59 protein-coding genes and 1 pseudogene (1 of these 60 cut by a window edge) are annotated in these 55,774 nt (G+C 54.5%); 27 read left to right on the top strand and 33 right to left on the bottom strand.

Translation table 11 applies throughout. From position 1 onward, the window contains the following. From OHL20_RS23710 to OHL20_RS23700, 3 genes are all read right to left on the bottom strand, one after another. Window positions 1–242, bottom strand: the 5' end (the start) of a protein-coding gene (locus OHL20_RS23710; RefSeq protein ID WP_263385791.1) for a GGDEF domain-containing protein. Its footprint begins 748 nt before the window's first position; only the first 242 of its 990 coding nucleotides appear in the window; the start codon lies at window positions 240–242; its stop codon lies beyond the left edge, outside the window. Between the two features lie 479 nt (window positions 243–721). Next, the gene (locus OHL20_RS23705; protein WP_263385790.1) at window positions 722–1,243 is read right to left on the bottom strand and encodes an SLATT domain-containing protein; all 522 of its coding nucleotides are present in this window, start codon (window positions 1,241–1,243) and stop codon (window positions 722–724) included. 226 nt (window positions 1,244–1,469) lie between these two features. Continuing rightward, complete coding sequence (locus OHL20_RS23700; protein WP_263385828.1) at window positions 1,470–3,461, bottom strand: EAL domain-containing protein; 1,992 nt, start codon at window positions 3,459–3,461, stop codon at window positions 1,470–1,472. Window positions 3,462–4,024: 563 nt separating this feature from the next. Here OHL20_RS23700 and OHL20_RS23695 point away from each other — a divergent pair. Continuing rightward, on the top strand, window positions 4,025–4,792 hold the full coding sequence (locus tag OHL20_RS23695; RefSeq protein ID WP_263385789.1) for an ATP-binding protein: 768 nt from the start codon (window positions 4,025–4,027) through the stop codon (window positions 4,790–4,792). Between the two features lie 212 nt (window positions 4,793–5,004). Beyond that, a complete protein-coding gene (locus tag OHL20_RS23690; protein ID WP_263385788.1) occupies window positions 5,005–5,277 on the top strand; it encodes an antitoxin in 273 nt (90 codons plus the stop codon). A gap of 144 nt (window positions 5,278–5,421) precedes the next feature. Here the strand turns inward: OHL20_RS23690 and OHL20_RS23685 are convergent, their stop codons facing one another. Together OHL20_RS23685 and OHL20_RS23680 are read right to left on the bottom strand one after the other, a co-directional pair. After that, on the bottom strand, window positions 5,422–6,489 hold the full coding sequence (locus tag OHL20_RS23685; protein WP_263385787.1) for a PDDEXK nuclease domain-containing protein: 1,068 nt from the start codon (window positions 6,487–6,489) through the stop codon (window positions 5,422–5,424). Window positions 6,490–6,549: 60 nt separating this feature from the next. Next, the gene (locus OHL20_RS23680) at window positions 6,550–7,497 is read right to left on the bottom strand and encodes a tyrosine-type recombinase/integrase (RefSeq protein ID WP_263385786.1); all 948 of its coding nucleotides are present in this window, start codon (window positions 7,495–7,497) and stop codon (window positions 6,550–6,552) included. A 125-nt stretch (window positions 7,498–7,622) separates the two neighbouring features. On the opposite strand from OHL20_RS23680, the gene OHL20_RS23675 reads away from it, so the two are divergent. From OHL20_RS23675 to OHL20_RS23660, 4 genes are all read left to right on the top strand, one after another. Continuing rightward, window positions 7,623–8,171 (top strand): hypothetical protein, encoded by a 549-nt coding sequence (locus OHL20_RS23675; protein ID WP_263385785.1) that lies wholly within the window; start codon window positions 7,623–7,625, stop codon window positions 8,169–8,171. Between the two features lie 220 nt (window positions 8,172–8,391). Next, window positions 8,392–9,075, top strand: coding sequence for a nucleotide-binding protein (locus tag OHL20_RS23670; protein WP_263385784.1), 684 nt, complete (start codon window positions 8,392–8,394; stop codon window positions 9,073–9,075). Further along, a complete protein-coding gene (locus OHL20_RS23665; protein ID WP_263385783.1) occupies window positions 9,072–9,404 on the top strand; it encodes a hypothetical protein in 333 nt (110 codons plus the stop codon). Before OHL20_RS23670 ends, OHL20_RS23665 begins: the two co-directional genes overlap by 4 nt. A 59-nt stretch (window positions 9,405–9,463) precedes the next feature. Then, on the top strand, window positions 9,464–10,447 hold the full coding sequence (locus tag OHL20_RS23660) for a hypothetical protein (RefSeq protein ID WP_263385782.1): 984 nt from the start codon (window positions 9,464–9,466) through the stop codon (window positions 10,445–10,447). 1,289 nt (window positions 10,448–11,736) lie between these two features. On the opposite strand, the gene OHL20_RS23655 is transcribed toward OHL20_RS23660, so the two are convergent. Next, window positions 11,737–12,132: a hypothetical protein gene (locus OHL20_RS23655; protein WP_263385781.1), complete on the bottom strand. Its 396-nt coding sequence runs from the start codon at window positions 12,130–12,132 to the stop codon at window positions 11,737–11,739. A 581-nt stretch (window positions 12,133–12,713) separates the two neighbouring features. Here OHL20_RS23655 and OHL20_RS23650 point away from each other — a divergent pair. Continuing rightward, entirely contained in the window at window positions 12,714–13,016 is a 303-nt protein-coding gene (locus OHL20_RS23650) for a hypothetical protein (protein ID WP_263385827.1), read from the top strand. Window positions 13,017–13,028: 12 nt separating this feature from the next. Next, window positions 13,029–13,349, top strand: coding sequence for a VirB3 family type IV secretion system protein (locus OHL20_RS23645; protein WP_263385780.1), 321 nt, complete (start codon window positions 13,029–13,031; stop codon window positions 13,347–13,349). 166 nt (window positions 13,350–13,515) lie between these two features. Here the strand turns inward: OHL20_RS23645 and OHL20_RS23640 are convergent, their stop codons facing one another. Continuing rightward, window positions 13,516–15,492, bottom strand: coding sequence for a VirB4 family type IV secretion system protein (locus OHL20_RS23640; protein WP_396272862.1), 1,977 nt, complete (start codon window positions 15,490–15,492; stop codon window positions 13,516–13,518). Between the two features lie 38 nt (window positions 15,493–15,530). Between OHL20_RS23640 and OHL20_RS23635 the strand changes: the two genes are divergently transcribed. The 3 genes from OHL20_RS23635 to OHL20_RS23625 are packed head-to-tail and all read left to right on the top strand — an operon-like array spanning window position 15,531 to window position 16,817. Beyond that, window positions 15,531–16,022 carry a TrbG/VirB9 family P-type conjugative transfer protein gene (locus tag OHL20_RS23635; protein ID WP_317891007.1) on the top strand — a complete coding sequence of 164 codons (492 nt, stop codon included), beginning with the start codon at window positions 15,531–15,533 and terminating at the stop codon, window positions 16,020–16,022. A gap of 2 nt (window positions 16,023–16,024) precedes the next feature. Then, a complete protein-coding gene (locus OHL20_RS23630) occupies window positions 16,025–16,273 on the top strand; it encodes a hypothetical protein (RefSeq protein WP_263385779.1) in 249 nt (82 codons plus the stop codon). A gap of 4 nt (window positions 16,274–16,277) precedes the next feature. Further along, window positions 16,278–16,817 (top strand): hypothetical protein, encoded by a 540-nt coding sequence (locus OHL20_RS23625; RefSeq protein ID WP_263385778.1) that lies wholly within the window; start codon window positions 16,278–16,280, stop codon window positions 16,815–16,817. Between the two features lie 905 nt (window positions 16,818–17,722). On the opposite strand, the gene OHL20_RS23620 is transcribed toward OHL20_RS23625, so the two are convergent. Further along, a complete protein-coding gene (locus tag OHL20_RS23620; RefSeq protein ID WP_263385777.1) occupies window positions 17,723–18,430 on the bottom strand; it encodes a hypothetical protein in 708 nt (235 codons plus the stop codon). Window positions 18,431–18,866: 436 nt separating this feature from the next. Between OHL20_RS23620 and OHL20_RS23615 the strand changes: the two are divergent. Further along, window positions 18,867–20,153 (top strand): annotated as a pseudogene (locus OHL20_RS23615) (ISNCY family transposase); the annotation flags it as partial. 430 nt (window positions 20,154–20,583) lie between these two features. Here the strand turns inward: OHL20_RS23615 and OHL20_RS23610 are convergent. The 3 genes from OHL20_RS23610 to OHL20_RS23600 all read right to left on the bottom strand — a co-directional run bounded on the left by OHL20_RS23610 (window position 20,584) and on the right by OHL20_RS23600 (window position 24,311). Next, entirely contained in the window at window positions 20,584–20,970 is a 387-nt protein-coding gene (locus tag OHL20_RS23610; RefSeq protein ID WP_263385776.1) for a response regulator, read from the bottom strand. A gap of 195 nt (window positions 20,971–21,165) precedes the next feature. Next, entirely contained in the window at window positions 21,166–21,912 is a 747-nt protein-coding gene (locus OHL20_RS23605; RefSeq protein WP_263385775.1) for a Crp/Fnr family transcriptional regulator, read from the bottom strand. A gap of 803 nt (window positions 21,913–22,715) precedes the next feature. After that, the gene (locus OHL20_RS23600) at window positions 22,716–24,311 is read right to left on the bottom strand and encodes a two-component system sensor histidine kinase NtrB (RefSeq protein WP_263385774.1); all 1,596 of its coding nucleotides are present in this window, start codon (window positions 24,309–24,311) and stop codon (window positions 22,716–22,718) included. A 228-nt stretch (window positions 24,312–24,539) separates the two neighbouring features. Between OHL20_RS23600 and OHL20_RS23595 the strand changes: the two genes are divergently transcribed. The 4 genes from OHL20_RS23595 (at window position 24,540) to OHL20_RS23580 (ending at window position 28,301) form a co-directional block, all read left to right on the top strand. Continuing rightward, the gene (locus OHL20_RS23595) at window positions 24,540–24,773 is read left to right on the top strand and encodes a GMC family oxidoreductase N-terminal domain-containing protein (RefSeq protein WP_263385773.1); all 234 of its coding nucleotides are present in this window, start codon (window positions 24,540–24,542) and stop codon (window positions 24,771–24,773) included. Window positions 24,774–25,337: 564 nt separating this feature from the next. Then, entirely contained in the window at window positions 25,338–27,170 is a 1,833-nt protein-coding gene (locus tag OHL20_RS23590; protein ID WP_263385772.1) for a sensor domain-containing protein, read from the top strand. Between the two features lie 202 nt (window positions 27,171–27,372). Continuing rightward, window positions 27,373–27,843 carry a DUF3761 domain-containing protein gene (locus OHL20_RS23585; protein WP_263385771.1) on the top strand — a complete coding sequence of 157 codons (471 nt, stop codon included), beginning with the start codon at window positions 27,373–27,375 and terminating at the stop codon, window positions 27,841–27,843. A 44-nt stretch (window positions 27,844–27,887) separates the two neighbouring features. Beyond that, window positions 27,888–28,301, top strand: coding sequence for a YidB family protein (locus OHL20_RS23580; RefSeq protein WP_263385770.1), 414 nt, complete (start codon window positions 27,888–27,890; stop codon window positions 28,299–28,301). Window positions 28,302–28,389: 88 nt separating this feature from the next. Here the strand turns inward: OHL20_RS23580 and OHL20_RS23575 are convergent, their stop codons facing one another. The 7 genes from OHL20_RS23575 to OHL20_RS23545 all read right to left on the bottom strand — a co-directional run bounded on the left by OHL20_RS23575 (window position 28,390) and on the right by OHL20_RS23545 (window position 33,606). Next, window positions 28,390–28,719, bottom strand: coding sequence for a hypothetical protein (locus tag OHL20_RS23575; RefSeq protein ID WP_263385769.1), 330 nt, complete (start codon window positions 28,717–28,719; stop codon window positions 28,390–28,392). A gap of 51 nt (window positions 28,720–28,770) precedes the next feature. After that, complete coding sequence (locus OHL20_RS23570) at window positions 28,771–29,337, bottom strand: YsnF/AvaK domain-containing protein (RefSeq protein WP_263385768.1); 567 nt, start codon at window positions 29,335–29,337, stop codon at window positions 28,771–28,773. 69 nt (window positions 29,338–29,406) lie between these two features. Next, window positions 29,407–30,231, bottom strand: coding sequence for a YsnF/AvaK domain-containing protein (locus OHL20_RS23565; RefSeq protein ID WP_263385767.1), 825 nt, complete (start codon window positions 30,229–30,231; stop codon window positions 29,407–29,409). A 42-nt stretch (window positions 30,232–30,273) separates the two neighbouring features. Then, on the bottom strand, window positions 30,274–30,780 hold the full coding sequence (locus OHL20_RS23560; protein ID WP_263385766.1) for an OmpA family protein: 507 nt from the start codon (window positions 30,778–30,780) through the stop codon (window positions 30,274–30,276). A gap of 43 nt (window positions 30,781–30,823) precedes the next feature. Then, window positions 30,824–31,576, bottom strand: coding sequence for a YsnF/AvaK domain-containing protein (locus tag OHL20_RS23555; protein WP_263385765.1), 753 nt, complete (start codon window positions 31,574–31,576; stop codon window positions 30,824–30,826). Window positions 31,577–31,914: 338 nt separating this feature from the next. Then, a complete protein-coding gene (locus OHL20_RS23550) occupies window positions 31,915–32,688 on the bottom strand; it encodes a hypothetical protein (RefSeq protein ID WP_263385764.1) in 774 nt (257 codons plus the stop codon). A 510-nt stretch (window positions 32,689–33,198) separates the two neighbouring features. Continuing rightward, window positions 33,199–33,606 (bottom strand): winged helix-turn-helix transcriptional regulator, encoded by a 408-nt coding sequence (locus OHL20_RS23545; RefSeq protein WP_263385763.1) that lies wholly within the window; start codon window positions 33,604–33,606, stop codon window positions 33,199–33,201. A 117-nt stretch (window positions 33,607–33,723) separates the two neighbouring features. Between OHL20_RS23545 and OHL20_RS23540 the strand changes: the two genes are divergently transcribed. Both OHL20_RS23540 and OHL20_RS23535 read left to right on the top strand, forming a co-directional pair. Then, on the top strand, window positions 33,724–34,341 hold the full coding sequence (locus OHL20_RS23540; RefSeq protein WP_263385762.1) for an FMN-dependent NADH-azoreductase: 618 nt from the start codon (window positions 33,724–33,726) through the stop codon (window positions 34,339–34,341). Between the two features lie 39 nt (window positions 34,342–34,380). Beyond that, window positions 34,381–35,274 (top strand): VOC family protein, encoded by an 894-nt coding sequence (locus OHL20_RS23535; protein WP_263385761.1) that lies wholly within the window; start codon window positions 34,381–34,383, stop codon window positions 35,272–35,274. A gap of 204 nt (window positions 35,275–35,478) precedes the next feature. Here the strand turns inward: OHL20_RS23535 and OHL20_RS23530 are convergent, their stop codons facing one another. Further along, the gene (locus OHL20_RS23530) at window positions 35,479–35,712 is read right to left on the bottom strand and encodes a hypothetical protein (protein WP_263385760.1); all 234 of its coding nucleotides are present in this window, start codon (window positions 35,710–35,712) and stop codon (window positions 35,479–35,481) included. A 30-nt stretch (window positions 35,713–35,742) separates the two neighbouring features. On the opposite strand from OHL20_RS23530, the gene OHL20_RS23525 reads away from it, so the two are divergent. Beyond that, entirely contained in the window at window positions 35,743–35,940 is a 198-nt protein-coding gene (locus OHL20_RS23525; protein ID WP_263385759.1) for a hypothetical protein, read from the top strand. A 44-nt stretch (window positions 35,941–35,984) separates the two neighbouring features. Here OHL20_RS23525 and OHL20_RS23520 read toward each other — a convergent pair whose 3' ends face one another. The 4 genes from OHL20_RS23520 to OHL20_RS23505 all read right to left on the bottom strand — a co-directional run bounded on the left by OHL20_RS23520 (window position 35,985) and on the right by OHL20_RS23505 (window position 41,544). Continuing rightward, window positions 35,985–36,749, bottom strand: coding sequence for a response regulator transcription factor (locus OHL20_RS23520; protein ID WP_263385758.1), 765 nt, complete (start codon window positions 36,747–36,749; stop codon window positions 35,985–35,987). Between the two features lie 27 nt (window positions 36,750–36,776). Continuing rightward, the gene (locus OHL20_RS23515) at window positions 36,777–37,871 is read right to left on the bottom strand and encodes a YncE family protein (RefSeq protein ID WP_263385757.1); all 1,095 of its coding nucleotides are present in this window, start codon (window positions 37,869–37,871) and stop codon (window positions 36,777–36,779) included. Window positions 37,872–38,031: 160 nt separating this feature from the next. After that, window positions 38,032–39,489: an ATP-binding protein gene (locus tag OHL20_RS23510; RefSeq protein ID WP_263385756.1), complete on the bottom strand. Its 1,458-nt coding sequence runs from the start codon at window positions 39,487–39,489 to the stop codon at window positions 38,032–38,034. Window positions 39,490–40,386: 897 nt separating this feature from the next. Then, a complete protein-coding gene (locus tag OHL20_RS23505) occupies window positions 40,387–41,544 on the bottom strand; it encodes a carboxypeptidase-like regulatory domain-containing protein (RefSeq protein ID WP_263385754.1) in 1,158 nt (385 codons plus the stop codon). 168 nt (window positions 41,545–41,712) lie between these two features. Between OHL20_RS23505 and OHL20_RS23500 the strand changes: the two genes are divergently transcribed. After that, on the top strand, window positions 41,713–42,171 hold the full coding sequence (locus OHL20_RS23500; RefSeq protein ID WP_263385753.1) for a hypothetical protein: 459 nt from the start codon (window positions 41,713–41,715) through the stop codon (window positions 42,169–42,171). A gap of 137 nt (window positions 42,172–42,308) precedes the next feature. Next, a complete protein-coding gene (locus OHL20_RS23495) occupies window positions 42,309–42,605 on the top strand; it encodes a YciI family protein (RefSeq protein ID WP_263385752.1) in 297 nt (98 codons plus the stop codon). Window positions 42,606–43,213: 608 nt separating this feature from the next. Here the strand turns inward: OHL20_RS23495 and OHL20_RS23490 are convergent. The 5 genes from OHL20_RS23490 to OHL20_RS23470 are packed head-to-tail and all read right to left on the bottom strand — an operon-like array spanning window position 43,214 to window position 46,898. After that, the gene (locus OHL20_RS23490) at window positions 43,214–43,972 is read right to left on the bottom strand and encodes an SDR family oxidoreductase (RefSeq protein WP_263385826.1); all 759 of its coding nucleotides are present in this window, start codon (window positions 43,970–43,972) and stop codon (window positions 43,214–43,216) included. 26 nt (window positions 43,973–43,998) lie between these two features. Then, entirely contained in the window at window positions 43,999–44,898 is a 900-nt protein-coding gene (locus OHL20_RS23485) for an SDR family oxidoreductase (protein ID WP_263385751.1), read from the bottom strand. A 26-nt stretch (window positions 44,899–44,924) separates the two neighbouring features. Further along, window positions 44,925–45,221 (bottom strand): putative quinol monooxygenase, encoded by a 297-nt coding sequence (locus OHL20_RS25380; RefSeq protein WP_396272855.1) that lies wholly within the window; start codon window positions 45,219–45,221, stop codon window positions 44,925–44,927. Between the two features lie 37 nt (window positions 45,222–45,258). Continuing rightward, the gene (locus tag OHL20_RS23475; protein ID WP_263385749.1) at window positions 45,259–45,891 is read right to left on the bottom strand and encodes a nitroreductase family protein; all 633 of its coding nucleotides are present in this window, start codon (window positions 45,889–45,891) and stop codon (window positions 45,259–45,261) included. Between the two features lie 26 nt (window positions 45,892–45,917). Then, on the bottom strand, window positions 45,918–46,898 hold the full coding sequence (locus tag OHL20_RS23470) for a zinc-dependent alcohol dehydrogenase family protein (RefSeq protein ID WP_263385748.1): 981 nt from the start codon (window positions 46,896–46,898) through the stop codon (window positions 45,918–45,920). Between the two features lie 135 nt (window positions 46,899–47,033). Between OHL20_RS23470 and OHL20_RS23465 the strand changes: the two genes are divergently transcribed. The 3 genes from OHL20_RS23465 to OHL20_RS23455 are packed head-to-tail and all read left to right on the top strand — an operon-like array spanning window position 47,034 to window position 49,676. Then, window positions 47,034–47,570 (top strand): CGNR zinc finger domain-containing protein, encoded by a 537-nt coding sequence (locus OHL20_RS23465; protein WP_263385747.1) that lies wholly within the window; start codon window positions 47,034–47,036, stop codon window positions 47,568–47,570. Window positions 47,571–47,580: 10 nt separating this feature from the next. After that, a complete protein-coding gene (locus OHL20_RS23460) occupies window positions 47,581–48,288 on the top strand; it encodes an alkylmercury lyase family protein (protein ID WP_263385746.1) in 708 nt (235 codons plus the stop codon). 26 nt (window positions 48,289–48,314) lie between these two features. Beyond that, complete coding sequence (locus tag OHL20_RS23455; protein WP_263385745.1) at window positions 48,315–49,676, top strand: pyridoxal phosphate-dependent decarboxylase family protein; 1,362 nt, start codon at window positions 48,315–48,317, stop codon at window positions 49,674–49,676. A gap of 60 nt (window positions 49,677–49,736) precedes the next feature. On the opposite strand, the gene OHL20_RS23450 is transcribed toward OHL20_RS23455, so the two are convergent. From OHL20_RS23450 to OHL20_RS23440, 3 genes are read right to left on the bottom strand one after another with little or no spacing between them, the layout of a single operon-like run. Then, window positions 49,737–50,240 (bottom strand): HNH endonuclease, encoded by a 504-nt coding sequence (locus tag OHL20_RS23450; RefSeq protein ID WP_263385744.1) that lies wholly within the window; start codon window positions 50,238–50,240, stop codon window positions 49,737–49,739. Further along, entirely contained in the window at window positions 50,237–50,587 is a 351-nt protein-coding gene (locus OHL20_RS23445; RefSeq protein ID WP_263385743.1) for a hypothetical protein, read from the bottom strand. The genes OHL20_RS23450 and OHL20_RS23445 overlap by 4 nt, the downstream gene beginning before the upstream one ends. Continuing rightward, a complete protein-coding gene (locus tag OHL20_RS23440; protein ID WP_263385742.1) occupies window positions 50,584–51,204 on the bottom strand; it encodes a recombinase family protein in 621 nt (206 codons plus the stop codon). Before OHL20_RS23440 ends, OHL20_RS23445 begins: the two co-directional genes overlap by 4 nt. Before the next feature lie 129 nt (window positions 51,205–51,333). Between OHL20_RS23440 and OHL20_RS25375 the strand changes: the two genes are divergently transcribed. From OHL20_RS25375 to OHL20_RS23430, 3 genes are read left to right on the top strand one after another with little or no spacing between them, the layout of a single operon-like run. Next, a complete protein-coding gene (locus OHL20_RS25375; protein WP_396272850.1) occupies window positions 51,334–52,605 on the top strand; it encodes a DNA methyltransferase in 1,272 nt (423 codons plus the stop codon). A 7-nt stretch (window positions 52,606–52,612) separates the two neighbouring features. Next, window positions 52,613–53,752, top strand: a complete 1,140-nt coding sequence (locus OHL20_RS23435) for a DUF262 domain-containing protein (RefSeq protein ID WP_263385741.1) — start codon at window positions 52,613–52,615, stop codon at window positions 53,750–53,752. After that, a complete protein-coding gene (locus tag OHL20_RS23430) occupies window positions 53,749–54,483 on the top strand; it encodes an MAE_28990/MAE_18760 family HEPN-like nuclease (protein ID WP_263385740.1) in 735 nt (244 codons plus the stop codon). The genes OHL20_RS23435 and OHL20_RS23430 overlap by 4 nt, the downstream gene beginning before the upstream one ends. Before the next feature lie 148 nt (window positions 54,484–54,631). Here the strand turns inward: OHL20_RS23430 and OHL20_RS23425 are convergent, their stop codons facing one another. After that, entirely contained in the window at window positions 54,632–55,030 is a 399-nt protein-coding gene (locus OHL20_RS23425; protein WP_263385739.1) for a hypothetical protein, read from the bottom strand. Window positions 55,031–55,037: 7 nt separating this feature from the next. After that, window positions 55,038–55,774 (bottom strand): ParA family protein (locus OHL20_RS23420; protein WP_263385738.1); only part of this gene is annotated, 737 nt, incomplete at its 5' end.

The raw sequence follows: 55,774 nt of genomic DNA, 5'->3' as shown, positions 1-55,774 counted from the left end.
CGTGAGATCGACAGTAAGCGAATAGCCGTTTCAATCAGCTGCCCGGCAATGAGCAAGCCGAAAACCGCAATGCAAAAGCGAGTGCCGGCGCCGCCGTAGAGCCGGTAAAGATCGCTACCGACGAGAAGGGCGAGAAGCGCAATGCCAAATATTGGTATCAGTGAGGAACTTGCCGCGAGCTCAAGGACACCGACGTGCAGCAAGACCAAGGCGAGCAGAATACATAATTCGGCAAAGAGCACAGAAGTCTGCGGCGGCATGCGGTGAGGCTGGAGGAGAAAAACGACCCCCAGGCCACCCAACGATAAGGAAAGGCTGAGCCATCCCAGACCCCTGAGTCCCCGAAGGTGCAACCGCGCGGCAGTCATACCGGCGCTCCCGCAAAAGAGAAGCACAGCGATCAACACAAGAATCAGAATTTCTCCATTCATTGAGGTGGGACAGTACAAATTTGTTTTCTAGGCATAACAGGGAGTTTGGTTCCGGAGGAAAACTCTGGTAGTACGTACTATCCAGCCAGCATCAAATTCGATTTACAGCGCAACTTCTGTCATCGTCTTTGCTACTGATCATTACGCCTCAGAGTGCCCAGCGGATTCTGAATAGCAGGCTTGTTATCAGATTTTTCACAAACCCTTCTAAGAGGCTTTTAGTTCAGAACGACTGCATTCAGCGGCGCCAGAAGAACGCGGTCCCAAGCAACTTGAACAGCGATCGCATACTACGAAGTGATCGTATTATATGGAGAGTCTTCAAAGCGGCGGCCGCGACTCGCCTCTGAGACAGACGCTGAACGACGCTCCTCCAAGAGTTCCAGTGCGAGGGCAGGTGCCCTTTCAGAAAGAGAATCAAGTTCCTTGCGGATCGTTTCAAGGGTTTGCAACGGGATGTCTTCGGACACCGGGCATATTGCCAGAGATTGCTCGATCTCCCGCGAGAGAGAGTCGAAGTGAGCGCCCGCGCTTCTATGCCGCTCGGCAGCTCCATAATTGTTTGCAGACATCTGGATCGCGGTCAATATTGCGGCAGCTATTCCGGCAATACCTGCGAAAATTCGCAGGCGACCACCTAACAATGTTTGTGTTGCGCCCAGCAAGCCTGACCCAAGTGCAGCGGAGAGTACCACTGCCGGAATACCAATCAGTCGATTCCTTCGAACCAGACTTCCTGCCTCAACGTTGTGGGCTCTTTGCTTTATTCGGCATTTCCGCTGCCAATCTTCAAGCAACTCTATGGTTCTCATAACAGGCTTATCTGGCACTCTGTCCTCTATCTTTCGCGTCGCTTCTTGGATTTAAGACGGGGATCGGAATACAGTCCTTACCCCTTAGAATGTTAAGGATACAGACAACCTGGAAATTCTCTTCTCTGAGAAACGAGATTAAGTCAGAGTTCTTAGGATAGTTTGTGCGCAACGTGTGCCTATGAGTCGCTCGAGAAAGCGGAAGGCAGAAAATTGCTTGCGTTCTTCAAGCTGAACCGAGAGTTCCGCTTCTAGGATCACACGTGAGTTCCTGGATTGTGGCGACCGCACCGGTGATTTTGCCTTCCTTATCACAGATTGGAGCCCCGGTGAGGCTGATCCATTTCTCCTCTCCTCGTCCTGGATCGTAGAACACCGTGAAAGGCTCCGTTGTGAGACCTTGCTGGATCGCGCGAGCCAGAGGGAAATCAGCCGTTTCGAGTCTACGTCCGTTCCTGCTATAGGAAACACGCTCTGAATAATCTGAGATGGCTGAGAAGTGAATCGTCTGCTCGAGGATCTTCTCCGCCTCTGGATTTCTGCTGACGATGCAACCGGTCGGTGCTACGGCGATCACGATGCCAATGGGAATCGCATCTATGACTGCTTGTAATCGAGCTTCACTGGCACGCAGATCTTCTTCTGCTTTCTTCCGATCGTCGACCTGTTCGACACTGCCATACCACCGCATGATGTCCCCTGCAGCGTTCCGCAAAGGCGCACCTCGGGACCGCATCCAGTGACAGAGCCCATTGCTGCTAAGCACGCGATACTCAAGGTCGATGCGAGCGCCGCTTCGTAGACAGTCTTCTACCACGTGCGTGGTCAACTCTAAGTCAGCCGGAATGACCCCGGTAAGCCAACCAAGGTGGTTTGTGCGTTCCGGCGAGAATCCTGTCAATTCTTCCCAGCGGGGACTTATCTCCGTATTCTCGCCGTTTGGGCTCATGGTCCACGGTATATGAGGATTAAGGTCGACCATGTTGCGGTAGTGATCTTCACTTTCCTGCAAAGCCTGATCTGAGCGCTTCCTCTCCGTGATGTCGATGACCGCAATCGAAACTCCCACGACTTCGCCCGCCTCGTCGCGGGCGGGCTGATAGGAGGTGAGAATCGTTCTCCACTCGCCGCAAGCACTTGGATCTGGCTTCTTCAGTTCTACTCCGGAAATTACTTCGCCCTGGAGAGTACGCAACAGATAGGGCTGCGCCTCACTAAAGATATGCGGGACCACCTCAGCTACGGTGCGACCGAGATGAGAGCGAACGGGAATGCCATTCATTTCAGCCAGACGCCGGTTGATGTTGACGTATCTCAAGTTACAGTCCAGAAAACACAATCCTACTGGCGCCCCGTCGTAAATGGCATTAAACTGAGCGAGCCGCTGCGACGGGAGAGCTTCGAGAGAGATGGATACGTTGCTCTCCTCAAAGGGCATCTGTCGATTTGCGAGAGCCGGAATCTCGAGGCTTTCAATGGTCGTAGCCAGTTCCATCCCGGGTACAGCTTCTCCATAAAGAAAGCCTTGGCCAAGCTCGCAGCCAAGACACAGGAGCATGTCAGCCTGCTCGTAATTTTCGATGCCTTCTCCAACTGTCACTAAATTGAGGGTGCGTCCCAGGCCAACAACAGCCGCCACAATCTTCCTGCACTCACGGCGCAAGAGCATCGAACGGACAAAGCTCTGATCCACTTTCAATTCGTCAAAAGGCAGTGTTTGCAGACTGGTGAGGCTGGAGAAGCCAGTACCAAAATCATCAAGAGCCAATCTGACTCCGAGACGTTTGAGATCAACGGCGATTGAAAGAGCGAGTTCCGGCTTCTCGAGCAGGGCGCTTTCGGTCAGTTCGATCGTAAGGCGCTGTAAAGCAAATCCATGCACATCGGCGATACGAAGAAGCTCCTCGGGAAAGGCTGGATCGCGGAGCTGCGAGGAAGACAGGTTCACAGCTAATCGCAAGCTGCCAGGGATCGAGGATATTGCTGTAAATGCATTGCAGAGAATACTTCTGGTCAAACGCCCGATAAGATTCTGGTCCTCGGCAACTGCTATAAACGCTGAAGGAAGAATGACCCCACGAAGAGGATGATGCCAGCGAGCAAGAACTTCGAAACCTATTAGCGTGCCAGTTTGGAGACTTACTTGTGGTTGGAAGTAGGGGTGTATCTCGTCACGGTCCAACGAAAGCCGCAGGTCTTGAGCTATCTCGTTTTCCACTGAGGTACCTGCCGTGATCGAGCTGCCGATGTGTCGCAGCCGAAAGAAGGATTTGAGCCCTGTCATCTTTGGGCCACTTGAAAATGCACGACATGATGTGTACGTCAGAACAAGAAGGGCGGATTGGATTGGGGATCAAGACTTTCCTGCCAATCTGTTGGCAATGAGCTTTTCTGCCGATTAGTTAGATCCGCAAGTATCTTCTTCATGCCGTCGCGTACTGCCGTACTTTCATCTCCTTTTCGCCGCCGGGGCGCCATGTCCTTCCATCGAGCCCTCTTAGCTTTTCGCGCGACCAAAAGCGATCCAAGATCACAGGAAGCAGCAAGGATGTTGAGCTGCATCTCCATGCTCGTATTGTTCAACCTACGCCACAATCTCCACTATGTGCCAGGTTCGAACCCTGCTCTCGCCCAAAGAGAGTTCGATCGTGAGTCAAATCCCATTTGGGACGCAACCGGTGACGAGTATTCGTCGGTCCAGGACGGAGCCTCGGCTCCATCCTGCATTTTTTATGAAGTAGGAGGGAGCACAAAGCCGCCTCAGAATGAAATACTGGCGCTATGGCAGACTCATGTACCATCTGCGGTGGCTCAGGCATGCAGGCATTCGAGAACCCTGACGGCGTCCGTTTCATGCGGGATTGCAGCTGTCGTATCCAACGACGTGCAGACCGGCTGGTCGCAGGAGCCAGGATTCCACGCCGGTACGAGCATTGCACGCTTGAGAATTTTGAGAGCGGCTTCCATGGGGCGACGAAGACGATTGCCGCCGCTCATCGTCGCGCGACCGACTTCGTCGAGAGATACCCGGTCGATACCGGTGGCCTCGGGCTGCTTCTCACTGGTTCCATCGGGGTCGGCAAGACGCATCTCGCCACGGGCATTCTTCGAAAGCTCGTCACAGAACGCGGAGCAACTGGACTCTTCTGCGACTATCGCGAACTTTTGAAGCAAGTGCAGAACAGCTACAACAAACAAGTACAAGCCACAGAGCTCGCCATCCTCGAGCCGATCTTCCAGGCAGAAGTGCTGGTACTCGACGAACTGGGCGCAGCAAAACCCAGTGAGTGGGTCTGGGACACGGTAGGCCTGATTCTGAACACTCGCTACAACGACCGCCGAACCACGATCATCACGACGAACTACGCGAACGCAGGACCACTGGGCAGTGGCCTGGAGGTTACGCCGATTCGTGGTGCGCTCCGGGAAGAGACACTTGGAGATCGGATTGGCGAACGGATGAGAAGTCGGCTGCAGGAGATGTGCGTTCAGGTCGAGATGCAAGGAAAAGACTTTCGTCAGAGTGTCGCAATGGCCCGCTTCACCTGATCATCTTCACAGAGACTCAAGGAATATCGACCTGTATTCCCCCTGGAAATGCTTGAAACCATTGCGAATGGAGGGATGAGGTCTCCTCCCCGCCTCCATTTAGGGACACCACGCGACGCCTCGGAGAAATGGCGCTTTCGCTCAATCACCCGAAGGAATGTCGATAGGAGCACTTGTGATTGCCCTTCTTGACACAGCTTTGCTCGACAGCAATGATGAATAGCAGAGGCAAGATCATGGTGCAGACGGGAAAGACAACGGTATTTGCGAGGGGCTTGGAGCAGCACGTGATCATCCCTGACGAGTATCAGATGTCTGCTGATGAAGTCTACGTTTGTCGTGATCCACGAACGGGTGACCTGATCCTTTCCGAGTTACCCGTTGTCTGGCGTGCGTTTTTCGCTGCGCTCGAGGAAGACAGATTTCCGGATGACTTCCTTGAGGATCGCGCCCAGGGGATCAACGAGAGTCGCGAAGAGCTATAGGCCAGCTACATGCCCAAGCCGAGAGTGGGCTACCTGGGATCGAGTTTGAGGATCAGCCACAACCTGGTTGCCCTCACTGTGGTTTGTGCAATAGGTTGTTGCACAGCTTATTGTCGTGACTACCCCGCCTGGGTTCCAGCAACCCTATTCCTTAGCAAAAGACGCCTGCCGTAACGTTTCCATTTCCAAACGAAGTCTGCTCACGACTTCCAGAAGATCTTCAACGCTGGGTAGTTCCTCCCGGACAGGCTCTGGAAGCTCGCGAGTCACCCGGTAGGTGGAGACGCCAATCGGCTGCCTCAAATTTTGTAAAGCATATTCCACGATCGCGCCGCTTCGACTCTCACAAAGAAGAAGACCCATAGTCGGACCGTCACCAGGCGCTCTCATTGTTCCGTCGACAGCCGAAATATAGAAGCTGAGTTTACCGGCATATTCTGGCTGGAACTCTCCTGTCTTCAGTTCAATCACGACATAACAGTGCAGGCGAACATGGTAGAAGAGCAGGTCGACATAGAAGGAGCGCCCATCCACGATAAGAGGAACCTGGCTGCCCACAAATGCAAAGCCGCGACCAAGCTCCAAGAGCAAATCGCGAAGATGATTGAGAAGACCTTGTTCCAGCTTTCGCTCGGCCAGGGGTTCAGCAAGGGTGAGGAAGTCGAAGTTGTAGGGATCGCGCAAGATCTGTTGCGCCATGTCGGAGTCGGGCGGAGGAAGAGTCAACCTGAAGTTGGTAAGTGCCTTGCCTTCCCTCGCGTGCAGTTGCCCTGAGATCATATGCACCAGAACGTTCTGGCTCCAACCGTGTTCGAGTGCAGCTCGAAGATACCATTCCCGAGTAGGACGGTCCTTGACCCGGTCGAGCACGCGGACATTGTGACCCCAGGGCAATTGTGCAATAAGCTGTTGCACTATTGAATCTTCTGGCCAGGCTTCGGCCAAGGACCGCATGTACTTGAGGCTTCTCGGACTAAATCCTTCGACTCCCGGAAACTCATTCTGGAGATCACGGGCAAGTCGATCGATGACCCTGGTCCCCCACCCCTCACTCCCCTGCCGTCGAAGAATGTCCTTACCAATCGACCAATAGAGAAGAACCAGCTCGCGGTTGACGGCGAACGCAGCGCGAACTTGAGCTGTTCCTATCCGTGTTTTGAGGTCCTGTAGGAGTTCCGTGTAGCCGAAGGGAAGTTGAGAACTGATTTCCACTTGATTAGGCTAGCACTCTTGCTTTGCAGCTGGCCCCGCGACCTCTGGAGCCCTCGCTCCTCAAAGCCCCAGGTTGTCGTTCACGGCCACGACGATCTCCTGCTCGGCGCCAAGATACCGCTCCGTTGTCTGGATGGAGGAGTGCCCGAGCAGGAACTTGATCTGCTCGAGATCGCCGCCGCCCTTCCGGCAGAGTTTGGCACAGGTCCGGCGAAGATCATGGGCACCGAAGCGCTCGATCCCGATCTGCTTGGCCGATTGCTCGACGACCGACCAGATGGCCCAGTCGCTCAGGGTCTCGCCCCGGATCTTGCCACCCTTGCCGATCCGGACCAGGAGCCGGCCTTGCTCGATGCCGGCGGCCTCGCGCCAGACATTGATTCCTTTCTTGACCCAGATCGGGATCGCGACGGTGCGGATCCGCCGGCCCTTGCCTTCGAGATCGGCCAGTACCCAGCGGCCCTCCCGCTGCTGGATGGTCTCGACCTCGAGCTCCGCCAACTCCGTCCGGCGCAGGGCGCAGCCGATCAGCAACGCCAGGATGACGTAGTCGCGCTTGCCCTTCAAGGTTGATCGATCCGGTACGGCGAGGAGTTCCTTCGCCTGTTCACGGGTCAGCCAGTTTCCCATCCGGGTTCCGGCCTGCTTGATGTTCGGGATCGAGGTGAGATGCCCGGCCTCTTCCACGCCCAGCATCCCGTTCCTCTGGGCTTCAGTCACCATCCGGCGCATGGCCGCAAGCCGGACGTTGATGGTCGAGGGCGCGAGCTCTTCGATACTGGCTCGGTACGCCATGAGGAGTGCCCGGGTGAGAGGTTGGCTGGCAGCGAACCGGAAGAGATGGTCGAGGGCCGTAGCGTAGTTCCGCTTCGAGTGGGCGGATGGGACCGTGTCCAGAACCATGCGGCGAAGGATCATTTGGGCCGGAGTCAGGGCGAATGCACTTCCCTGCCCCGCCGGATTGGGGTCCTTTGTACCCGGAAGGTCGGTTTCGAGCAGATTCTGCATGAATCAAGTTTACCCCTGAGAAGGGACATTGTCGTGGGTAATCTCTGCCACCCTCGCGGTCGATAGATAGCAGGCGTGCCAGTAATCCCGGTATCCTGAAACTGCTGATCTGGAGGCTTTTTCCCATGGCAAGACCCGTCAAGTGGTCCCGCGACCTCTACCCCATCCGCGAGCGAGCCGCCCAATCCCGCACGGAAACCTGGGCCCGCAAGGATATCGAGCGTCTCTTTGACATCGGCCGAGCCTCTGCCCAAAGTCTCATGAAGGCGATCGGCGAAGTCCAGGCGGTCGGTTGCGCCCACTTCGTGGAGCGCACTTCCCTGCTCGCTTTCCTCGACGAGATGATCGCAGCAGAGTCGGTGGAGAATGCGCTTCGGCATCGTCTGCTAGAAGCCGAGGCTCCGCCGGCGCCGAAGCCGTTCCGCATCGCCCTGCCTGCGGGCCTGCGCAACGTCATGCTGCGGGATTTGCCAGAAAACATCAAGCTCACTAGGGGCCGGCTTGAAATTTCCGCACCGGATACCATCGGCATGCTTGAGAATCTTGCCCTCCTCGCCCAGGCATTGCAGAACGATCTGGACAGCGCGCAGGCGACGTGGAGTCCCGTTAGGGAGTCCGCTACCGACGAGGATGACGACCTGAAAGCGTTCGTACTCCACCTTCGGAACTCATGAGTAGCTAGTCTCTACTCCATCGAATAAAGCCCTGATGTTCTACACGCGCACACCTGTGTACGTGTAGTACACGTGTTCCTTTGTATGCGTGTAGTACTGAGGACAGTTCAACACATAGACTGTACGCAAAGTTCATGTATACAGTTGAACACTACACAACTCAACACAGGGTGTGTAGCTTTGTACACGTTGGGTACAGTACACGCCCGAGGAGTTCTAAATGCCTGTAGTTGTAGCCGCAAATACTAAAGGTGGCAGCGGCAAGTCCACGAGTTCGTTGATCCTCGGAACAACTTTGGCCAAGATGGGTGCCTCAGTCCGAATCCTTGATGCCGACCCACAACGCACGCTCCTCAGTTGGGCGAGCGGCAAGAGCAAATACAGCGACATCGTTATTTCTCCAAAGCCTGGGCTCGATCTTTCCGATTTGATTGATGAAATTTCTTCGCAGTTTCAGTTCGTGATCATCGACGTACAAGGATCAGCCAATCAGGAACTTGCGGCTGCGATGTCGCGAGCCGATCTAGTCACCATACCCATGCGCGCGAAGACTGCTGATGCTGAAGTAGCAGCCAACGCGATAGGGCTGCTCAATTCACAGCAAAAGCTGTTTCGACGGGCCATACCGCACGGAGTGGTATTTATCGCAACGAATCCCGTCATCACCACGAAAGAAGAGAAGCACATCCGCGAGAGCGTCAAGCAGCTCAAGATTCCTTGCTTCCAGACCTCCCTCCATGAACGCACCGCGTATTCTCATATGTTTCGCTTCAAAGTCGCTATCGACGAATTAAGTAGTCGAGAAACAAATGGTTTGGAAGCAGCACTTGAGAATGCCGACAACTATGCCAACGAAGTCATAGCAACGCTTAGACAAGCACGCGAGGAGGGAAGTGCAGCATGAGTGGCCTGACTAATAGCAATCCGTTGATGAGTTCCGGAGCTTTGGACGACTTTCAGCCTCGCCCTCGGCCCAGCAGCGTTGCAGTCCAACCGGACCTGACGCGCACAGAAAAAGCCACAGTCCGCCAGTCCGCAGAGGCAAGAGGATTTGTCATCGATAACCTCGCGACCGTGGTACGCGCAAAACGAAACAATAGCGGAAAAGCGAGCAAGAGTCATACGCTCAGGCTGTACATACAGGACATTAACCGGTTTCAGACCTGGTGCAACGATAACGATTATTCCCAGGCCCGCGGCTTTGAGATTTTGTTAGACACGATCCTGAAGTAGCTTCAGTACAACTCGCACAACTATAAGTGTGGCGATTCGCCTCAAGAAAGATAATCCGTGTGAGTGATCTCATTCCTGCAAAAAAACCGCGGAACTACGCTAAAGAACGAGAGGCGGCACTTGCGCGGAGTGTAGACCGCGTCGTCGGTCTTCGCGACGACCGCGACACAGGGGCTTTGGGAGACGAGGTCATCAAGATGGCACAAGCCCTAATTCTCTGCACACTTCCTTACCGTCCAACCGCAGAACGCCAAGTGGTGCGTTCTGCTCGTTTAAGCGACGGTTCTACGCTGAGGGTAACCTTCACAGCGGGAATTAACGGTATTGATATGGCGTTCGGTAACGACCGCCACTTGATGGCCTGGTTGTTCGATAAAGCGATTAATTCCGATACGGCTTTTGTGACGATCAAGAGCGCCAGCGACTACCTGCGGGAGACCGGGAAGAGCAGAAACGGCGATCGGGTGAAAGAGTTGGCTGCGAGACTTGCGAGGCTTACTGGGTTGGTCATAGGCATCGAGAGACGATCCTCCGGCAGCACCCAAACGGTCATGCTGCCGATGATAGCTTCGTCGAATTTACCAAGCAATTTGACCCTGCAGCTTGAGGCTGAGAGCGCAGGCCAAAAACACCTTCCAGGTATCGAGAATCCATTCGGAATACAGCTCGAAGAACGCTTTTTCCAAGACATAAAAAAACATCACGTTGCAATCCCAAAGAGGCTCTGGCTTCAACTACAAGGTCAAAAAGGAGGTCCACAATTACAGGATCTACTGACGTTCTTTGTGTATCGCTGCTACTGTGCCCAGAGTGAGACGGTGATTCCTTGGGCTGGCCTCCGAGAGCAGTTTCCCCAGGATGACAGCAATCCGCGTCGTTTCAAACAAACTGTCAAGAAAGCAGTTCAGCAGTTGCGCATCGTGTGGCCCGAGATTCGAATCGATGTGGTCACTGAGGGCGTTTGGGTCGACAGGGCTGTACAACCGCTATTACCCGATGATCCTGCAAAGAAGAGGGTCCGAAGGCTGAGCGCCTTCAACTAGGCAACGTGGACCTTCTGCGTACACCTTCGCTCGTAAATGGGTGAAAATGCTTGTTTTGTGTTTGGCCGTGTCCCGCGGAGCGCTCCATAAACACCAAGAATGATGGCCCCGTAATACTGCTATCGAGTCCGCAGCGCGTATCGCGCATCGTGAAACCTTCCGCGGGGGTGCGAATCACCGCATCGAACTGCTCCTTGTTCTAATCGGAGCCTAACTCTTGCACATTTGGAGACCTTCAGGTACAGATGTGGACCTTCCGCGTACAGATAGCAGACCCTCCGCGTACGCCACAAGTCTCTGATGACGGCGGAAAAAACGGACCTTCCGCGTACAGATGAAGACCCACCGAGCGAACTTGCGGACCTTCCGCGTACGTTGGGAAGAGCTAAAAGAACAATCCGAGGTGGCCGGGAAGGAGATCTGAGCAACGCCGGTGCCACTTTCGGACCTTCCGCGTACGATCCCGTTCTGAACACCCTAAGTTTATCCACAAAAAACCTGTGAAAACCGAAGATTTGCTAGGCCCTTCCGCGTACGGAAATGTGGCCTTTCCGCGTACAGACCGCTGACCTTCCGCGTACTAGATCTAGACCTTCCGCGTATATACACAGGACCCTCCGCGTACGCCTATATAAGGAAGCAAGAGAAACAAGAGTCCTAGAGACTCTAGAGAAAAACATGAGTAGGTCTTCGACCGACGGTGGAAATTTTAAATAGATGCTTCGGGGAAGACGATAAAGCGGCTCGTTACTATTCCTGGGAGGCCAGCAAAGGCACCTCTCATGCCCGTAGAGCCGGTCGTGCAGCCAAGATGAGGATAGTTGCTCTCCAGCGATCCAGGAACATGCGGACGTCCAGCTGGAGCAGCAGTCAGGAGCAAGTTTTCGCGACAGGTAGCGCGACCGAACCAGACACAAAAAAGCCAGCGTACGCGGAAGGTCCGCTTTCGCGGAATTCCGCCAACATCGCACCGCGCGAACAACGATGACACAAGGTTATATCCAGATCGCAGATGCACATGTCTTGGCGTTCCGAACGCCAGACGTGCTGTGGAGTCAGCTAGCCTCGTTCGGGAGACCCGAATTGCCGCAAATAGGGCGTCCTTGGCCACAGCATCGAGTGCTGTACAAGACTCTTGTGTCCGACACAATGGAGAATGGGAATTCCAAAGAAGATCGCTGCCATCTCGCTCATGGCTTTGCCGCGACTATAGGCTACTTGGGTTAGGCGAAGCCGTCCCGGACGTCGCCTGAAGGCTGCAAAACGGTTCTGCCTTGGAGCGCAAGAATTTACTTCGCGGGTTTACGCTGCGGCAGTAGATTGCTGGCAGGCGCGGATCGTGTCTTTGCGCTCGGAGGCGTCTTTCGAAGGACGCTAGAACCTTTGACTACAGACCGGTATGCCCTCGTTTTAGTAGCGGGCTCTTCGGGGGGAATCTGCTTAGCTTCGAGTATTTGCATCTGCTCTGCATCAGGCGTCAGCAGATTTAGTCTCGCAGCACGGCGCTTCTCAATCTCTTCAACGTTGAGTGCTGGCCATTGGCCCAGGCCGTCGAAAAGTTCATTCAACGGAACCTCAAGCGTTAGAGCTATCTTCAGCAACGATTGCAGATTCAGGCTGCCGCCCGCCTCATACTTTCGCCACTGCGCGTCGTAGTAGCCGGACGTAATCATGATGTGCCGCATGTCAAAATTCTTGCCTTTGCGGATTGTCCTGATACGAGCGCCCAACGCTTTCAAAAACGCTCTGAACTCTTCATCTTCTAGCACTAGCGGCGGCCTTCACTTTCCTTAGATCTGTGGTCGATACCGGCCCAACCCGTCCAGAAAATTACGCACGACTCCGCTACACGGATTTTGGCACAACTCATATATAGCAGTTGTTTCGTTCCGTGAAAGGAATAGGTAATCTTTTCGACGTGGCGACCCGTGTACCTAACTGGCACGGATAAGGTGTGTTGGCAGTCTCCTTGACGCGAATAGTACCTCGCTCGTTGAATTGATTGCAACATAAAAAATCCACTTGACATGTTACGAACTTATTCGTTACAAACATTACACACCATGACGTTCGGCGCACGAACAGTGGCGCTGGTTCCCAAAAACGATAAACAAAAGGGCTGCAATCCCGCGCGAAAACGTGTGCGCGGCTCCATGCCTAAACGAACCTCCACCCAATTACCTGTTAGGAGACCGCCTTGAGTCAGTCCCGCTTTAACCGCCTTCGCAACCTCACTATCACCCGTCAGCAGGCCAAGCAAAAGGCCGTGCTGTTCGCTCGCAGCACCGCTCCCATCGTGTTCGCCCTAGGTGTATCCGGCGTAGCCCATGCGCAAGGAACGATGGACTTCAGCGCCGCGAAGACCCTGATGCAGTCCTTCCAGACGTTCGCAGTCTACGCAGGCGCTGTCATCTGTTTCGGGTCCCTTATCTTCGCCGGTATACGCCTCATGGGTGGCCGTTTCCAGGATGCAATCCCCGGCCTGTTCGGTGCTCTGTTCGGCGCTGGCGTACTCGGCTGGGGTGCGGGCTGGATTTCGTCTCTCACCGGCCAGTCGGTCAACCAGTAAGGAACCCAGACCATGACCAAACGAGGCGAAGCGTTACCCATTAACCAGGCGATGAACCGTTCCAGAACCAAGCTCGGATTGGAGCTGTCGGCATGGATGGCTATCGTGTTCGTCTCGGTCTCGGTTTTCCTCGTTGGCTTCCGCATGCTTGCCGTCATCAGCTTGCCGTGGTCCGATACGATATGCACGTCGGTTGTGCTGTTCGCCACCTTGGGCTTGATGGAGATGAACCGGCTAGCGACGTGCCCGCCGTCGAATACCCAGCTCGACGTATCGCCTCCGAACACCGTCGCAACCTTCTCTTCGGCTGGCAACAAAATCAGGGTGGATTGAAGTAAGCCGGTGCGGATGACGGGGGGCGCCTCGGTCTCTGCAATGACGATGCTCCGGGGCGCATTGGCCTGGATGCGAGGCTTGGTCGTGACGGTCTGACTCAGGGCCGGAACCGCAGCGGAACCGGTGAGCAGGAGCGCGGTCAGGATGTTCTTGGAAGTCTTCATTACGCCTGTTCTCCATTCGCGAAGCGCTCGATGCCTTCGGTGAGGCCATACTTCTCGACCAGCTTCGACCGGCGAACGCGGTCCTTCGGGCGGGTCGAAAACTTGGCGTAGCTGCGGTTGTCAAGATTCAGGGTCACCACCTTGGTGAGCCCGTCGCGGCGCACGTACAGCGCTTCCCTCTCCCGCAGCGACTCGAATAGATCGAGCTGCTGGGTCGTGAGTTTGAATAGCTCGCCGTAGAACTTCCGGTTGAAGGTGGCATCGGGCAGAAACAGGAACGACGTGCAGGAGTTCACGATGCTGTCCGCATTCGCGCCCAGGTCGTTCGCACTCTGACCGATGAGTGTGACACCGCCCAGGTTCTTGCGGACGGTCTTGATGGAAGCGAGAGCAGCGTCGAGAAGCTGCGAGTTCTTCATGGCCGAGAACAATTCTTCAATCATGATGTGCTTGGGAACGCCGAGGTTCTTGGGGTCGTACAGGACCTCATTGATCCGGCGCAGCAGCCAGACCATCAACGGCTCTACAAGGTCCGCGTGTTGGCCGGTGATGCCCTGGAAGTCGAAGCATTGCAGGCGTCCCAGCGATAGGCTGTCTTCCACGTTGTCAAACACCGCGTTGTAAAGTCCGCTACCAATCCACTTGGAGAGGTAGCGCTGCAAGTGCTTCGGCAACAGGATCGCGGACAGCCTGCGCAGGTGCCGGTCCAGGTGATACACGCCTTTGACCGCACCGAACACCGTATCCTCGTCTTCCGGCGTTAGCACAGCACCGCCGTTGGTGAGCAGAAGCTTCACGAACGAATGCAGGAATTGCAGGTTGTCCTCATTCGGTTCCAGCGCGAATGGATTAACGCGCGGACCGTCCTTCCCAACCTTGTCGATTCGGCCTCCGTACAGCTCGACCACAGATTCATAGCTGTTGCCGATATCGAAGATGTAGGTAAAGCCGCCGTACTTCTGCTCGAAAGCAATCAGGTTATTGCCGTGTATCGACTTGCCCGATCCGGTTGGCCCCAGAATCAGCATGACGCGCACACCGTTCACATACACGTCTTGGAAGAAGGGCGTCCGGGTGCGGGTCTCGAAGACATTCAGGTACTCGGAATCGAGGTCTTCGGAGACCGGGTGGCCGATGTGCGGCGCGAACGCGAGGGACATCCTGGCGTGATGATCTTCCCCCAGCCAGAGCGGAAAGACGTTGAAGCGCTGGTTGCCGGGAAACATGGTGTAGAACGACGACAGATTCCCTAAAGTCTCCTCCATGACCTGGCACCGGGCTTCGACAAAGACGCAATGGACGGCGGGAATCGCATCGTGCAGCTCGGCCTTGCTCCTCGCTGCCAGCAGCAGACGCATGGTGTATTCACCCTGCGCCGTTCTGTCGAGCGAATTGATAACCTCGCTCAGCTCCTCCACATTTGTTTGCGCGGCCTTGGCCCCGGCTCCGGTTTCAAGTGAAGCGGTGTCCTTGCCGCTCATCACGCGATTCAGAATGCCGACCTTGAAGAAGCTAATGAACTTCTCCTGGTTCTCAATCTCCTTCCGCGCCGCCGCTCCAGACTTTGGCCGCCAGCTCGTGCAAAGCACGCTGTCGCAGTCGAGTGTCATGAGGCCGGAGAACTGGCAGGGCCGGGACGTGTCCGGCGTGTTCATGAGGGAGAACATCTGCACGTAGCGCTTTCCTACCTGCAAGTGGTCGTTATGCCAGCTCACCGGGCTCTTGACGATCTGCCGATCCACCCCGGTGTTGCTGCCCAGCCGGTCAGAGTCAGCCCATGGCTCCAGGTTGTAAAGGTAGGAAAAGAACGCGAACGCCTCGGCTTTGGGTAAAAGCCGAATGCCCAGCACCGTGCGCAGATGCTCCTCAAGGATGGTTGCAGCCTTTTCCAGGTTGCGTAGCATCCGAGCGTTCTCCCCGGCGTTCTCATGCGGCTTCTTTTTGAGCGCCGCCGTCTTCGGAGGTTCAACAGTCAAACACCAATACAGGTCGATGCGGCGGAAATGAGTACACGCTGCAGCTCCGCGAGGTCTCTGCTGACGCAGATCCTCACTACGACTCCAAGGTATTCATCTCGCCGGGCGATCAGGCCGGGAAGGAAAAGCTGGTGACCCTACCCGTGTTCGTGCCTGCCGCCGAGCTGGACAAAGCGAAGCGCGAGGCAGCCGAGGCGGAGGCAAAGGAGGCGACGGAGCGGAAGCAGGCAGAGGCGAAGGCCGAGAGCTATCGCAGCCAGTATCCCGGCCAGCTCCACTTTGATTACGCATGGGACCGCAAGAAGGCCGACGGGTTGGGACTTCAGGAAGTCTGGCGCGATGACAAGTTCACCTATCTGCGGGGCAAGTTCCAGGAAACACCGGTCCTCTACGAACTGAAAGACGGGAAGGGAAGCCTCATCAACTGGAGCTACAACGACGGCCTCTACACCGTGGACAAGACCATGCTGCAGGGCTACCTCACCATTGGCAAGCAGCGGGTTGATTTCAAGCGGCAGGGGGTGAACTAGCCATGGCCGATGAGCATAACGATCTTTCCACGCCCGACCACAACCCGACCGTTCCGGGCCAGCCGCAGGCCACCGCACCGCTCAAAACTTCGAAGCCCCTCGTCATTGGAGCGTGTGTCGTCGTCGGCATCATCGGGATTGCCAATGTCGGCAATCTCGCCAGCGGTCACGCCAAGAACCAACCTGCAAAAAGCACCCTGCCGAGCAAGCCCGAAGCATGGCCTGCTTCCCAAGACCGAGGCTACCGTTGAAGCGGTGGATTCCCGCCGTAACCTCATCGTCGTCAGGACCGGCCAGGATGACCTTGTGACCTACAGCCCCTCACGGCTGAAGACAGCGACAAACGATTCCAGGGTCTACCGACCGGAGCTGCAGCCCATCGTTCAGGGCGAACGCATTCGCATTGCCCGGAATGACAAGGAGCTGAACGTCCGGGCTGGAGACTTCGCAACTGTCACTAAAACCCACGACAAGGGCAGTCTGAGGGTCCGGCTGGACAGCGGCAAAGAGATAGAGTTATCGGCAAAGCAGGCCCGGCACGTCGAGCATGGCTATGCCGTCGAAAGCGGCCGCCGCGTTTTTGCTGAGCGGTTCATCATAACTGGTGACACGGCAGAAGCCAGGACCCTGAAGAGCATTCCTGCAAACGCCCGGGACGTTTCCATTCACACGACAGCCCCGGCAGTTCAGCAACAGAGGGCAGCCGAAAGGGCGAAGACGCCCCAGCAGGAACAGGGTCAGAAGCCCCCGCAACGAGAGATTCAGCGTGGCTACGGTATCGGTCTCAGCTTATAAGCGTATTGCTGTAATTACATACATACACCCGTCGCCGCAGCGGTGCGTAATGTGGGAGACGCCGGCAGCATCGGCGTCTTCCAACGGACCTGTGTAAAGGGTGGAGACAGTTTCTCCGTTCCACGCCTTGCAGAGGCCGGTCATTTCCACGGCTGGCCGTAAATCTCTATGCGGACGGTCTTCGGCCACGTAGCGACCGCAACCAGCGTCGAGGGTTTGAGGGCAGGCTATCTTTGAAGGGGGGTTCTATGCCGTTAGGAAAGCGCTGGCTAGGCTGCATGCTCATTGGAATCGGACTTATGTTGTTTGGGGTCTCTCGGCAACACTGGCAAGAATGGTCAGGCCTCGCAATCCTTGCCGCTGGGATCGTTTTTGCTCCTTCCCAAGTCGATCACCGGCAGTCCCGTCCCGTAACGCAGAGATCGACACTGCGAGGGTCAATCTACTTCCCACAATTCGACTTGTCGTTACTAACCTGTGGCATGCTCTAGGAATGGATCTCCGCAGATGGAAGTTGTTTTCCGACCGTACGTTCGCCGTAGGCTCTCTTCTGTCGTTTGTGACCATGCTTCATGCTGCTTCGGCCACAGGCGGATCGTGGCGGCATGGCTTCTGGTTCCTGGTATTTTCCGCCGCATTGATATCGACGGTCGGTGGTCTGATCGGGCGCTTCATTCTGGCGCGCGTACAGACTCGTGAGCTGATTTCCTAAAGGATCGGTTCTCGCGACGTAAGCACCTGATGAGACTAGTCCTGCTAAACGCCGCTCACGTCAGTCAGCGAGCCGAGCCAGCTCAAGCGACGCTGGAAGCGGTCAACTTCCGCCTGTGCGACTTAGCGGTACTAGCCGTGGTTGCCGAAAACGGCGTCTCTTGCGAGCACCGAACAAACGAGTCGCAGAAGAGCTATTTCGTCTCTGCTAGCACCTTTTTGAAGCTCGGCGCTGGCTTCTCATCAAACGCCGTCAAACACATTCGTGACTGAAACCAAAGGTACCCCGGCGTTGGCCCAAGCTCCTGATAGTGATCATTGAAGAACGGCTCTACGCTCGCGCTCTTGGGTACCGGGTTCGGAAAATTGTGCAGGATTGACTCAAACACTGGTCGCTGATGCGCAATAACTTCAGGATCGTGTTCGTTCCAGTACGCTGCCGCAATTCGGTCCGCGCCAAACTCAATCGCGTACGGCCTGGCCGTCTTCTCGGTAATCCCACGGCACGCTTGGAACCAATGTCCCAGCTCATGCACGATCACCCAGTGATGCACCCCATCCTCAAACTCCTTCTTCGCGCTGGCCTCCGTCGCATTCGGCCCCATGAAGTGGTAGAACATCTGACTCTCTTCTGGCTTTAGCAAGCTCCACGCGGAGGTTCGCAAGGTGTTCGTCTCGGGATCGTAGCTTCCAAACGAAGGTACGTCCTCCACCAACACTGGCGGTGATGCAATGGGGCAGGTAAATCCGGCATTGTTTACCGACTGCACAAACGCATCACGTAACGCGGTCATCCTGACGCGCGTCTCCTCTACATCCGCCGCTCGCTTTGCAGTCTGCGTCCACCCGTTCAGGCACACGAAAACAAATAAGACTCCTGCCACAGTCTGCTTTATTTCCATCAATCCTCCGCGAGCTACCGATGGTCTCATCTTACATAGACAGGCGCTTCCGTAAGTCGCGCGTTTTTGCAAGTTCAAGGCGGGATAGGAGTTCTGAATCAGCAGGTTCCGAAAGTGACGCATCAACAGTACTGATAAACGCCGCTCACGCCAGTTGCCCGTTCTGTCCTAATTGGATAGCGTACGATTTTTGACGTTTGGTGTAGGGACCCCTTAGAGATCGAACAGCTCAGGAGTTTGTATGAAGCTGACGGTTCAAACATGCTCCCACCTAACACTTGACGATAAGATATAAAATGTTTATAATCAACTACTTACGTCCGATAACTCTATTTATGTATAGTGAGGCTATTAGCGCCGGATAGAAATGTCCTACTCTCGCCCGATAGAAATGTCCCAAGTACTCTCCTAGGTCTGGCCTGGGAGACGGATGTTTATGGGATGGGTGCTGATGAGCGAACGGGACGTACGGCGCATCGAGGTTCTGACTGAAGTGCTTTCTGGCCGGCGGACCATAGCTTCAGCCGCAGTCGTGCTGGCGATCACCGCTCGCCAAGTCAACCGGCTGTTGATCCGGTTTCGTGAGGACGGCGGCGGCGGGCTGATCCACAAGGGTCGAGGTCAGTCCTCGAACCACAGCATGAGCGCTGGCGTTCGTGAGTACGTGCTCGATCTCGTCAAGTCGAAGTACGCTGACTTCGGACCGACACTGGCGACTGAAGTTCTGCTCGCGAAGCATGACATCCAGGTTGGCCGCGAGACGCTGCGCTCGTGGATGTTGGAGGAAGGTCTCTGGCAGTCCCGCAAGCAGCGCAGAAGCTGCCATCAGCCCCGCCTGCGACGCGAGAGCTATGGCGAGCTGATCCAGATCGACGGCAGCGACCACAGGTGGTTCGAGCAGCGTGGCGAGCCCTGCACCTTATTGGTTTTCATCGACGACGCCACGAGTAAGCTGATGCAACTCCGCTTCGTTCCCAGCGAGAGCACAGACTCCTACTTCGCCGCGCTCAAGGGATATGTGAACGAGCATGGCTGTCCTGTCGCATTTTACTCCGACAAGCACACTGTCTTCCGCGTCAACAAGCCGGATGCGAAGGGCGGCTCAGGGATGACGCAGTTCGGGCGCGCTCTGGCGGAGCTGAACATCGAGATCCTTTGTGCGAACTCAAGCCAGGCGAAGGGACGTGTGGAACGAGCCAACCGGACGCTCCAGGATCGTCTTGTGAAGGAACTTCGGCTTGAGAACGTCTGCGACATGGACGCTGGCAACGCCTTTCTGCCCGAGTTCATGAAGCACTATAACGAGAGGTTTTCACTGTCCGCGGTGAAGGCTGAGGATCTGCATCGCAGGCTGAACGTGCAGGCTCCTCGCCTGGCCGACATCCTGTGCCATCGTGAGCAACGCCATGTAGGCCAGCAGCTCAGCCTGGCCTACGATCGCAGACAGATCATCCTCGAGCGAAGCGCTCTAGCGGATGGCTTGGCAGGTCAGTACGTTGAGATCTACGACTTCGCAGATCGGCCGCTTGAGGTGCGATGGAAGGGTCAACTGCTTCCCTATCGCATCTTCAGCAAAGACCAACGTGTCAGTCACACAGCGATCGTCGAGAACAAGAGGTTGCGACATGCACTCGCTACGGTGAAGGCGCAGCAGGATATCAAGCGCTTGCCCGAGATCCTGACCAACAGTGACAAGAACGGATACAAGAAACGACCGCGCCAGGTTTATGGACCAGACTACAAAGAAAAACTCGCGGGCGCGCCCACGGTGGAAATGACGGCCTGATGGAAAGCGAGGAAAACGATAAAGCCGTTTCCCTCTCTTCCTACAGTCCTTGGAAATCGCAAGTGCAGCGATTTCACACATTCCCACCGCATCGACTACGACGAGTTATGAGAAGGACCTATACTGACATTTCTATCCGGCGCCCAACGAGACATTCCTATCGGGCGCCAACAGAGGCCGATGGTTTCAGAAGTACAAGATGCTCAGCGTTGTTATTAGGAGCTCTCTCCTTATTTACCCGCTTTACGGTGGGGTCGAAACCATCAGCGCAAGCCAAGTACTCATCTCCTAATGCGCTCGGCCAACGCGTTTTCCTGCTACTAAGACTCGGACGGTGCAATTCTTTGACGTTTGGTGTAGGCGTCCCCTAGACGCATACGGGTTCTTGCCTTCGAATCTCTTTCAGAAGATCGCTTGGGTGAACCGGTTTCGAGAGCAAATGAAAGTCATGGCCTTGTTCCCGAGCCGTTTGGAGCAGATCCGCTGTTCCTGCTTGCCCTGAAAAGAGGAGAATCTGGCACAGTGGCCACAGTGCTTTGATTTGAACGGCCAACTCGACACCGGACAATTCGGGCATCATGACGTCGGAGATGAGTAGGTCAGGCGCATTACATCGGGCCGCATCGAGCGCTTCCAAGGGATTGAAGAAGCATTGGGCCGAAAAGCCACTTCTTTCGAGAATCGTAGCCAAAGTCGTCGCAATCAGTTGTTCATCATCGACCACGAAGATGCGTTTCCGTCTTGGATCTGCCATGAACTCTCCATTCGTTGTGGTCCCTCTGTGTGGAAGACACAGGGCTTACAAACGAATGAACGGTCCACATTTATTTGTGTATCGTGGGCAACTCACAGCTTGTCGAAACAATCAGACAGTAGCTAACTATATAGCCTAGTGTTTCGACGGAGTGTCGTCTGCCAAACATACCGAGCTTATCTCGACCTCATCCCATTAGTTAAATAGGGATAAATCGGTACCCATCGGACTGCAGGCGGTTCCGGCGTCATACTCCGCAAGATTTGCCAGATGATCCCGCACCGCCCCATAACACTCGCAAGCCTGATCTTCCAGCCCCTGAATATCCAGGAGATGGATTTTGCCACGGGTGTACTCAATCAGCCCCTGCGCTCTAAGGAGCCCTGCTGCCACCGTAACCGTAGCTCTACTGGCACCCAGCATGTCGGCGAGACAAGCATGCGAGAGTGGTAGATTTCGGCCCCTGTTTCGATCCGCACAGAGGAGTAGCCAACGCGCGAGACGCTGGTCAAGCGGATGGCGTGCGTTACATCCAGCAGTCTGCGCTGTCTGGACAAATTGAGCTTGCAGGTATCGCAGTGTGAGGTCTTGAAACATCTGACACCGTTTGAACTCTAAGGCTGCCACCGCCGTGCGCACAGAGAATCCATGGCCCGCTACCCTCATGGAGACACGGTTCAAGCTGAGCTTGGTGCCCATCAGAACGGATGCCCCTAGAACTGCCTCCGCGCCTGCCAGGGCGACTTCGACTTGACCACCTTCGCGGAATGTTGTCGTCAGCGAAGCCATGCCCTCTTCCAAAAAGAAGAGGTGATCGATGCGGTTCCCAGGGTACTCAATCTCGCGATTGAGAGGGAGATCGATGGGCCGAAGATCGAGTCTTGCGATCAGTGGAGCATCGAACTTGCTTAGTAAAAGATTCTTAAAAGGTGCATACGTCATGGGTCCCGCGTTCTGCGGAACATGAATCGTCCGCCCTGAGCACCAAAGACGGCGTGGAATGAAAGCATCCCGTTTGTCTGGCTTAATCTAGTCAAATACTACGCTTTTTAGTCTGCCAGGCGACAAAGGTCCACAGAGGTGGTGTCTGATCTTCAACACTCTGTCCTGCACATGACTGTAAAAACGGCGGTTTTCAGATATGTATAAAGCATGGAATCCCTCCTCACTCCGCATGTCATTGAAGCGCAGAGGCTGAGAAGCGGCGTAATCATCACGTTCGACGATGGCAAGTGCGCAGTTTATTCAGACTCCCTTCTGTACGCCACCTTCTCTCAAGCAGAAGAAGTCCAACCCGATTTGGAAGAATGCCACTGCCAAGAATCGGACTAGCTGAGAGGATCTAGGCTTTTCCGCAACTCACAAACTCTGGGAAGAAAAGCGTAAGCCTTGAATCGTCGCCGAGTCAATAAACCTCGTTCACTCGATGAGAACTTCGATGGCTGGGTCTTCGACAATCAGTGTCATAGGATTACGTTTCGATTCACTAATGCTTTGAGTACCCCTGACGACTGAGAGACGGAATATGGCGAACTACTTCTGAAGTGCCAGACCGACTACCACGAGGAACGGACCGGTTGTCCATCTGTCCTTGATAAATCACATTGCAGTGCTGGTCGCTCTTCCGCGAGACAGACCCAGCACCTGTCGTTCACACTGTGAAGTCTTGTCCTAACAGCATGAAAATGCAGCTACTTTATCGATTGCTCGTACTGTGTCGCTCTAGTGACCGAGACTTTTACGGTTTAGCTGACCATCGTCTGATAAGGCAAGAACAGCGCGAAAGCTGTACCGCTTGATCCTGGCGTCGTACGGCTCCGCACTAGTATTTGGCCATGATGCCGGTCTACGATTTCCTTGCTGACCCAGAGCCCCAAGCCCGTCCCCGCGACTCCCTTGGTTGAGTAAAACGCTTTGAAGATCTTTCGCGTGCTTTCAGGGCTGATTCCAGTTCCAGTATCGGCAATAGTGATGACAATGCCCTTTGCGCCAGATCGCCATTGTGTCGCTTCTCGCGTGCGGACGAGCAGCCTCCCACCATTTGCAGACATTGCATCAATTGCATTGCGGACAAGGTTGCTCATGACCTGCCGGATCTCGCTTTCGAGACAAACGATGGAGTCGGACATGCTGTCTCTACGGGTAACAACGATGCCGCGTTGTGCGAACTTGCCTTCGTAAAGATCGACCACAGATGAGATGAGATCGACTGGACGAACTGCAGTGGCATTTGTTGATTGTCGATAGAAACTAAGCGATCGGGCCGTGATATGCGCGACCGCCTGAAGCTCTTTCTCTGCGGTGCCGAGATAGCCTTCAGCCTCGGGGTCGCACTTCCCGCGCATGAGATAGAGCAGGTTCGTAATTGCTTCGAGAGGGTTGTTGATCTCATGTGCGATTGACGCTGCGAGCCGCCCAGCACCGGCCAGCTTCTCACTTTCCCTCAACGCTTCCTCAAAAACGATGCGGCTTGTGACGTCATTTTGAATACTTACAAAATGGGTCACTTCACCGGCGACGTTCTTGATGGGTGACAGAGAAAGCTCATTCCAGAACTCCGAACCATCTTTCCGCCAATTTCTCACAATAGCCAGCGTCTCGCGCTTTTCTTTAATTGCATCGCGGAGCAGCGTTAAGCCAGGTTGATCTTTAGAATGACTTTGCAGAAACCTGCAGTTCTTTCCTACAGCTTCCTCAAGACTGTAGCCAGTTGCCACCTCGAAAGCCGGGTTTACGTAAACAACTGGATAGTCTGGCTCCGTAGCACTCGCAACAACGATGCCGCTCGTTACAGATCGGAAAATCCGTCGATTCAGCTGCAGTTCTTCCAAAGCTGATTCAAAACGGTGCATGTAAGCGCGGTGAGCATAGAGGATGACGCTGAGATGGGCGAGCACCATGGCGGGCTGCTGCGGCAACGCCAGCAAGCCGTCAAACGGGCGTTCGTGATCCCGATCCGGAAGAATGGGAACGTTGTTGTTGGTGACTGCAACGGCAGCCACGACTGCTGGCCGGATGTCTTCTCGTGGACCTTCTGGAAGCCCCAATGCTTGCAGAAACCGCAAGGCACGGGATTCGTCGGCGACTAGCAGTTCCACCCCAACAATACGTTCGGGCTGGACTAAATCCGCTTCTTCGAGAAAAAGAGGCACAAGCCCCAGTTGAGCAGCCACACCTTCGACCAGGCGACGGTTGATCGGGTTTGCGATGCTGATACCAATCTGGGTTCTCGAAAAAGCTGCTTCCGAGAGACCACTATCAACGAAGGGTTCTGGCAATTTCTGAGGCAAAAAACGAACCCTCCTGGGTCGTGAGATGCCTTTAACAACCTTTCCAGCCACCTCTAGCCTGAAGTCAAGCGCAATGGCCCGCTACTCACAGATTCTCACGATCTCCTCTGTCGCCGATGTTTTTTACAGCTTCGCCTGATATGCATTCTGTTCATTCCAAGGAACTTAAGGCCGATAAATGCGTCTTATGTATCGTCGACGTGTAGCGGCTCGTTAGAAATGTCATGGTCTGGCCCATCAGGGGTGTCAAGGCCAAAAATGGGATGGATATCGTTGCTGATGCAGTCTGGGATCAGCGACGAGGATGAACTAAGAACATTCGGCATCAAGGTTCAGCAGCACCTGCCCGGCGTGGGACGCAACCTGCATGATCACATCGCCCTGGCTCTTGTCTGGAAGCTTCTGACGCACCACTTACGCAAAATGCGAGAAGTTCAGGCGTGGCATTTTGGACACAGATCCACTTTGAATTCGCCAAACTTCTACACCTATGTCATTGGCACCCGTTCCTGACGCCGGAGAACGCAGCGAAGTATCCTCTACCTTCAGCCGCAATGGACGGGAATTCCTTGGACCGCATATTCGAGCCTGTAAGAGAGAGATCAGCGAGATGTTTATGGTTATGTCTTCTTCGCAACATTACCTTTGGTTACCATAGAGTAATTTTTAATGATGGCACCTACGCTTTCGTATTGGGGAATCAAATGCAGAACATGCGGCGTGAACGTAGCTTTTGGGACTTTCGAGACAACCCGTCCGATCCTTCTTCATGCTTCGCTTGCGACAGGAGTTTACCGCTGCAGAGTAGGACATCGTCATGTTTATTACTTCGAGGACGAAAGCCACTTCACATCAGCCGAATCGATCAGTGAAGACACGATGGAAGGTAATCGTTGTTTGTATCAATCCCTCGCATCGGCACTGATCGCCGATTCCGTTCCGCGCAAATCTGTATGGACCAGCGGAGCTGGCACTCTTCGCCATTATTTTGTGGAATGAGGTGTTGAATGAACCTGTCTGTGCGATCCAAAATGGACCAGTAGACGTACCTTGTAAGTTCAAAACTTGGCGGTGCGCATGGCTCCGATAGCGATCATCAACGATCTCGACCAATCACACCGATTATTCGAGTCGGTCGTAGTCCATGCAAATGATGCCATCCTGATTACAGAGGCGGAACCTTTGGACTCACCTGGTCCGCGTATTGTGTATGCCAATCCCGCATTCACGCGAATGACGGGCTATTCGCTTGAAGAGGTCCTCGGCCGATCACCCCGTCTTTTACAGGGGCCCTTGAGTGGGTCCGAAGCACCGGCGCTGATACGCGCAGCTCTCCAGGCATGGAAGCCGATCGAGATTGAGCTTATCAATTATCGCAAGGACGGAGAGCCATTCTGGGTGCAGTTGAGTATCACTCCCGTCGCGAGCGAGAGCGGTTGGTACACGCATTGGATCTCGGTGCAGCGGGAGATCACCGAACGCAAAGAGAGAGAAGAAACAGCAGCTCGATTACGGGTCATAGCGCTTCAGAACGAGGCACTCAGTACTGAGATTGCGGATCGCAAGCTGATTCAGGCGGAGATGACTCGTGTTGCCTTCCATGACGGCCTTACAGGCTTGAGGAATCGAGTTTATTTCATGGATTCGCTCAGGACGACGCTGATTCAATCGCACGCCGGAGGACGGTATCGAGCGTGCGTCCTGTATATCGACCTGGACGATTTCAAGGGGATTAACGACACACTCGGACACCGTGTGGGAGATCTGCTCCTGATAGAAATTGCCCAAAGAATCAAGAGGTGGGTTCGTGACCACGACATACTCGCGCGGCTGGGCGGAGACGAGTTTACCGTCCTCATGGGGGACGTAGAAGATACCAAACAGATGCATGCAATCGCGCAGCATCTACTCCACGCGATCAGAGAGCCGGTCATCCTTGCCGGAACCAAGCTTCGGGTGACTGCAAGTATCGGATTGTGCGCTATCGAGGAACGGTCGCTTGTGGCGGAAGACGTTCTGCGTGACGCCGACCTGGCTATGTACGCTGCAAAGAGAAGGGGCGGGGGACAGTGTGTCGTCTATGACGAACGGATGCATGCGGCGGCGCTTGCAGATCTCCAGATTAAGCTTGAGCTTGCAAAAGCGCTGGAGCAGGAGGAGTTTGAGGTCTTCTACCAACCCTTCGTGGATACAAAACACGGTACGATCGGCGGGATGGAAGCGCTCATTCGGTGGAACCATCCAACGCGCGGCCTGCTCGCGCCTCACGAATTCATACCGATCGCAGAGGGGACCGGCCTCATCGTAGAACTTGGAATGTGGGTGTTGAGACAAGCCTGCAAAGACTCTCTAGTCATGCAGCAAAACTCGCAATGGAAGCTCTGCTTGAGCGTCAACGTCTCCAGCCGACAGTTGGAGGAGCCGCACTTTGTTCTGTGTCTTTCCGCGCTTCTAAGCGAGACCGGAATGGATGCGAATGCTCTCATGTTGGAGATTACAGAAAGTGTCTTTCTCAAAGATGCTGGAAGTGTCGGCGAGATATTTAAAGACATTCGAAGTCTAGGAGTCAAGATTGCCTTCGATGATTTTGGGACTGGCTACTCGTCGTTGAACTATCTGAGAAAGTTTCCGATCGACACGCTGAAAATAGATCAAGCCTTTGTACGCGAGATGGGCCATGATCCTGTCACGGCGAGCATCGTCGAGACGATCATCAAATTAGCTCAGACGCTTGGCATGAGCGTGTCAGCGGAGGGTATTGAGACGGAGGAGGAAGTCCACGTTCTTCGAAGCTATGGATGCAACCGCGTTCAGGGCTATCTATACAGCGGCCCTATCCGTTTGCAGGAGATCCTAGAGATGCTTCCCAAGCCGGACCCCTTCCACTCGACCGCGAGAAGTACTGATTAACTCAATAATCTTGGCTTATCGATCATGGAAACGCAGCGCTATCTGTTCAATCATCCTGATTGGCCCGGACGCTGTGACGCCATCAATTTACGGAGGGAGTCGGCACACTTGCCGACGATAGCGGCGGTATAAGGGTCAACGCGCATCCAATGGCGCATCCGGCCCACGAATCAGTCCAAGTCCGGGCCCTATGGAGGAATCTATGACCAAACGCACCCTCGCCTTTCTCGCCATCTTGATGTCTTCCTGCATCCTTGTTCACGCGCAAGCTCCCGCTGGCGCTACCGGCCAATGCAAAGACGGTACCTACTCCACCGCGAAGGCGAAAAGCGGTGCCTGTTCCGGCCACAAGGGCGTTCAGACCTGGTACGCCACAACCAGCCCAGCCTCAGCACCGTCGAGCCCAGCCCCCGCAGCCGGAACCGGCCCGGCAGCGGCCACCTCTTCTGCGACCACGTCTCGCCCTGCCCCCACGTCCGGCGCTTCGGCGATGCCTAGCCAACCCGCAGCCGGAGGCGGTCCTGGCCAAGTGTGGGTTAATACGTCGACTAAGGTCTACCACTGCACCGGCGACAGATACTACGGCAAGACCAAGAAGGGCGCTTATATGAGCGAGTCCGAAGCCGTTGCCCAAGGCGCACGTCCTGACGCAGGAAAATCTTGCCCTAAATAAGTCGTCAACATTAGGTACTTCTATTTCAAATTAGAGGTCATTTCATGGGAATACTAGACACAATCGAAGGTATGGCCGACCAGCAGGGTCCAGCTGCAAACCCAGGCACGAATGCCAACGTAGCCAGTGGCATGATGCAGGCTCTCGAACAACATCCAGGTGGACTCGGCGGCATCATCGACTCTCTTCGCAACAATGGTATGGCCGACCACATTCAAAACTGGTCAAACGGCCAGCAATCCTCCGCAACGCCGGGTCAGATTGAGCAGGGTTTGGGCAACACCGGCTTCATAGAAAATGTCGCCGCCAGGACCGGGGTCTCGCCTGAAGTCGCCAAGATGGCTATGGCTACGGTGCTCCCCATGATCCTCGCGCACTTTACCAATGGCGGCCAGCAGGCTCCACCACAAAGTGGCTATAGCGGCATGGCCTCCCAGATCCTCAGCAAACTTCTATAAAACGAAAGCTCGCCGACCCCGGGGAGGGGCTTGTCAATGGAAATCCTGCAAAACAAATAAGTGCAGTCGGGCGAGTTCGGCCAAAGGCTCAATGCTCTGACAAGTAGCCGCAAACATCTTTCGCCTTGCTGCTCACCGTCTTCGCATGGGAAACGAACAGCACTGCTCCCTTCCGATTGATGACACGAGCTTCTCCGGAGGCAAGCTCCACAATGAGGTCCGCCTGCTGCTTATTTTCCGTGAAAGGAACGGAAGAGCAGCGCTGGGAAAGCTCTGCCATAACGCCGGGAGCCGTGTGGTTGTCGCTTTCACGGCCATTCGCCGCCTTGGAATAGGCTTCAACATTTCCTGTCGTGCTTACCTGATCCAGCAAATACACCTTGTGTTGCGGATGGTGTGCAGCCTGGAACATCATCATTGCGATCAGGATGTAGTTTATAGCGTTCCTCCTAAGAATGACGTGATGGCCTTAATCGGAACGGTCGGATCGACCAACCGGCTGACGTTCTACGACCAGGTGCTCCCGTTTAAGAGTAATGACCTGTGTGTCTCGCCGTTCCGTATCTCGCTGCGTGATACGAATCTCTTCTTTCAATACCAGCTGCTTGGTCAGGATCATCTGCTCTTCAACCAACGGGTAGATCGTAGTGCTGCCCTCCTGGCGTACTGGAGGTGCAAACTCTACGGGTTGATTGAGGACGATGCGTTCAATGTCAAAAGTACGTACAGCAAGGGGCTCATTCAGACTTTCCTGGTACTCCTGCACCACCTTACGCAAGGTCACTGCGCCCGTCGTTACGGTGCGTTTCTCGATATCGAGACGCTCCTCCACGACCGGAATCAGGATAGATTCCGGGCTCTCCTCCGACTCGGTCGCAGAACTGTCGGGAGCCACGGGTGCCAGCTGGGTTGTGAGGAGACGAATGACCTTACCATCCGGCATCCAGAGTTCGGTATAGGGTTCCCGAAGATCAAGGTCTCCAGAGACAACAAGAATGTTTCCGTTTTTCGAAGAATGAGGGTCAACCTGGTTCATAGTGTCCGATCTGTACAAACACCATAGGCCGGACAGTATGCCCGGCCTATGGGTTAGGTAACCTCCGACCTAATAGCGATCCTTGGAGACGGTCTCGCCTTCGACCTCCTCCACGTCCACCTGAGTCTTACGGACGGAATCATGGATGGCCTGGGTATGCTCCGTGCTCTGCTTGCCGACGAGAACTTCCTCGACAACCCGAGCCGTCTTGCCGACCACAGCCTCTTCCCCTGTGGCATTCAGCTCGATGATGGAACCCGCACCTGCGGCAAAATCGGCCGCCGTAGCTGGCCGGTTGACCGCGCGACGCTCCACATTGATCTGCTCGTCGCGAAGCGTGACGTCCGCTTCGACGGGACGCTCAACCACATGCGAGTAGATCCGCACACCACCGCGATCCACTTCGCGCTTCCCAACAACAAGCTCTTCCTCGATGATCGGGATCGCCGTACCTTCCGCTGCAACTTCTGACCCTCCACTGTATGCCGGCTCAGCAGCCTTATAAGCAGAGCCGCCGCCTTCGATGTCACGAGCACCATGCTGTTTCAGCAGCGCTGCTACCTCGGCGGCTTTATCATCGTCCACTGTGGCCGCAAGAAGCGCTCCACCAGCGTTCACGCCCGTCGCGTAGTGATGGTGCGCATGCTCATCGCCACCCGACAGAGAACGAAAGAAGTGGCTGATCTTCTCACCAATGCCGGTGCCGCCGCCGCTGCCAATATCCGTATAGTCCTTGTCGTTCGCCGTCGCCGTAGCACCATCCGCTACATCTTCATAGTCATCGTTCGCAACGACCTTGATGTCGCTCGAGCTATAACCGTCGACGACAAGAGCCTGCTTGACCTGTGCTGCCTGTGACATGCTGCTGAAAAGGCCTACTACTGTCTTCGACATACGCATCTCCTAGCCGGCCGATATCGCCGGAGTGGTTGAGTGTTACTGCTGTGAAAAGAGTTCGACGCGGCGGTTGTCCGCTTCGCCGGAAGCCGTTGCGTTGGTATCGACCGGCTTGGCGGGGCCGAAGCCCTGACCGGTCAAACGGGAACCATCGATTCCCTGCCCTTTGAGGTAGTCCGCGACCGCCATCGTTCTCTGTTGGGAGAGGGTGGCGTTGTGGGGGAGTGTTCCCGAACTGTCTGTGAACCCTTCGAGCCTCAAATGAGCACTTGGATTGGCCTTCATTGCTGCGGCAGCCTGCTGCAGAGTCGCTTGGCCCTCAGAGGTAAGTGTTGCCTTGTCCGTATCAAAGTGCACGGTACCAAGATCGGGCAAAGCAGCAACTGGGGTACTTTGAGCGGGCACGGCAGAAACAGCTGCTGGTTCGTCCTTGTGATGAGTAAGGAAGTAGGCGGCCAGAAGTGCGAGAAGTAGAAGCGGAAGGAGCCAGGCCCAAATGGGAAGGCCTTTCTTTTTTTCCTCATAGATTTTGACGCGTTCGGCCATGGAGGTCTCCTGAAAGTTGATTCGTGTGGTTCGATTTGCTTAGTTAGCGATTTGTGAGCGAAGCACTACGAGCCTCTTCAGGGTTGATCTCTTCGAGTTCAACTTCGGTGTGACGAACGGTGTCCTGAATGTGCTCAGTCCGCTCCGACGCCTCTTTCCCGACCCGGACTTCCTCGACCACAAAGGCCTTTTTTGTAATCACGGCTTCTTCTGCTGTCTCCGTAAGTTCGATCGTCTGCTCTCCCTGCAGAGCAAGATCCTCTGCGGTCACAGCACGAACGACGGGGCGCCGATCAATGACGACGTGCTCCTCGCGCAGGTTAACGGATTTCTCAACAGGAATGTCGATGACGCGGCGATAGACTCTCACGCCGCCCTGGTCGACGGTCCGCTTTCCAACGACGAGTTCTTCGTCGACGATGGGGATTGCAGTCTCGCCCGTGGCCGCAACGGCGGTTCTGGTCGCAAGGGTGTTATCGACGACCGCTTCATCGATCTTGCCTGCCTTGTGGTCGCCAAAGACGTGCTCCACCGCGCTGACGTGCGAAGTGACGGCCTTTACAGCGACAATGATGCCACCATTGCGTAGACCTTCGAGAAGGTGCTGTTCGTCGCGTGCAGGAATGCCTAGTTCTTTGAGAGAAGATGCAGCGATTTCTTCTGAGCCATGGTTGTCAATGCGAGAGATAGAACCCTGTGGTACGCCAGCTTTCAGCAGATCGGTCAGTGCGGCGTCGGCCTGATTTGAATGGTGGAAAAGGCAAAGTAAGGTCGTTAGGTCTTCGTTCAAGGCCATGGAGTCTCTCCAGATAAAGTGGTCGTGCCCGTACCGATGCAACGTTTGCAACGTGAGAAACCGGCATACCAGCTAGACGCGGTCCTAACGACAAACGGAAAAGACTTGGAAACAGTTGAATTGTGTTGACCAGCTACCTTCGGATCGATACCTGCAGCAGCTAAGCCAATGCGTAGGGTGCAGCCACCATTTTCGGGGTTGCCAGCGGAACGACAAATACTCCCTAATGCCGATGGATAATCGCATTTGCGAGCTCATCAATATTTCTATGGCCTCGTAAACCTGGCAGCCGAACTGTCGACCTAAGTAAGGCCCGCACCTAATCCTTGGGCACTCCGTCAGTGAGAACCAGGGCTAATCTGCTCTATTCTCCAGATTGGCCCGTACTCGTAGAGCGGGCCTTCTTCTCGTACGAACGCAGGAGGAATGCCGCTCTGCAGCCAGATATGGTAATCCGCGGGCTGCTTCCCGATGATGGGTGCGACGACTCCAGCAACGCCTCCCAGCTCTACATGGATTGTGAAGTCAGTAGCTTTTCGATGCAGACTTCCAATAGTGAAAGGCAAACTTCCCGTTGGCTTGATCGAGAGATGAATCAGTCGCGCCTTCGCTCCTGGAGAGAGATAGGAGATCTTCGTCTCGGGGGTCGATGGCAAAATGTTGAGCAGCAGATTGGGCGGCAGACCATTTGAAACATCTGGAGGGAGATCCATATGCTCCTGGGTGACCTTTCCATCCTCAGCTCGGAACGTCAGGTTTCCAGTCACTCCATCGATCAGGAAATCAATGGCTTTGGGAAAGGAGGGACCGTGTTGGATGTGGTGATCACTGATAAGACGAAAGACGCGACGCTGTGTAAAGACGGTCGTGTCGTCATCGATGGACCCATCTCTGAAACGAAAGATGAGCCGCGATGTGACACGGTCGCCGTGGACGACCTGAGTAGACTCGCCCGTGGCGATCGTCTCCCCCTCAAGCGTCTTAAGAGCAAGGAATCCATGGCTGGAACCCTGACCGTATCGTACGGAAATGGGCTCGCCCCAGCTCCTGCCCACAAGGTAAGCGGCTATAAGCGCAGTTGTACCTAGATAACGAAAGGTTGAAGCCAGCATGAAAACTCCTTAACCAGAAAGCTCTACCAGGGTTGATGTGAACCCTCGGTTTTCGAGTCGATCAGTTCCCTTCTCTGTTCCCTTGGAAGAGTGGAACCATTCCGCTTGGATTGTGCATTTTGAATTTGAGTTGGATTTTTTCGTGGCCGTTCGTATGCTGCGCACACGCCGCAGAGCAGAGGGCGACAGAGCTCTCCGCATTTGCATTTACGTATTGCTGTCTTTACCTAATTACCATCGCCGCCGTGGGCTGGGGAATGTGGAAGACGCCGGCAGCATCGGGGTCTTCCAAGGAGCGGAGTGAAGGGTGGCAAACGGCTCTATCGTTTCGATGCTTTGCGCCGTTCCGGCATTCCACGGCTCTGTCTTTCCTCTTAGAACAGCAAACGGGCGATAACTCAGTTTATGTATAGTCGATTGCGAGGATCATTATCGGACTCTGTTTAGAATTTCTTCCCGACTATGACGATGAAGAGTGCTGAATCTCAAGATCTGCCGTAGTGCTTTCCCTTAATCCATCGGTGTACTAACCTCCCTCCGTCTGCCTGCTGCGTTAGCGCGGTTGATCGTAATTGTCATCTTGTTCTTTGCTGCCCATACGCTAAGTGGGACCAGTGCACCACGTAGCGTCTGCCCAAGCTCAGTCAATTCATAGTCAACACGCGGCGGAACAGACGGGAACAGAGTGCGGGTCACGATGCCGTCTGTCTCTAATCTTTTCAGCGTCATGGTGAGCATTCTTTGCGAGATACCGCTGACGCGCCGTTGGATCTCGTTGTAGCGCAGGGAACCTTTGGCCAGCGCTCCAACCACCATGATGGTCCACTTGTCTCCGACACTGGCCAGTACATCGGCCAGGCCCTTGCAATCGGTCGCTGAGAGCGAGCCATCAGGAACAGAAATGTTCGTTTCGCTCAAAAAAGTGCCTCCTTGTGCCGCTTCGATATACATCCCATACTAGCCTTACGAACCAAGTGTTCGTGCTCTTTGACTGATTTCAGTCTATGTATACGGCAAGAGAACGAAGGAGAAACAATGACAAAGCTTCTGGTTGTTGAGGCAAGCCCCCGCGGAGAGTTCTCGATCTCTCGCAATCTATCGACGAAGTTTGTAGAACAGTGGAAGACGGCACATCCGGACGGCGAGGTTGTCGAGCGGGATCTCGCAAAGACGGATCTTCCTTACCTCAATCTTCCCTGGATAGGGGCCATGTTCACACCCGCTGAATTGCAAACTCCTGAGATCAAGGACGTACTCCGGGTGTCGGATGAGCTTGTTGCCGAGCTACTCGCCGCCGATCACATCGCAATCAGCACCCCGGTCTATAACTACAACATTCCCGCAAATCTCAAGTCATGGGTGGACCATATTGTGCGAAAAGGTTTCACGCTGGGTTTCACAGGCGAAGGCCTGGTCCATGGGAAAAAAGCAACGGTCCTGATGGCCTCGGGCGGCGTCTATACCGAAGGCTCGCCGATCCGCGATCGGGACATTGCCACCATGTATCTGCGTCTCATTCTCAAGGTGATTGGCATCGAGGACGTTACGTTCGTCGCTGCAGGCGGAAGCAAGGTTGTCGATCTCAAAGAGAAGACGCGAGCGGAGTTTCTTCAAACGTTTGAGCCAGCCATTATCTCTGCTGCAAACGTATAAGCTGCTGCTCCGAAGGGAGCGATCCTGAAAGGACTGCATATGCTTAGCACCCCAGAGAATGGAACCATGCCGACTCACAACGGGCGATCCTCGTTGCTTTCGGCAGTAACAAGGCTGGGCAAGGTCGGACTCATCGTGTCCGACCTTCAGCGCTCGCTCGAGTTTTATTCGGAAGTCATCGGACTGCAAATCCTGGCTCGAAGCGAGGGCCTGGTCCAGCTCGGCGTCGCCGCCGAGCACCGTGTTCTGCTTGAACTGGAGTCGGGGGACGGTGTCCGAGCACTCACGGGCAAGCGGCTCGGGCTCTACCATTTTGCACTGTTACTGCCCTCCCGCGCAGATCTGAGCAGTTTTGCCGAACACCTGCAAGCTGCAGGAATTCGCGCCGGAATGAGTGACCATCTGGTGAGCGAAGCCTTCTATCTTGGAGATCCGGACGGCCTTCAGATTGAGGTGTACGCCGACCGCGACCCGCAACAATGGCTCTGGGAAGGCGACGAGATTGCAGTCGCCACGCAACCCTTGAACCTAGGTGAACTTCTGAGTCAACCGCATCCACTGTGGGCAGGAGTTCCACCCGGGAGCACCATTGGCCATATCCATCTCTACATTGGCGACATCCCCCGTGCGGAACAGCTGTATCGACATGGGTTGGGTATGAACGTTCGAGCCCGAGGGTTCCCAGGGGCACTGTTTCTCGCAGCAGGCAAGTATCACCACCACATAGGCCTGAACACTTGGGCAGGCAACGTGCCGGCCGCTTCGAAGACAGAGGCACGCCTGTCGACGTGGGAACTCCAGGTGCAACCTTCAGAGCTCATAAGCCTTTGCGAGCGGCTGGTGTCGACCGGCTGGAAGCTCTCGGAGAACACATCCTTTTTGGATCCTTGGGGTATAGTCCTCAAGGTGACTGCTCTTTCGGAGCCCGGTTGAAGGTCTATGGTGAGGATCTTTGACGATCCCGCGTTCAACAGTATTTTTACGAATCGTTTGCGCCCAGACCTCGGAAGGTTAAGCGCAAGAAGTCTCTTACTCGCGCTTCGCCCAGCGTCCTGGCGTAATTCGCCTCGCAGCTGTCGAGTTGTTCGAATGGAAGAGTCGAGCGCATGGTGCCTTCAATCTGGTGATCCTCGGAAATTAACGTTTGCTTCCCAAGAGAGTGGGCGGCATGACCGCTCCCGACCGAACCCACCGCTCGACAATCGCAATGTCCGCGTCCGATAAACGCTCTCGTTTGCTGGGCATCGGCATTGGATCGTTCGACGGCCCTTCATGTCGAATCAGCCGCACGAGCAGCGAGTTTGCTGCATCTCCCGGGATCAGAACCGGCTTGTTTCTTCGATCCATCAGCAAGTCTTGACGAGATTCCATGCTCAGCCCTCCTCGGTGATTCGAGTTCCCATGACAGCGAACGCAATGTATCTCAAAGATTGGCCTAACATGCTGGAGATAAAACTCTGGTTTGCTCGCTTCATTTTGAGCCTGAAGCTCTTTCGGATCGCCAAGGTTTATCATTCCCGCCGTCGCCACAATCATCCAAAAAATCCTCATTTACTTATTTTCTGGTCTGGAGAATGGCTGTGCTGTTTAGAACGGTGAGATGTTGTTTAGGTTTGTAGCGTTCTGCTGATCCTAGGGGATGGCTATGCGGGCCAGACGTACAGATAGCCAATGCCACGCACGCTCTGAATCCGCTCATAGCCATCGGGTCGAGGACCCAGCTTGCGTCTGAGATTGCTGATATGTAAATCGATGCTCCGGTCGAACGGGACAAAGGTTCGCTCCAGTATCTTCACTACCAGCAGTTCCCGCGTCAGCACCTCGCCGGGCGCTTCACAGAAGCTGCGCGTTAGATCGAATTCAGTCGAGGTGAGCTTGATCTGTTCCCCGTTCCGGAGAACGATGCGGAGAGCAAGATCGATCTCCAGGTCTCCGGAAAGAAATTTTGGCGGCTTCCCGGCAGTGAAGGGTACTTTCCAGGCCGAGCGCCGAAGAATAGCCGTCATTCGCGCCAGCAGTTCCCGCGTGCTGAAGGGTTTCGGCAGATAGTCATCCGCACCTAATTCGAGCCCCAGGATGCGATCTACTTCATCGCCCTGCGCCGTCAACATGATGACAGGCGTAAGCGTGTGCTTTCTAAGCTCCCTGAGCACCTCAAATCCCCGCATATCGGGAAGCATCACGTCGAGCACGATCAGGGCGAACGAGCTTTCTAAGGCGCATCGCAGACCTTCCTTGCCGAGAAAAATCGTTTTCAGGTCGAGGCCCTCCGAGGCAAAGCGTGTTCTTAGGAGCTGACACAACTCTTGATCGTCATCGATCAAAAGGATTCTTGGCCTTTCAATGACGGCGGGTGCCTGCACTGGAACACTTCCAGAGTCTGAGGCCACGAATGGCGTGCGTGTCATAGAATCATTGTCCTCCATGCCTGTTCTTTACGGCTTAGGGGAGAACACCGCGATCCGCGGTGCGCTCAGCAGTGCCGCGTAGGTGAGGTACACGCGATGTGTCTGGGGATCGACAATCAGCGTGTGGGCAAAAGGGTGGGTCTCGATGTTGTCAAGGATTCGATAGTCTTCCCCGCTCTGCTCGACCACCGTCATAACGCCTTGGATGCCAGCGGTGTAGATGCGATGAAGCTCAAGATCCAGGACCACTGAGTCCGGCTTGCCACCCACCGGGAGGAAGGCGATCACTTTGTGTTGTTCAAGTGAGAAGACCACAACTTGCGAGCTTTCCATACAGACCGCGTAGAGGCGACCCTGGACAGGGTCGAGAGCGAGCCCGGATGGACCAACGCATGGCGCCAGAGACCATCGGCCGACGACAGAACGAGTCTTCAGATCGACCGCTGCGATCTCGTTCGTGTCATGCAGGTTTTGATAAATGAGGCCATGCTGCACGTCGGCTGCAGGATATTCCGGCTCGGCTCCCAGGGGAATTGTCGTTATCGGTTGAAGTTTTTCCGGGTCGATGATCGTCGCCACCTTAGGCGTTCCGTTCGCTACATAGATCATGCGGCTCGCAGGATCATAAATAATTGCGTCCGCGTCGTCGGCGACCGGAATCTGTCCCAACAGGTTGAGTGAGCTGGGCTGAAACACATCGACAACGTTCTCGCCGCTGCGGGTAACAAATGCTTTGTCCTCGTGCGGAATGACTGCGATCCCGTGCGCATTCCCCGCTCCGCGCTGCTCTGAAACAGTTGCGAGCGGCCTACCTTGATCGTTGGTCAACTGCACTTTGACGACGCTGCCCGACAGCATATTACCGACGAAGATGGTTCGGTCGGAAAGAGCCATGTAGTCGAAGATATTGAGGATGCGATCTTTCGGCAGTGCGATGAATCCTTCAAACTTCATGGAGGAGGCAGAGCTTGGCTCCCCGACGTGGCTGAGATAAGCAATTGCAACAACCAGAACCGCTAAACCCATCATCACGATGCGTCCTCCCCACCTTAAAGCCGTTTTCAGCACCCGAATCGATTTCTGATCACGCGTCGGATGGTCTATCTGAACTTCGCTGTGCATTGGGTCTCCATAGTTTTGTAGTTCTCCTCCTTACTTCTTTTGACACAGGTGAGCAAGGAAGGCAGGCGCAAGCCAGTAATCACTAGCATCATCCGATACACCCGAGAGTGCCGTCAGGATGTGATCAGATTCGTCATGATTTGTAGGTTTTTTTGTGGTTCTAGCTGCATGTCGAAGATTTCCCGACGACGGTATGCTCCGGAGTAGATGCATGAGCGAGAGGTATCTCGATCATCATTTCCAAGCCCGACGGAGACAGGTTCGTCGCAAGAATGGAGCCACGGTGCATCCGGACTGCTTCAAGAGCGATGGCCAGCCCAAGGCCATTGCCAACCTGTGAGACAGAAGCGCTCTTTACCTGGAAAAACGGCTGAAAGATTGCAGAGAGATAGTCGTCCGGCACGCCAGGCCCGTGATCACGGATGCGCACCTGAACGCATTTGGCTATGGATCGATTTACGACCTGAAGATCTACCAAGACCTCGGCACCGGTCTCGGAAAATCGGATGCTATTGCGGACGACATTTTCAACAGCACTTCTTAATGCGGTTGCATTTGCGGGCAAGTCCAGCCGTGCCAAGCTGGAGCGGAATAAAACACGTTTCCCATTCGCCCGCGCCTCGAAGTCTCCGTCCGCAGCAACTTCTTCTACGAGTTGGACCAGATCCAGGTTCTCGCGTTCCCCGTAGCCCAGACCCGTGTCGAGGCGCGATAACGTGAGCAGTTGACCCATCAGAATATCCAACCGGCTTACATCCCGGTCGAGGTGAGCTAAAGCGTTCTCCGCTTCCGAGACCGGGCCATCACGGAGAACCTCGGCGGCAAGTGTGATGCGAGCTAAAGGAGACCGCACCTCATGCGAAACTGAATTGAGCAAAGACTTCTGCGACCGGATAAGGGATTCCAGCCGGGATACCATCCCGTCAAAGTCCCTTGCCAAAGCAGCAAGCTCGTCCCCTCGCCGATGTACTGCCGGCGCGACTCGGGCACCCAGGTTTCCGAGGGCCACGTCCCGTGCCGCAGCCTGAATCTGATGTACTGGAGAGACGATGTGGTAGGTCAGCCACCAGCAGAGCATCGTCACCACGGCTCCGATTGCAGCCACGAACCACAAGGCGGAAAGACCCCAAATCTCGCGAAACTGACCAGGCCCATCTCGCATTGCGAGCAGAAGAGTATAGGGTCGACCTGAGCGGCTGAGATATCTATAGGCAGCAAGATGCGGTCCGAAGACGGTCAACTGTCCGAGGCGAGCCTCTTTCGCGATTCGAACTCCGTTGGGAGGAAGAGTTCTCGAAAGCACATCCGCGTAGAACCCATTCAGAAGGAAAAGTGTTCCTTGATTCTGGCTGAAATTGTGTTCAGAGAACTGCGCAAACGCGGGCGCTCCCCCGGTCTCAAACGTATCGACTGCTTCGGCCGCCAGCAGCGGGGCAACCGTGGCGTACATATTGCCTTGGGGAACGACGTGAACACCGGTGAGCGCACTGCCGACGGAAAAGGCTACATGGATCGCTATCGTCGTGAGCCAGAACCAGCCGAAGATTTTGAAGAAGAGGCGCGATCTTGGAACGTGTCCTAAGATTTCTGCACTTCGATTGATGAGGCTCTCCAGCATAGCGCCTCCTATGACAATGAATTGAGCCTTGGCTGCTGACGTCTGCTCGATTTTACTGAATGTCCATTGACTAAAGTTTAGGAGATTCCCGCCTGCGAAAACATCGGTTGTGCTCGCGCTTATGGAACGACTTCCGACCGTTGCCGCTTTTTACTGCTTTGATGTGTCCTGAACACAAGGTCCCAAAAAAGACGTGATTACGCCAAAGTTATGATGATCCAGTCGGTGATGAACGCTATGAGCCGCCCATCGTTTCTGCAGCCATCGAAAGGGTATCCGATTGATCCGGGTCGTGTGTTCGAGGTGATGAAGAAGTCCAAAATAGCAGTAACCACTCGCGACACCGCAGATATAAAAGGATGCGCCGTCGAGATGGAGAGCCCGGTCGAGGAGCAGCCAGGCCAATGTCAGGACCACGATGCTCGTAGGAAAGAAGAAGGCTGAAGGCTCTTCAGGGTGATGATGGTGACTCTCATGAAGGCGAAAGAGAATCCCCTCCCCAGCATGAAGAAGCCAGCGATGAACCGAGTACTCGATCAGGCTGAATACGGTCCAGCCAGATAAGAAACTGAAGATGACAGAGGGCCAGTTCCAATGGTGTCTCGTTCCGAGATAGGCGAATAGCAGAGGACATGTAAAGTCAGTCACGTAAGAGGCCCAATAGTTGAGACGGCTCTCCGAGACAGCCTGCGCAACACGCCGCGTGATAGAGCCAATGTCCCCGATACTTGCAACTAGGATTTGCTTCCGTCTGACTCTCATCACTCTGCATTTCCTTAGAAGAATCTTCTTGCAGCCTCTTCGGCCACTTCAAGAGGGGTACAGGCAACGCCGAGGATCATCACTGTCCAGCCAAAAGCAAGCAGGCTGGATGATGCTGGAGGTGTTGCGTGCCATTCAGGGTGTTGGCCCAGCCGGAATCGACTTCGGCGCGTTCTTGGTGATCCTCTTGCTCACAAATTCTTCGAGTACTGCTTGAGCGGCACGTCCACCGATCCCTATGGCAGCAGTTGTAAAGACGAGGCCTACCCCGCGATCCGCATGAGGATAGTAGGCGTTCGAGAGAGCGCCGGATGCCATCGTGCCAAGAAGATACGAATAGTTCGGCATCGTCTTTCCGCTGTCGCTGCGTGCAATAAAGGCACTGCTCAAAGCGTGATACAAACGCGATTTCGTGGTTCCCGTGCCCTGGTAGAAGTAGCGGGGATCTTGATGAAGCATGGAAGCGAAGACCGCATGGCTCAGGAAGTCGCTGGAGCGTCCGTCGGCGAACTGTGCCGCCCAACGCTTCCCGTAACCAGCCGCACCCTGCCCATATCCGGGGTGTGTATTGCTTGCTTGTTCAATACCGGCGGCCACACTGACGCCTATATACGAAGTCCAATCGAGAGTGTCATGCGCGGCAAGGGAATACTTCTGCTTTGTGGTCATTGGGGCTGCATCTTTGACATAGCTCACGTAAAAGGCTGGCGCGAAACCGAGAATACGTTGCTTTTCCTCCTGCTTGATTTGCTCGGCAGCAATCTCCTCAGTTGGTCGAACCTCAACCGTTGTGCTTGTCGAGGCAATGCCCAGCAGTTCTCTCGGCATTTCATAGACCTGCCCAGCTCCGAGTACGATCGGAGGAGAGGTAAACGGCTCCAAACCTTTAGCGTCAATCACTACCTGATACGAGCCTGATGGAACAGCCTTGAACACAAAAGCGCCGTCATCCTTGGACTGCAACATCTGCACCTGGACCCCATTGGGGGTGGTGAGTGTTACCCGAGCGTCAGCAACGCGAGCTCCACTCAGATCAAGCACCACGCCTAAAATGGTGCCTTGACCCTCTGTTTGCGTGGTGGGTGGAACGCTTTGCAAACCAAATTGAGGCAGCGGTGCGTCCGGGAGGAGGGTGCTGATCTCCGTACGTGTACCGGCCTGTTGTTGAGCATCTGCAGGAATGACAGTTGCAAGAATGAACAGACAAAGGCTGAACGGGAGGACTACGAACTGACGCCGCTCGTTCGCTAGGACAGAATTTCTAATCTTCTTCGTTTCGGGCAGAGCGTTCATGTTCCGACGTTAGTCGTTGAACAGGAGGTATGCGGTCAGACATCGTGTGTTCGTGTAAGCAAGTGTAGGAGCATGAGTCGGAGTGCCTGTGTGAACTTGTCTACGCTCGGCTACAAATCCATACCATCGTTGACGGCGCACCGATGCTTAACGCACTAGGTTAAGCAGATGGAAACCGCTGAAAACTTCAAGACACCCGGTCAAGTGGAAACTGATCCGACATCTGTCCCTTCGTCAACAGTTGAGCGAGTAGCCATCACCATAGTCCGCTACCTTGTTGACTTCGTTATGACGTGGGGAGGCCTTAACGCTTTCCTTGATTTGGCCTACCACCCTTCCGCTACTCTCCTTGTGGCGAAGCAATACATGGAAGCTTTACTGGACCTTCCGTACATGGTGAAGGTCGCTTTCCTTCAAGCCGTCGCGGGCATATTGCTATTAATAAAGTGCTTTGTAGCCTTGGCGCTGACCGTTCTTGCGGCGATCAACTTCAACACCACGCTCAACCATGCCACGTCGCAATCAAAGAGTTCTGCAGCAGCCCTTGTCGTTTGTTTGCTGTGCACGACCGTGTTCATGGGGCACCGTGTAAGCTTCACGAACTCTTCGGCTCAGGCAAAGGGCTGACGACACCAATTGCGCTTGCTTCTCAGGGGGCTTCGCTGGACTGAACGCCCTCGATTCGAAAAAGCGCGAACCTGGGATCAATTTGATCCTGCAACCTGCCACAGCCGAAATACTCGTCAAGAAACGGAGCAACAACAATGAAGATCGCAGCAATCATCGAATACATTCAGGATAAGAAAAAGATCAAAGCAACTTGGCCTGCCCATCATGCATATAGACAAGGCTTCCTTGAGAATGGCAGGCTGCGCGCCGCTGGGCCGTTTGATGACGAGTCTGGAGCATTGTGGATACTCGAAGTCGAGACGATTGAAGAGGCGGACAAGATTGTCAAAGGCGATCCGTTTGTTGCGGCAGGCGTGAGCGTGAGTTGGAAACTTCGTCCTCTCAGCACTGTTGTAGTCTCACCTGCTAAAGTGCCGATTAAAAATGAGTGATCTCATGCATGCAACACTTAGTCCTAACTCCTGAAGCAGCTAGCCTTCTCTTCCTTTGCGATGAAGCGGTACGACCTTAGCCGATCAGTGTCTAAAAGGGAGGTTTGTTGTGCGGGAGGACCAAGCACCGCGAAATTGAGTGCCGTTTGTTCATGCGCCTCTGGGACTGCAAGAATGCGGGCGTTCCCGCAACGGCAGTGCATCGCCCCTTGAGTTCCCTTCCTCATTCCCGGCCACGCTCCGTAATCATTCCCAGGTTTATATCGGTTGCGATCCAACCTTCTTTCCAAGGAGCTGTCCGTTCTCCATCGAACGGAATCCCGTTAGCTCTCGCCTCTTCCCCAGAGTCAAAGAGATTACCCCAGGTGTCTTCAAAGTGATCTTCTCTGCCTTCGGCAAGGACCCTCTTATGGCGGGCAGATTCCAGAGCTTCGGTGTCGGCGTCTTCCCATCCACACCGCCAGCAATGATGCGCGGTCTCAGAATCTGGGATCTCCGAGAAGCGCGCGGACTGATCAGACCCACTCCCGTGACAACAACTCTATTCTGGCGGACGAAGCGATGCTTCACTCTATGTCTCCCGGCGTTGACTAGCGGTTGTTCTTCGTTCAGATCTGAGCTACGCCGCCATCGACGAATAGCTCTATACCCGCGACGAAGCTGGCTTCCTCAGAAGCGAGAAACGCAACAGCTTTTGCTACCTCCTCCGGGCGCCCAAGCCGCCCCAAGGGAATATCTGACCCAAGATGATCATGGAACCCCTGAAGCTGCTCAGCAGTCGTTGCACCTGCTAGCCCGTTAAGGCCAGGTGTGTTGATCGGTCCGGGGCTCACGACATTCACACGGATACGTCGATCTTTCAGATCGCTGGTCCAACCCCGGGCAAACGAACGCACTGCCGCTTTTGTCGCCGAATAAATACTGAATGCCGGCTTCCCTTGCTTGGACTCAATTGAAGCGTTGAGGACGATGGAGCCACCGTCTGGAATGAGAGGCAAAGCCTTCTGCACAGTAAAAACGAGTCCTTTGACGTTGATGCCAAAGATTTGATCGAAGTGTTCTTCCGTAATCGAACCGAGCGGAGCGAAGCTTGGCACGCCCGCATTTACAAAGAGCACATCAATACGCCCCTTTTCCGCTTCAATCTGAGCGATGAGTCTATCGAGCTCATCCAGCTTGCTCACATCGGTCTTGATCCCTTTCGATTGAGCTCCCAGAGTTTTTACGGCGTCATCGAGCTCCGCCAGGCGTCGCGCGGTGACGTAAACGAATGCGCCTTCTTTTATAAACTCACTAGCGGTAGCGAGGCCGATGCCTGAGTTTCCTCCGGTAACGAGTGCGATTTTGCCTTGTAGCTTTCGTGACATTTCATGCTCCTTAGAGGTGTTTGGAATCAGTGAGCCGCGAGTAGCGTGAGTTCCTGTTTGTTTTTCCAAAGGAACTCCTCAAAGCTGGCGGCAGGTGTACCAGTAAGATCTTTCACCGATGTTGTCGCGAGATTGAAGTGGCCCTCGCGAGTATTGGCATCTGTGGTAACCAGCATCGGAGCAAGTTGGGCAGGTACGCCGCTGGCTACCAGCTCACGTCCAAGAGTCTCGTCGTCCATTTGTCGCACCTGGATAAACTTTCTACTCACCGTCGCGAGGCTGTTCGCCAGTTGTTCTGCAGTGAGAGTCTCCGGCCCTGTAAGGTCGTAGACCTTGTTTCCTTCGTCTGAGTGAAGCAGTGCCGCTGCGGCCGCGCGTGCAACATCGAAACGCGGCACATAGGCGATCTTCCCGGCTCCTGCTGAGGTGAGCCAGATTCCAGTACGTATCGCAGAGGGAATCAGCCCTAAGTCAATGGGATTTTCGGAGTACCAGGCGACGCGAAGAATGGTGTACCCCATGCCGCTTCCCTCTAGCGCAGCTTCCGTCGCGATGTGATCGGGAGCGAAAGGAATTGCTTTGCTTCCTTGAGGATCGGGCATGGAAGTGTAGACGATATGACGAACACCTGCCCGCTGAGCGGCTTCAATCGCGCTCTTATGCTGCTGAACTCGCTGGCCGGAAAAGAGGTCGTCCGTTGAAATCAGGAGCATGCGATCAACGCCTGAGAAGGCTCGCGGCAAGGATCTGGGATTGTTGAAGTCAGCTGCTCGAACATCGATCTTCGAACTCGCGAAGGCGGCAAGTTTCTGCGGAGTTCGCGAGGTGGCGATAATACGAGATGCTCCTAACGTTTGGAGTTGTTGAAGAACCATCTGGCCGAGCCGTCCACTTGCCCCTGCCACGAGAACACGCTGTGCTGTCATTGCTTTTCTCCTTATGTGACTCGATATCAAAGTTCTATGAGCCGCGTGACTACAGGGGGAGCTGAAAGCCGGCCTTCCAATGTCTGAAAGACTTTCTTTGTGTACTCCTCCTGCATATGGAGGTCATGCGCGCTTTCAGATTCGAATACCTCGAAGAACACGAGGGTATTCGGATCATCCTGTCGTGCGGTTTGATAGAACGCTTCGACACCCGGCTCTGCACGAGTGAGCGGCAAGTTGTCGGCAGCAACGGCAAGGATCAATTCTCTGTGCTCTGGTTTTATCTTCGCTTCTACAAGAAGAACTACTTTGTGTGCGGGCATACGTCCTCGATCCATGCGGTGAGTTAAGTGTCAGCTACTACAAGACCTGAAAGATCTGTTCGATAGGCTTACGCACCTTTGCAAGATGCGCGAACTCGTCATCCTCAGAATGAACGCCGACAGCTACCAGCACGGTTGACCGAAGCAACTTCTCGGACAAGCCCAGGATTGCGTCCACCTTATCTGGAACAAAGCCTTCCATCGAGCTCACATCAATCTTTGCTTCAGCGGCCGCGCTGACAAGAACACCGAGGGCGATGTAAGCCTGTCTCTGCGCCCAGGCAAGTCTCTGCTCAGGAGGAAAGCTCATCACAAACCCTTTGATCTGGTTTTCGCGAGCTTCCAAAGAGGACCGTGGGACATTACGGATAGCAGCTGCAAGATCGATGGAGCGCGCGATTGTTCGCTCGTCCACATTGGTCTCTGCAGCAAGAACAAACAGTAGCGACGCTTCCGTGACCTGAGGCTGATGGAATGCCGCCTCGCTGCGAATCCGCTCACGAACTGCAGGATCGATGACCTGTACCAGCCGAAAGGGCTGAAGGTTGAAAGAGGTAGGGGCGAGCCGTAGGGCTTCCAGCAGCAGTTCGAGTTGAGCACGAGAAATCGTCGCGGCTGGGTTGAATTTCTTAACGGCGTAGCGCGTCTGAAGCGCAGGTAGCAATGACATTGGGTGGATCTCCTTGGGGGTTGACACTAGAAACGGAAGACGATTTTGCCGCTGCGCTCCGCGCTTTGAGCATCAGCTATGGCGTTCTGAAACTGATCGAGCGTGTAGGTTTTCTGAACTTCGGCGAAGAGTTTTCCCTCCGCAACCAGGGAGGCGAGGTGTTGGTAGGTCCACTTCAGCTCGTGTCGCGGAGCATTGCGAATCCAGTTGATCAGCCAGAAGCCATGGAAGCTAAGGCTGCGGAAGTACATGTCCACTGGATTGATCCTGGGAAACACGCCCGATTGCAGGCCATATCCCACGCCTATACCGCCATCTCTGACGAACTGCAGCAGTGTTCCGATCGGCTCACCGCCAACAGTATCGAAGGCGATGCTCAGACGGTTTGATCCGAGAGCGGCTTCGATGTCCTGTTTGAGCCCGTCGCCTTGCAGCACGACTACATCCCCGCCGAATGTCCGCACGGCGTCGGCAGCCTCGGGACGACGAACAACATTCAGCGTCTTGAGACCAGCCAGCTTTGCAAGCTGGATAATGTACTGACCCATCGCAGCGTTCGCCGCCGTCTGGCCAATCCAATCCCCCGGCATGAGGTGGGTATACTGCTTCAGCAGAAGATAAGCCGTCGCAGGATTGATCCCCAGCATCGCGAGTTGCACCGGATCTGCTGTATCGCTGACTTCAACAACATTCTTACGATCAACGATGGTCTCTTCAGCCCATGTTCCCTGCTCGTAAGTAGGCAGGATAAGGACGCGCTTCCCTTCGAGAGATCGACCGCGCTCACCCGCCGCAACGACTTTTCCGACTCCCTCCGAGCCCAGGTTGTAGGGAAAGCTTGGGCGTACTCCATATTTTCCTTCGATCAGCATGAAGTCCGAACGATTGATGGGAGCCGCCTCCATCCGGATCAAGAGATCATCGGAAGAGAGCGGCTGCGCTGCGGTCGTATCGAGCCGGACCACCTTTGCGGCTTCTCCGAAGGCTGTAAGTAGTAATCGTCGCATCGTGTCTCCCCTTGCTTCTCGAATTATGTAATGGTCTAATAATGAGTGACTATTACATAACAACAGATTCAGTTCGGCTATGGAGTGATTCATAAAAACTCTGGCAAATGACGTTTCTAAAGAAAGGTATGGTTCATGGCACTGCGAAAAAACCCGGATTTGGATGCCCAAGTGGGGCGCATCCTGGCTGTCCTCAACTCGCGCGGCGTGGGCTTCGAAGGCGGATTGGAGCAGCTCAGCGACGCGGACGCAGCCGCAAAGTTCCTGGCGCCTGCGTTTGGCGCAGAAATTCGTCTGCCGTCAAAGGTACTGAGTGACTTGAAACGGTTGAGGCAAGCGCTGTTAGAACTTATCTCCTCGGGTTGGAAAAGCAACGCTGCAGCCAATACCCTGAACGACATCGCGACGCGGTCAACCTACAAGATTGTGTTCCGCAGCGACCAAGAGGCTCTCTTCGAGCCGTTTGGTTCCACCACAATCGTCGGGCTCGTCCTCAAGGATGTCGCGGCACTCATCGAAGCAGGCCAATGGAATCGTGTAAAGCACTGCTCGAATGAGGCGTGTTCTTCTACGTTTTTCGACCGCAGCAAGAACAAAACGCAACGCTGGCATTCCTTTGAATTATGTGGAAACAGACACAACGTAGCGGCTCATCGGGCTCGACTTCAATAAAGGAGGCTACATGGCAGAGCGATTGGCGCACGACCAGGAGCAACATCTGGCTGACGTTCACGCTGTAATTGTTCAGCAACTACTGGAGAGCGGACGATCTCCGCATCCTGAGTTGATTGCTCAACTCCTACAGATTACCTCGCAGGATCTGAGCGACAGGTTGAACAGACTGGCCGAATTGCATGGCCTGGTTCTGCACCCGCATGTGGCTGAGCCGTGGATCGTTCATCCTTTCTCGACTACGCCGACACTCAACTTCGTTGAGGGTGAGAATCACGGATGGTGGGCACCTTGCCTCTGGTGTGCTTTTGGTATCGCCCAACTTGCTGGGGGCCGCATCCGCATTCATTCCAGACTAGGGGCCGAAACGGAACCGCTCATCCTGGAAGTCGAAGAGGGTATGCCCGTGACGGGCAGCGATATAGTCGTGCACTTCTCGATTCCACCCCGGAATGCGTGGAGCAACGTGCATCAGCATTGTTCCCTGGTGCTTCCCTTCCGCACTGAGGCAGATGTGCTCGCCTGGTGTAACAAGCATGGCTGCTCCTACGGGGAAGCTGTTCCGCTCGAAACCACTGCCGAACTGGCAAGACGGTGGTATGGCCCGTATGCCAGGTCATCCTGGCGCAAGTGGTCGATGGAACAGGCGCAGCAGATCTTTCGCGACTCTGGCCTCAACTCTGCTTTTTGGGAACTGTCTGGGAAAGGAACCTACTGATGTCTTCTGCTTATGAGAATGATGATATGAAGCTTGAATTGGAACTGCTGCGCACTGCGGACGATCGTGCAGCCGCGTACCTGAGTCAGGTTGGAAAGCGGCGGGTATTCCCGAGCTCCGAGAGCCTGGCAGATCTCGTAGCGTTCGAAGAAACTCTGCCTGAGAGCGGACACGATCCCTTCGAAGGTCTGGCTTTGCTCGACGAAAAGGGTTCACCGGCGACTGTCGCAACAAACGATCCACGCTACTTTGGCTTCGTCATCGGAGCAGCACTGCCTGCGGCCGCGGCCGCCGAGCGGCTGATGCTGGCATGGGATCAAAGCGCCTCACTATCTCTAGGCTCGCCTGTAGCAGCGAAAGTCGAAAAGGTTGCCGCAAATTGGATTCTTGAGATCCTCGATTTACCTCGCGAGAGTGCTGTTGGGTTCGGCACAAGCGCGACGGCCTGCACATTGGCCTGTATCGCGACGGCGCGCAGGTCAATTCTTGAGCGTCAGAGCTGGAACGTGGATGAGGATGGCTTGATTGGCGCGCCCGAAGTTGAGGTCGTCATCTCTGAAACAGCTCACATCACCGTTAAGAAGGCACTGCGTATTCTCGGTTTCGGAATGAAGCGGGTCCATACGGTACCAGTGGACTCATACGGCCGTCTGGACGCCACGAGCCTGCCGACGCTTAATGACCGTACGATCCTCTGCTTGCAGGCTGGAGAGGTAAACACCGGAGAGTTCGATCCATTCGAAGAGATCATCCCGATTGCACAAGCTGCGGGAGCGTGGGTCCATGTGGATGGCGCCTTTGGACTCTGGGCACGAGCCTCAAACAGGTCTCATCTCACCGAGGGAATACAACATGCTGACAGTTGGACAACCGATGGCCACAAGTGGCTCAACACACCATACGACTGTGCCATGGCTATCTGTCGCAATGCGAATGCGCTTGCCGGCGCGATGAACAGTGATGCTGTGTATTCGACCGCATCCCCTGATGCTCAAAAGAACCTGACACTGGAGTTTTCCAGACGGGCGCGCGGCATACCCGTTTGGGCCGCTCTGCGCAGTTTGGGAAGATCGGGTGTTGCAGAAATGGTCGAACGGCACTGCGCACTCGCGGAACGCATTGCAGCAGGGCTAAAAGAGGCTGGCTACACCGTTCTTAATCGGGTGGTTCTCAACCAGGTAGTGGCGTGTGCGTCGAACGATGACGAGACAAAGCGTATCGTCAAGGCTGCACAGGAGTCAGGAGAAACGTGGTTTGGAGCAACCGTGTGGCAAGGAAAAGCTGCTTTTCGAATCAGTGTGTCGTCCTGGAGGACAACCCAGCTATACGCAGATCAGTTGATTGCTCTATTGCGGTCTCTACAGCAAACGTCACAAATCGTACCCTAAGCTTGGCAGAGATATAGATGCCGCATTTTTCTACAACCGGCAGGTTGAGATTGCTTTCACCTATCGACCGCTGCCACGTTTATGGTCACGTATCGGTCCCACTGATAGACCATGGGATTTCGGCACGGCTAGCTTGTGCGTATATGACTCCGGCAGTTCCGTCTGCTCTGCAGGAGAACTAAGAACGCGGAAATCTAGAGCGGTTTGTTCATGTGCCTCTGGGTGCTGCTCACGCCAGAGCACGCGCAGCAACTCCGGCCAGTCTTGCAGCAGAACCAAGGTGCGAGTCACCATCGCATGATGTGCCAGGCACAGCGTAATCATCAGGTCCAACTCTGACTTGCCGGTAACACGGTGATGAACGGCAAGACTTCGCTTTCGGCCTCCAGGCTTGCCACAGACCCGGCATCGATGTCCATCACGCTTCAGTACAGCCTCTCGAAGGCCGCCGAAATACTCCCCATCCTGCCTTTTGAGTGTGTAGCAGGTGGCACAGAGCCCGACCGCAAGAATCTTCGGATGCCCGCACCGGCAGTGCATCGCCCTCTGAGTCCCCTTCTTCATCCCTGGCCACGCTCCGTAAACATTCCAAGGTTGATATCGGTTGCGATCCAACCCTCTTTCCAAGGCTCGGTGCGCTCTTCATCGAACGGAATGCCATTGGCTCTCGCCTCTTCGCCTGAGTCGAAAAGATTACCCCATGTGTCTTCGAAGTGATCTTCCCCGCCTTCGGCCAAGACCTTCTTATGACGGGCAGATTCCAGAGCTTCCGTGTCGGCGTCTTCCCATCCACAGCGCCAGCAATGATGGGCGGTCTCAGAATCCGGGATCTCCGAGAAGCGCGCACCGTACTCCGCCGCGTACTTTTTCCTGTCCCAATACTTCAGTGCAGCCAAACCAGGATAAATCATGTTCGACCTCCGTTCGGGTTCTTGGCATAACGATAGACCGTCGTCCGGTCTACTCCGAATTCTCTTGCCAGAGACGACTTGTTTTCACCTTCACTCAGCCGTAGCCGCAACTCCGCAGCCCGAGCCATCGTCAGCGAATGCTTGCGGCCCCGATAAGCCCCGGCTTTTTTCGCCAGTTCGATTCCCTCTCTCTGTCTCTCACGGATCAGCTCGCGCTCAAACTGCGCGAAAGCTCCCATGACGCTCAGCAGCAGATTCGCCATCGGGGAATCTTCGCCGGTGAAGATCAGGCTTTCCTTGACGAACCGGACGTGGACGCCCCGACTAGTCAGATCGAGAACCATCTTCCGTAAATCATCGAGGTTGCGGCCGAGCCGGTCCATCGAATGGCAGACGATAGTGTCACCCTCGCGGACGAAGCTCATCATGAGTTCGAGCTGGGGACGGTTCACATCTTTTCCCGAAGCCTTGTCCATGAACACGCGGTCAATCTTCACTCCTTCCAGCTGCCGGTTTTCGTTTTGATCAAAGGTGCTCACGCGCACATAACCCACGAGCTGGCCTTTCGGAGGATGTCGGGGCTTTTGTGTAGCGTTAGGTTCTTTAGCCTTGACCATGACCTGTAGCATAATAGCTAAACAGACTCTTGTGCAACGCGGTTCGGTCCTCACGCGCTACGTGGTGTTGGGCTATACCCCATAGCTACACTGAGCTGCATGCGCTAGCTATCCCGCATAATAGTTACAATGCTCAATCAAACTCCCGTATCAATCAACCCGAAGCGCCCACGAAAGCCGACAGGGCGGGAGACCTGGTACCCGTTCTACGCAGGCTTCTCCCAGGCGTTCGCAGAGGAGATGATCAAGAGCGCTCAGCTGAATTCTGAAGCGACTGTTTTAGACCCCTGGAATGGAAGTGGGACCACGACTAGCACAGCCAGCGCTCAGGGCTACCGTGCATACGGGTTTGACATCAATCCAGTTTCGGTAATCCTTGCCAAGGGGCGAAACTTCCCCATTTCTGCGGCTCCCAGCCTCAAACCACTTGCCCGAGCCATTCTGGAGCTTAGAGCCGACTACGAGCCGTCAGGCTCTGATCCGCTAGATACTTGGTTTGTACCTACGACCAGCCTGCGATTACGACAGATTGAAACTGGCATACGTCACTTGATGGTTGAATCGATCCAGCCGAGCTGTATTTCATCTCTAGCAGCATTCTTCTATATAGCTCTATTTCGGAGCACCCGTGATCACTTAGCGCCGCTTCGTCTTTCAAATCCGACATGGATAAAACGCAACTCTCAGAATCCTAAAATCACAGTGCCAACAGTGGAGCTGGATGCTTCATTCCTGCAGCACGTAGAACGGATGCAGTCCACTCTCGCTCAAGAGGTGTCTTCAGAAACTCGCGTTGACGCCCCATGTGAGATTGCCATTGCATCTTCTGAAGCAATTCCCTTACCCCCCGGAAGCATCAACTACGTTCTGTCTTCTCCTCCATACTGCACTCGCATCGACTATGGAGTTGCGACCATGCCGGAGCTGGCTATCTTAGGCTTCAACTCTGCGCATGATCTCCGGTTGCTTCGAGACTCGACGATAGGTACAACCACCATAAAAGCCACAACGCCTATACGTGACCCAGAATGGGGCACGACGTGTCTCGCGTTTCTAGATGCCGTAGAAAACCACGCAAGCCGAGCATCGCAATCGTATTACCTCAAGACACACCTTCAATATTTCAGCTCGATCGCAACCTCGCTAGCGGAGATTTCGCGGTGCCTAGCCGCCGATGGTACTTGTTGCCTGGTCGTCCAGGACTCCCATTACAAAGAGGTTTACAACGACTTGCCGGGCATCTTCACAGAAATGGGCGCTCACCACGGGCTACAGTTGACGAATAGAACTGATTTTAGTGTTGATCGCAATCTTGCTGGGATTCACGCACATGCACGCCGTTACCGCTCGTCAAGTGAGGCCACTGAGACCGTTTTAAGCTTTGCCAAAAGAACTGTATAGGAGCACGATGGCCGACAACCGCATCACCGATTTAATAGCCGCTCTCGATAGCGGAGCAAGCAAGGTACATACCCAGGCTCTCGATGTCTCGTTCAATGAGATCTTGGACATGTACAGCTCGAACGAGCTCGATATTAGCCCCGACTATCAACGATTATTTCGATGGCCGCTAGGTGCTCAGTCACGCTTTATCGAAAGTCTTCTCTTGGAGATGCCTGTGCCTCCCATTTACGTGGTCGAGGCCGAGGAGGGAAGGTACATGCTGATTGATGGTTTGCAGCGAATCTCCTCGTATCTCCACTTGCGCGGTGTGCTTGAGGCACCGCACCTGAAAGAACCTATCCACTTAGGCGAATCGTTGACTCTTCAGGACTGTGACATAGTGCATGCGCTGAATGGTCTCAAGTATGAAGACTTAGGAACCGCTTTGCAGATACGTCTTAAACGGGCTTTTGTACGTATGGAAGTAGTTCGAAAAGGGAGTGACCCTCGGTTCAAATACTACATGTTCAAGCGGTTGAACACAGGGGGAGAAGCGCTCACAGCGCAACAGCTCCGGAACTGCACCATCCGTTTGCTCAGCGCCGATTTTAACGACTTCATCATCACCCTCAGCCAGTCTCAGGACTACAAAGCAACCACCCAGGGCCTCACCGAAGAGCAACGCTTGGGGGCGTTCGATCAAGAACTGGTTCTTCGCTTCTTCGCAATGAAGAACAATCGCCCTTCCTTCAAGCACGACATTGCTGATTTCCTAACGGAATACATGGAATCCGTCTCTGAAAGAACAGACACCCCTCCGTTCGATTATGTTGGGGAAGAGAAGATTTTCGTGAAAACCTTTACGGTCCTTGCAGCATCGCTCGGGGAGGAGGCGTTTGCCTACGCCAGCAAAGATCGAACCAAGTTAACCAGGAGTTTCAGTGTTTTACACTTTGAGGCAATCTCTTTGGGGCTGCAAGGCTCTCTTCCCAATCTTGAACCTACCGATCTGGCCATGATGACTAAGGTAAAAACTGTCCTTATGGCGCTCAAGCTCGACTCTTCTTTTTACGGACTCACGACCGGCGGTGGAAAGAACTCTTCAGGACAGCTTGCCGCACGCATCAATGCCGTGTCGGAGGCTTTGCGAGTTGCAGGACTATGAACATCCCTGAGCTGAGAGCTGAGCTCGAATCAGACCGCGCATGGCGAGAAGATGAAATTCGTTTTCTGCAGAATCAACTCTCTGACTTTCCTGAAGACGAAAAGCTTAGGCAGCGCAGACCGCTGCTCTTGATTCTTTATGCTCACTATGAGGGTTTTTGCAAATTTGCCTTGACGCTCTACGTCAATGCAATCAACCGAGAGGGCTTGCCTATTTCGCAGGTGAACTACGCGCTTGCAACGGCATGTTTGAGCGATCTTTTAGAGGCAATGTGTGACAACAGCAGCAAATCGGACCTCTTCCGGCACGCGTTGCCTGATGATGTAAAGCTTCACAGGTTTGCTCGGCAAAGGGAATTCGTGCGTAGCATCGACACGTACCTAAGCCGCCCTGCGCGCATTCCGGTTAACATCGTGGATCTCGAAAGCAATCTCAAACCTGCTGTGTTGCGGAAGCTTCTCTACCAGATTGGATTTCAGCATGATCAGTTCGCGTTTATCGAAAGTGAAATACAACAACTTCTCAAAGCTCGCAACGGTATTGCACATGGGGAAACGAAAGATGGGATAGATGGACGCACCTATCTGCGTCTACGTCAGTGTGCTTTCAAGGTAATGGCGGGAGTTCTGACACAGGTGAGTCAGGCGCTGAGCGAACAATCGTATGAGCGCAGGACACCTTATCTGCTACCTGCTTCGATCGTCCAGTCGGTGCTTCCATCCGCACATTGAGATCGCAGAATTAGCAGCTGTCGGGTCTTGATTTGATGACGGGGAGAACTTGCTCTGCTGAGTCAGAAGCGAAGCTGCAGCCTATCTGAAGTTTGGTGAACGCAGTGTCAGCATTGTCTCTTACATGCCATCACGGGAGAATACGCATCTACCTCCCGTTTCGGATTGCTTCCGAATTGAGACGTGATCCTACTGTTGCTTCAACAATTTTACTCGTTAGACGATCAATGTTGTCTTCTCTGGAGACCGGCAGATCGAGACTTCTGGCCAGACCCTCTAGCTCCTTCTTGTTCAATATTTCACGATTCAACATGGAGAAGGCTTCATCTCGAGTTTTCGCATCGCTCAACGCACTCTTCGTCCGTTCAATATCGAGGTTCCTGTCTTTTTGGGACGGCGTTGCCCGTGGCACTTTGTGTTGGCGTAGAGGTGAAAGCAAAACCTCTAGTTCGAGGCTACGAAGCTCCTCCAACTCCTCAGGAGTTGCTCTTTCTGCAAGCTCAAGAATGAGTTTCAACACCGCTGCAACTTTGTTGTTTTCAACCATTGATCACCTATATGCCAGCAGAGACGGCGAATTCATCCGCAACATTTTCTATGCTTGTCACGACGCTTTGATGGGAACCAGAGTTGTAAGCATGCAGCACGACCGGAACCCCCATCTGTGGCGCACCAGCGAAGATGGTGTCATTTCGCTTCACATAGGAATCGAAAACCTTGGCTCCGGGCAGCTTCAGCATGCGGGCAATGTACTGTCGATGAGCACTCATCGGTTCGTTTCCGTATTCTTGAATCATGGTGAATACAACGCCGAGCATACGTGGCTCAATCTGTTCAACAGGATCGTCATCTTGAACGGCTGCGTACTCGTTGTAATCCTTAACGAGTTGATCAACGCTTCTGATTAGATAATCAATACCTAATGTGGAAAGATGATCGGGGCGCGCCGGGACTAGCAGATAGTCGCTGGCGATAAGGGCGGTCTTGGTGACAATATTGAAGTTGGGCGGACAGTCGATCAGGATCAGATCGTAGGCGAGAGGGTCTACGCCAGAGGCTATTCCATCGGCCAGACGACGATGTACATGCAGGAATCGCCGCTTCGCTTCGCTTAGCGAAGCTCCGCCAAGTTTTGTTGCCAGATCCAAATCGACATTGATCAATCCGAGGTGAGAGTAGATTATGTCGAGCTTTCCTCGACCTCCCAGGCTTTGCTTGACGCGAGTCGGGGTATCGATGAGAGAAGCTAAAGACACCGGTTTGTTCTTCTCGTATGCATCGAACCAAGTCT

Origin of the sequence: Granulicella arctica (genome assembly GCF_025685605.1) — a bacterium.
Lineage (GTDB): Bacteria > Acidobacteriota > Terriglobia > Terriglobales > Acidobacteriaceae > Edaphobacter > Edaphobacter arcticus.
The sequence above is the reverse complement of the archived record's forward strand: the minus strand, read 5'-3'. Positions and strand labels throughout refer to the sequence as shown.

What these genes read in the sequence shown, in the direction of transcription:
- OHL20_RS23535 (WP_263385761.1), top strand. Translation starts at nt 34,381, where the DNA reads ATGCTTAGCACCCCAGAGAATGGAACCATGCCGACTCACAACGGGCGA.
- OHL20_RS23520 (WP_263385758.1), bottom strand. Translation starts at nt 36,749, where the DNA reads ATGACACGCACGCCATTCGTGGCCTCAGACTCTGGAAGTGTTCCAGTG.
- OHL20_RS23645 (WP_263385780.1), top strand. Translation starts at nt 13,029, where the DNA reads ATGACCAAACGAGGCGAAGCGTTACCCATTAACCAGGCGATGAACCGT.
- OHL20_RS23605 (WP_263385775.1), bottom strand. Translation starts at nt 21,912, where the DNA reads ATGACGTATGCACCTTTTAAGAATCTTTTACTAAGCAAGTTCGATGCT.
- OHL20_RS23550 (WP_263385764.1), bottom strand. Translation starts at nt 32,688, where the DNA reads ATGCTGGCTTCAACCTTTCGTTATCTAGGTACAACTGCGCTTATAGCC.
- OHL20_RS23455 (WP_263385745.1), top strand. Translation starts at nt 48,315, where the DNA reads ATGAAGCTTGAATTGGAACTGCTGCGCACTGCGGACGATCGTGCAGCC.
- OHL20_RS23695 (WP_263385789.1), top strand. Translation starts at nt 4,025, where the DNA reads ATGGCAGACTCATGTACCATCTGCGGTGGCTCAGGCATGCAGGCATTC.
- OHL20_RS23620 (WP_263385777.1), bottom strand. Translation starts at nt 18,430, where the DNA reads ATGGAAATAAAGCAGACTGTGGCAGGAGTCTTATTTGTTTTCGTGTGC.
- OHL20_RS23425 (WP_263385739.1), bottom strand. Translation starts at nt 55,030, where the DNA reads ATGGTTGAAAACAACAAAGTTGCAGCGGTGTTGAAACTCATTCTTGAG.
- OHL20_RS23610 (WP_263385776.1), bottom strand. Translation starts at nt 20,970, where the DNA reads ATGGCAGATCCAAGACGGAAACGCATCTTCGTGGTCGATGATGAACAA.
- OHL20_RS23500 (WP_263385753.1), top strand. Translation starts at nt 41,713, where the DNA reads ATGGAAACCGCTGAAAACTTCAAGACACCCGGTCAAGTGGAAACTGAT.
- OHL20_RS23670 (WP_263385784.1), top strand. Translation starts at nt 8,392, where the DNA reads ATGCCTGTAGTTGTAGCCGCAAATACTAAAGGTGGCAGCGGCAAGTCC.
- OHL20_RS23470 (WP_263385748.1), bottom strand. Translation starts at nt 46,898, where the DNA reads ATGCGACGATTACTACTTACAGCCTTCGGAGAAGCCGCAAAGGTGGTC.
- OHL20_RS23565 (WP_263385767.1), bottom strand. Translation starts at nt 30,231, where the DNA reads ATGTCGAAGACAGTAGTAGGCCTTTTCAGCAGCATGTCACAGGCAGCA.
- OHL20_RS23445 (WP_263385743.1), bottom strand. Translation starts at nt 50,587, where the DNA reads ATGATTTATCCTGGTTTGGCTGCACTGAAGTATTGGGACAGGAAAAAG.
- OHL20_RS23665 (WP_263385783.1), top strand. Translation starts at nt 9,072, where the DNA reads ATGAGTGGCCTGACTAATAGCAATCCGTTGATGAGTTCCGGAGCTTTG.
- OHL20_RS23490 (WP_263385826.1), bottom strand. Translation starts at nt 43,972, where the DNA reads ATGTCACGAAAGCTACAAGGCAAAATCGCACTCGTTACCGGAGGAAAC.
- OHL20_RS23435 (WP_263385741.1), top strand. Translation starts at nt 52,613, where the DNA reads ATGGCCGACAACCGCATCACCGATTTAATAGCCGCTCTCGATAGCGGA.
- OHL20_RS23530 (WP_263385760.1), bottom strand. Translation starts at nt 35,712, where the DNA reads ATGGAATCTCGTCAAGACTTGCTGATGGATCGAAGAAACAAGCCGGTT.
- OHL20_RS23570 (WP_263385768.1), bottom strand. Translation starts at nt 29,337, where the DNA reads ATGAACCAGGTTGACCCTCATTCTTCGAAAAACGGAAACATTCTTGTT.
- OHL20_RS23450 (WP_263385744.1), bottom strand. Translation starts at nt 50,240, where the DNA reads ATGAAGAAGGGGACTCAGAGGGCGATGCACTGCCGGTGCGGGCATCCG.
- OHL20_RS23515 (WP_263385757.1), bottom strand. Translation starts at nt 37,871, where the DNA reads ATGCACAGCGAAGTTCAGATAGACCATCCGACGCGTGATCAGAAATCG.
- OHL20_RS23690 (WP_263385788.1), top strand. Translation starts at nt 5,005, where the DNA reads ATGATGAATAGCAGAGGCAAGATCATGGTGCAGACGGGAAAGACAACG.
- OHL20_RS23485 (WP_263385751.1), bottom strand. Translation starts at nt 44,898, where the DNA reads ATGACAGCACAGCGTGTTCTCGTGGCAGGGGCAAGTGGACGGCTCGGC.
- OHL20_RS23630 (WP_263385779.1), top strand. Translation starts at nt 16,025, where the DNA reads ATGGCCGATGAGCATAACGATCTTTCCACGCCCGACCACAACCCGACC.
- OHL20_RS23440 (WP_263385742.1), bottom strand. Translation starts at nt 51,204, where the DNA reads ATGGTCAAGGCTAAAGAACCTAACGCTACACAAAAGCCCCGACATCCT.
- OHL20_RS23475 (WP_263385749.1), bottom strand. Translation starts at nt 45,891, where the DNA reads ATGTCATTGCTACCTGCGCTTCAGACGCGCTACGCCGTTAAGAAATTC.
- OHL20_RS23495 (WP_263385752.1), top strand. Translation starts at nt 42,309, where the DNA reads ATGAAGATCGCAGCAATCATCGAATACATTCAGGATAAGAAAAAGATC.
- OHL20_RS23595 (WP_263385773.1), top strand. Translation starts at nt 24,540, where the DNA reads ATGCAGTCTGGGATCAGCGACGAGGATGAACTAAGAACATTCGGCATC.
- OHL20_RS23560 (WP_263385766.1), bottom strand. Translation starts at nt 30,780, where the DNA reads ATGGCCGAACGCGTCAAAATCTATGAGGAAAAAAAGAAAGGCCTTCCC.
- OHL20_RS23575 (WP_263385769.1), bottom strand. Translation starts at nt 28,719, where the DNA reads ATGATGATGTTCCAGGCTGCACACCATCCGCAACACAAGGTGTATTTG.
- OHL20_RS23705 (WP_263385790.1), bottom strand. Translation starts at nt 1,243, where the DNA reads ATGAGAACCATAGAGTTGCTTGAAGATTGGCAGCGGAAATGCCGAATA.
- OHL20_RS23505 (WP_263385754.1), bottom strand. Translation starts at nt 41,544, where the DNA reads ATGAACGCTCTGCCCGAAACGAAGAAGATTAGAAATTCTGTCCTAGCG.
- OHL20_RS23675 (WP_263385785.1), top strand. Translation starts at nt 7,623, where the DNA reads ATGGCAAGACCCGTCAAGTGGTCCCGCGACCTCTACCCCATCCGCGAG.
- OHL20_RS23580 (WP_263385770.1), top strand. Translation starts at nt 27,888, where the DNA reads ATGGGAATACTAGACACAATCGAAGGTATGGCCGACCAGCAGGGTCCA.
- OHL20_RS23430 (WP_263385740.1), top strand. Translation starts at nt 53,749, where the DNA reads ATGAACATCCCTGAGCTGAGAGCTGAGCTCGAATCAGACCGCGCATGG.
- OHL20_RS23510 (WP_263385756.1), bottom strand. Translation starts at nt 39,489, where the DNA reads ATGCTGGAGAGCCTCATCAATCGAAGTGCAGAAATCTTAGGACACGTT.
- OHL20_RS23465 (WP_263385747.1), top strand. Translation starts at nt 47,034, where the DNA reads ATGGCACTGCGAAAAAACCCGGATTTGGATGCCCAAGTGGGGCGCATC.
- OHL20_RS23585 (WP_263385771.1), top strand. Translation starts at nt 27,373, where the DNA reads ATGACCAAACGCACCCTCGCCTTTCTCGCCATCTTGATGTCTTCCTGC.
- OHL20_RS23525 (WP_263385759.1), top strand. Translation starts at nt 35,743, where the DNA reads ATGACAGCGAACGCAATGTATCTCAAAGATTGGCCTAACATGCTGGAG.
- OHL20_RS25380 (WP_396272855.1), bottom strand. Translation starts at nt 45,221, where the DNA reads ATGCCCGCACACAAAGTAGTTCTTCTTGTAGAAGCGAAGATAAAACCA.
- OHL20_RS23460 (WP_263385746.1), top strand. Translation starts at nt 47,581, where the DNA reads ATGGCAGAGCGATTGGCGCACGACCAGGAGCAACATCTGGCTGACGTT.
- OHL20_RS25375 (WP_396272850.1), top strand. Translation starts at nt 51,334, where the DNA reads ATGCTCAATCAAACTCCCGTATCAATCAACCCGAAGCGCCCACGAAAG.
- OHL20_RS23540 (WP_263385762.1), top strand. Translation starts at nt 33,724, where the DNA reads ATGACAAAGCTTCTGGTTGTTGAGGCAAGCCCCCGCGGAGAGTTCTCG.
- OHL20_RS23655 (WP_263385781.1), bottom strand. Translation starts at nt 12,132, where the DNA reads ATGCGGCACATCATGATTACGTCCGGCTACTACGACGCGCAGTGGCGA.
- OHL20_RS23555 (WP_263385765.1), bottom strand. Translation starts at nt 31,576, where the DNA reads ATGGCCTTGAACGAAGACCTAACGACCTTACTTTGCCTTTTCCACCAT.
- OHL20_RS23590 (WP_263385772.1), top strand. Translation starts at nt 25,338, where the DNA reads ATGGCTCCGATAGCGATCATCAACGATCTCGACCAATCACACCGATTA.
- OHL20_RS23680 (WP_263385786.1), bottom strand. Translation starts at nt 7,497, where the DNA reads ATGCAGAATCTGCTCGAAACCGACCTTCCGGGTACAAAGGACCCCAAT.